This window comes from Paraburkholderia sp. EB58, from assembly GCF_050436665.1.
In the GTDB taxonomy this organism is placed as follows: Bacteria; Pseudomonadota; Gammaproteobacteria; order Burkholderiales; family Burkholderiaceae; genus Paraburkholderia.
This window is the reverse complement of sequence record NZ_JBNDMQ010000028.1, coordinates 56,390-114,060: the sequence shown is the minus strand read 5'-3', so window position 1 is coordinate 114,060 and position 57,671 is coordinate 56,390. Positions and strand designations below refer to the sequence as shown.

General features: G+C 63.5%; 45 protein-coding genes and 1 other RNA gene (1 of these 46 cut by a window edge). 17 read left to right on the top strand and 29 right to left on the bottom strand.

What is annotated here, in order from left to right; translation table 11 throughout:
• Positions 1-487, top strand: partial view of an ABC transporter permease gene (locus tag P3T40_RS31940; RefSeq protein WP_429271710.1) — the 3' portion only. It extends 320 nt beyond the left edge of the window; the window shows 487 of its 807 coding nt (coding positions 321-807); its start codon lies off the left edge, out of view; it ends in the stop codon at positions 485-487.
• A 27-nt stretch (positions 488-514) separates the two neighbouring features.
• Here P3T40_RS31940 and P3T40_RS31935 read toward each other — a convergent pair whose 3' ends face one another.
• Together P3T40_RS31935 and P3T40_RS31930 are read right to left on the bottom strand one after the other, a co-directional pair.
• Positions 515-1,075: a DUF6013 family protein gene (locus P3T40_RS31935; protein WP_429271709.1), complete on the bottom strand. Its 561-nt coding sequence runs from the start codon at positions 1,073-1,075 to the stop codon at positions 515-517.
• A 163-nt stretch (positions 1,076-1,238) separates the two neighbouring features.
• Positions 1,239-2,255, bottom strand: coding sequence for a zinc-binding alcohol dehydrogenase family protein (locus tag P3T40_RS31930; RefSeq protein ID WP_429271708.1), 1,017 nt, complete (start codon positions 2,253-2,255; stop codon positions 1,239-1,241).
• Positions 2,256-2,439: 184 nt separating this feature from the next.
• Between P3T40_RS31930 and P3T40_RS31925 the strand changes: the two genes are divergently transcribed.
• On the top strand, positions 2,440-3,402 hold the full coding sequence (locus tag P3T40_RS31925) for a LysR family transcriptional regulator (protein WP_429271707.1): 963 nt from the start codon (positions 2,440-2,442) through the stop codon (positions 3,400-3,402).
• Between the two features lie 36 nt (positions 3,403-3,438).
• Here the strand turns inward: P3T40_RS31925 and P3T40_RS31920 are convergent, their stop codons facing one another.
• The 3 genes from P3T40_RS31920 to P3T40_RS31910 form a co-directional block, all read right to left on the bottom strand.
• Positions 3,439-3,762 (bottom strand): hypothetical protein, encoded by a 324-nt coding sequence (locus tag P3T40_RS31920; protein ID WP_429271706.1) that lies wholly within the window; start codon positions 3,760-3,762, stop codon positions 3,439-3,441.
• A gap of 88 nt (positions 3,763-3,850) precedes the next feature.
• Positions 3,851-6,733, bottom strand: coding sequence for a DNA ligase D (ligD, locus tag P3T40_RS31915; protein WP_429271705.1), 2,883 nt, complete (start codon positions 6,731-6,733; stop codon positions 3,851-3,853).
• A gap of 21 nt (positions 6,734-6,754) precedes the next feature.
• Complete coding sequence (locus P3T40_RS31910) at positions 6,755-7,735, bottom strand: Ku protein (protein ID WP_429271704.1); 981 nt, start codon at positions 7,733-7,735, stop codon at positions 6,755-6,757.
• Positions 7,736-7,966: 231 nt separating this feature from the next.
• Between P3T40_RS31910 and serB the strand changes: the two genes are divergently transcribed.
• Positions 7,967-8,806 carry a phosphoserine phosphatase SerB gene (serB, locus tag P3T40_RS31905; protein WP_429271703.1) on the top strand — a complete coding sequence of 280 codons (840 nt, stop codon included), beginning with the start codon at positions 7,967-7,969 and terminating at the stop codon, positions 8,804-8,806.
• Positions 8,807-9,792: 986 nt separating this feature from the next.
• On the opposite strand, the gene P3T40_RS31900 is transcribed toward serB, so the two are convergent.
• From P3T40_RS31900 to P3T40_RS31850, 11 genes are all read right to left on the bottom strand, one after another.
• A complete protein-coding gene (locus tag P3T40_RS31900; RefSeq protein WP_429271702.1) occupies positions 9,793-10,977 on the bottom strand; it encodes a cystathionine beta-lyase in 1,185 nt (394 codons plus the stop codon).
• Positions 10,978-11,051: 74 nt separating this feature from the next.
• Positions 11,052-11,675 carry a hypothetical protein gene (locus P3T40_RS31895; protein ID WP_429271701.1) on the bottom strand — a complete coding sequence of 208 codons (624 nt, stop codon included), beginning with the start codon at positions 11,673-11,675 and terminating at the stop codon, positions 11,052-11,054.
• Positions 11,676-11,719: 44 nt separating this feature from the next.
• Complete coding sequence (bktB, locus tag P3T40_RS31890; protein ID WP_429271700.1) at positions 11,720-12,904, bottom strand: beta-ketothiolase BktB; 1,185 nt, start codon at positions 12,902-12,904, stop codon at positions 11,720-11,722.
• A gap of 124 nt (positions 12,905-13,028) precedes the next feature.
• A complete protein-coding gene (locus P3T40_RS31885; protein ID WP_429271699.1) occupies positions 13,029-13,958 on the bottom strand; it encodes a sugar kinase in 930 nt (309 codons plus the stop codon).
• A 3-nt stretch (positions 13,959-13,961) separates the two neighbouring features.
• Positions 13,962-15,353 carry a 30S ribosomal protein S12 methylthiotransferase RimO gene (gene rimO / locus P3T40_RS31880; protein WP_429271698.1) on the bottom strand — a complete coding sequence of 464 codons (1,392 nt, stop codon included), beginning with the start codon at positions 15,351-15,353 and terminating at the stop codon, positions 13,962-13,964.
• A 124-nt stretch (positions 15,354-15,477) separates the two neighbouring features.
• Positions 15,478-16,056 (bottom strand): polyhydroxyalkanoate synthesis repressor PhaR, encoded by a 579-nt coding sequence (gene phaR / locus P3T40_RS31875; protein WP_429271697.1) that lies wholly within the window; start codon positions 16,054-16,056, stop codon positions 15,478-15,480.
• Positions 16,057-16,195: 139 nt separating this feature from the next.
• A complete protein-coding gene (locus tag P3T40_RS31870; protein ID WP_429271696.1) occupies positions 16,196-16,936 on the bottom strand; it encodes a 3-ketoacyl-ACP reductase in 741 nt (246 codons plus the stop codon).
• Positions 16,937-17,113: 177 nt separating this feature from the next.
• A complete protein-coding gene (locus tag P3T40_RS31865; protein WP_429271695.1) occupies positions 17,114-18,295 on the bottom strand; it encodes an acetyl-CoA C-acetyltransferase in 1,182 nt (393 codons plus the stop codon).
• 152 nt (positions 18,296-18,447) lie between these two features.
• Positions 18,448-20,301, bottom strand: a complete 1,854-nt coding sequence (phaC, locus tag P3T40_RS31860) for a class I poly(R)-hydroxyalkanoic acid synthase (RefSeq protein WP_429271694.1) — start codon at positions 20,299-20,301, stop codon at positions 18,448-18,450.
• Between the two features lie 442 nt (positions 20,302-20,743).
• Positions 20,744-21,610: a peptidoglycan editing factor PgeF gene (gene pgeF, locus P3T40_RS31855; protein WP_429271693.1), complete on the bottom strand. Its 867-nt coding sequence runs from the start codon at positions 21,608-21,610 to the stop codon at positions 20,744-20,746.
• Complete coding sequence (locus tag P3T40_RS31850) at positions 21,607-22,848, bottom strand: RluA family pseudouridine synthase (RefSeq protein WP_429271692.1); 1,242 nt, start codon at positions 22,846-22,848, stop codon at positions 21,607-21,609. The genes pgeF and P3T40_RS31850 overlap by 4 nt, the downstream gene beginning before the upstream one ends.
• A 38-nt stretch (positions 22,849-22,886) precedes the next feature.
• Here P3T40_RS31850 and P3T40_RS31845 point away from each other — a divergent pair, with 38 nt between their 5' ends.
• Positions 22,887-23,783: an outer membrane protein assembly factor BamD gene (locus P3T40_RS31845; RefSeq protein WP_429271691.1), complete on the top strand. Its 897-nt coding sequence runs from the start codon at positions 22,887-22,889 to the stop codon at positions 23,781-23,783.
• Positions 23,784-23,987: 204 nt separating this feature from the next.
• Here P3T40_RS31845 and rlmD read toward each other — a convergent pair whose 3' ends face one another.
• A complete protein-coding gene (gene rlmD / locus P3T40_RS31840) occupies positions 23,988-25,325 on the bottom strand; it encodes a 23S rRNA (uracil(1939)-C(5))-methyltransferase RlmD (protein WP_429271724.1) in 1,338 nt (445 codons plus the stop codon).
• Positions 25,326-25,501: 176 nt separating this feature from the next.
• On the opposite strand from rlmD, the gene P3T40_RS31835 reads away from it, so the two are divergent.
• Positions 25,502-26,350 carry an endonuclease/exonuclease/phosphatase family protein gene (locus P3T40_RS31835; protein ID WP_429271690.1) on the top strand — a complete coding sequence of 283 codons (849 nt, stop codon included), beginning with the start codon at positions 25,502-25,504 and terminating at the stop codon, positions 26,348-26,350.
• 54 nt (positions 26,351-26,404) lie between these two features.
• On the opposite strand, the gene P3T40_RS31830 is transcribed toward P3T40_RS31835, so the two are convergent.
• Genes P3T40_RS31830 through surE form a run of 5 tightly spaced genes read right to left on the bottom strand, consistent with a single transcriptional unit; the run spans position 26,405 to position 31,115 of the window.
• The gene (locus P3T40_RS31830) at positions 26,405-27,181 is read right to left on the bottom strand and encodes a 3'-5' exonuclease (protein WP_429271689.1); all 777 of its coding nucleotides are present in this window, start codon (positions 27,179-27,181) and stop codon (positions 26,405-26,407) included.
• Positions 27,182-27,185: 4 nt separating this feature from the next.
• On the bottom strand, positions 27,186-28,280 hold the full coding sequence (gene rpoS / locus P3T40_RS31825) for an RNA polymerase sigma factor RpoS (protein WP_429271688.1): 1,095 nt from the start codon (positions 28,278-28,280) through the stop codon (positions 27,186-27,188).
• 11 nt (positions 28,281-28,291) lie between these two features.
• A complete protein-coding gene (locus P3T40_RS31820; protein WP_429271687.1) occupies positions 28,292-29,227 on the bottom strand; it encodes a peptidoglycan DD-metalloendopeptidase family protein in 936 nt (311 codons plus the stop codon).
• A 5-nt stretch (positions 29,228-29,232) separates the two neighbouring features.
• On the bottom strand, positions 29,233-30,360 hold the full coding sequence (locus tag P3T40_RS31815) for a protein-L-isoaspartate(D-aspartate) O-methyltransferase (protein ID WP_429271686.1): 1,128 nt from the start codon (positions 30,358-30,360) through the stop codon (positions 29,233-29,235).
• Complete coding sequence (surE, locus tag P3T40_RS31810) at positions 30,357-31,115, bottom strand: 5'/3'-nucleotidase SurE (RefSeq protein WP_429271685.1); 759 nt, start codon at positions 31,113-31,115, stop codon at positions 30,357-30,359. Before surE ends, P3T40_RS31815 begins: the two co-directional genes overlap by 4 nt.
• Positions 31,116-31,264: 149 nt before the next feature.
• On the opposite strand from surE, the gene P3T40_RS31805 reads away from it, so the two are divergent.
• Positions 31,265-32,239: an NADPH:quinone oxidoreductase family protein gene (locus P3T40_RS31805; protein WP_429271684.1), complete on the top strand. Its 975-nt coding sequence runs from the start codon at positions 31,265-31,267 to the stop codon at positions 32,237-32,239.
• 216 nt (positions 32,240-32,455) lie between these two features.
• On the opposite strand, the gene P3T40_RS31800 is transcribed toward P3T40_RS31805, so the two are convergent.
• The 5 genes from P3T40_RS31800 to ffs all read right to left on the bottom strand — a co-directional run bounded on the left by P3T40_RS31800 (position 32,456) and on the right by ffs (position 38,027).
• The gene (locus tag P3T40_RS31800) at positions 32,456-33,679 is read right to left on the bottom strand and encodes a CaiB/BaiF CoA transferase family protein (RefSeq protein WP_429271683.1); all 1,224 of its coding nucleotides are present in this window, start codon (positions 33,677-33,679) and stop codon (positions 32,456-32,458) included.
• 162 nt (positions 33,680-33,841) lie between these two features.
• A complete protein-coding gene (gene recR / locus P3T40_RS31795; RefSeq protein ID WP_429271682.1) occupies positions 33,842-34,438 on the bottom strand; it encodes a recombination mediator RecR in 597 nt (198 codons plus the stop codon).
• A gap of 195 nt (positions 34,439-34,633) precedes the next feature.
• Positions 34,634-34,960, bottom strand: a complete 327-nt coding sequence (locus P3T40_RS31790) for a YbaB/EbfC family nucleoid-associated protein (protein WP_074298518.1) — start codon at positions 34,958-34,960, stop codon at positions 34,634-34,636.
• Positions 34,961-35,020: 60 nt separating this feature from the next.
• Complete coding sequence (locus P3T40_RS31785) at positions 35,021-37,684, bottom strand: DNA polymerase III subunit gamma/tau (RefSeq protein WP_429271681.1); 2,664 nt, start codon at positions 37,682-37,684, stop codon at positions 35,021-35,023.
• A gap of 244 nt (positions 37,685-37,928) precedes the next feature.
• Positions 37,929-38,027: signal recognition particle sRNA small type (gene ffs, locus P3T40_RS31780), an RNA gene on the bottom strand.
• A gap of 376 nt (positions 38,028-38,403) precedes the next feature.
• Between ffs and trxA the strand changes: the two genes are divergently transcribed.
• From trxA to P3T40_RS31740, 8 genes are all read left to right on the top strand, one after another.
• Positions 38,404-38,730 carry a thioredoxin TrxA gene (gene trxA, locus P3T40_RS31775; RefSeq protein ID WP_006048864.1) on the top strand — a complete coding sequence of 109 codons (327 nt, stop codon included), beginning with the start codon at positions 38,404-38,406 and terminating at the stop codon, positions 38,728-38,730.
• A 224-nt stretch (positions 38,731-38,954) separates the two neighbouring features.
• Positions 38,955-40,223 carry a transcription termination factor Rho gene (rho, locus tag P3T40_RS31770; protein ID WP_074298516.1) on the top strand — a complete coding sequence of 423 codons (1,269 nt, stop codon included), beginning with the start codon at positions 38,955-38,957 and terminating at the stop codon, positions 40,221-40,223.
• Between the two features lie 172 nt (positions 40,224-40,395).
• Positions 40,396-40,917: a MerR family transcriptional regulator gene (locus P3T40_RS31765; protein WP_429271680.1), complete on the top strand. Its 522-nt coding sequence runs from the start codon at positions 40,396-40,398 to the stop codon at positions 40,915-40,917.
• Entirely contained in the window at positions 40,914-42,470 is a 1,557-nt protein-coding gene (locus P3T40_RS31760; RefSeq protein WP_429271679.1) for an MFS transporter, read from the top strand. The genes P3T40_RS31765 and P3T40_RS31760 overlap by 4 nt, the downstream gene beginning before the upstream one ends.
• Before the next feature lie 3 nt (positions 42,471-42,473).
• Entirely contained in the window at positions 42,474-43,301 is an 828-nt protein-coding gene (locus P3T40_RS31755; RefSeq protein WP_429271678.1) for a M90 family metallopeptidase, read from the top strand.
• 188 nt (positions 43,302-43,489) lie between these two features.
• Entirely contained in the window at positions 43,490-43,753 is a 264-nt protein-coding gene (locus P3T40_RS31750) for a type B 50S ribosomal protein L31 (RefSeq protein WP_429271677.1), read from the top strand.
• Positions 43,754-44,036: 283 nt separating this feature from the next.
• Complete coding sequence (locus P3T40_RS31745) at positions 44,037-45,809, top strand: ArnT family glycosyltransferase (protein ID WP_429271676.1); 1,773 nt, start codon at positions 44,037-44,039, stop codon at positions 45,807-45,809.
• Between the two features lie 2 nt (positions 45,810-45,811).
• Positions 45,812-47,191 (top strand): MATE family efflux transporter, encoded by a 1,380-nt coding sequence (locus P3T40_RS31740; protein ID WP_429271675.1) that lies wholly within the window; start codon positions 45,812-45,814, stop codon positions 47,189-47,191.
• A gap of 50 nt (positions 47,192-47,241) precedes the next feature.
• Here P3T40_RS31740 and P3T40_RS31735 read toward each other — a convergent pair whose 3' ends face one another.
• Positions 47,242-47,667: a carboxymuconolactone decarboxylase family protein gene (locus P3T40_RS31735; RefSeq protein WP_429271674.1), complete on the bottom strand. Its 426-nt coding sequence runs from the start codon at positions 47,665-47,667 to the stop codon at positions 47,242-47,244.
• Positions 47,619-48,077: a MerR family transcriptional regulator gene (locus tag P3T40_RS31730; RefSeq protein WP_429271673.1), complete on the bottom strand. Its 459-nt coding sequence runs from the start codon at positions 48,075-48,077 to the stop codon at positions 47,619-47,621. Before P3T40_RS31730 ends, P3T40_RS31735 begins: the two co-directional genes overlap by 49 nt.
• Positions 48,078-48,232: 155 nt before the next feature.
• Here P3T40_RS31730 and P3T40_RS31725 point away from each other — a divergent pair, with 155 nt between their 5' ends.
• From P3T40_RS31725 to P3T40_RS31715, 3 genes are all read left to right on the top strand, one after another.
• Positions 48,233-54,352 (top strand): MG2 domain-containing protein, encoded by a 6,120-nt coding sequence (locus tag P3T40_RS31725; protein WP_429271672.1) that lies wholly within the window; start codon positions 48,233-48,235, stop codon positions 54,350-54,352.
• A 32-nt stretch (positions 54,353-54,384) separates the two neighbouring features.
• Positions 54,385-56,817: a penicillin-binding protein 1C gene (pbpC, locus tag P3T40_RS31720; RefSeq protein ID WP_429271671.1), complete on the top strand. Its 2,433-nt coding sequence runs from the start codon at positions 54,385-54,387 to the stop codon at positions 56,815-56,817.
• Positions 56,818-56,992: 175 nt separating this feature from the next.
• The gene (locus P3T40_RS31715) at positions 56,993-57,616 is read left to right on the top strand and encodes a ComEA family DNA-binding protein (protein WP_429271670.1); all 624 of its coding nucleotides are present in this window, start codon (positions 56,993-56,995) and stop codon (positions 57,614-57,616) included.
• Positions 57,617-57,671 lie beyond the last annotated feature (55 nt).

Here is a 57,671-nt window from a genome sequence, read left to right as displayed (position 1 = left end):
GGCGGCGGTGGGCCTGTTCGTCGTGATCAGGATCCATCCGTGGTACGAGCCTCAATATGCGATTCCGATCCTCGGCATGATCCTCGGTAACACACTCACCGGCGTGTCGCTCGGCATCGAGCGGATGACCGAAGAGCTGACCGCGCGCCGCGACCGCGTCGATATGGCGCTCGCGCTCGGCGCCACGCGCTGGGAAGCCGCTCAGGGACCCGCACGCCAGGCCGTGCGGGCCGGCATGATTCCGACACTCAACCAGATGGCGGTAGTGGGCGTCGTGAGTCTGCCCGGCATGATGACAGGCCAGGTGCTGGCCGGTCAATCGCCGCTGCAGGCGGTGCGCTACCAGATCGTGATCATGTTCCTGATCGCGGCCTCATCGGCACTCGGCACGGTAGGCGCGGTGTTGCTGACGTACCGGCGGCTATTCTCCGCAGACCAGCGGTTTCTGGCATCCAGACTGGTCGAGCGCGACGCGGCCGCACGCTAGTCGTGTGTGGCGTGGCGCGCCAGCCGTTCAGCGCTTCGCCGACACCGCCACCTGGGTCCCGTCATTCAAGGTCAGCGTCTTCGTGCTGCCGTTGGTCGGCATCGTAAAGCGCACGATCTGACTGACGGTCATGCCGTTCGGACACTTGAGCGTCTTGCCGTTGTTCGTCACGCTTTTGGTGCCGTGCGGAGTCTGCGCCTGGAAGCTGAGCTGGACGGTAGCGGTACCGTCGTTGGCGACCACCGGCGCAAAGCGGATCTGCGTTTGCCGGATCATCGCGCCGTTGGTATCGACCGGCAGCGACGCGTCCGTCGGACACTGGTCCACCGCTGCGATCGGGCCGCCGGGCGGCACCGTCTTCCAGGTGAAATCGTCGGACTCGCCGGAGCGGATCGTGCGCGTTTCCTGCGCATTGCCGAACTGTTTCGAGGTGACCTTGACGGTATAGCGGATCGGTCCGTCCGTCGCCGCTTGCGAGGTCACCGTGATCGGTGTGGCCGCGTGTGCCATCGGGACGAACGTACAGGCAAGTGAAGCAACAACCGAAGCAACAAGCGAAACGGCGGAGCGTCTGAAGTACGGGCTCATGGTGTCACCTCCTCGTTGTGCCGCTGCACCCTTTCGGGGCGAGAAGCGCGGCTATTTTTGCCTGGGAGCCCTGTCAGTCTAACGCCAAGCGGACCCGAGCGCGCTTCGCGCGGATCGGGTGTTAACCCGCTTGCGGCGAGGCGAGAAGCGGCCTAGAAGCCGCCTAAAAACCAGTCAGCACCAGCTTGCCGATTGCCCGCCCTTCTTCCAGCAACTGATGCGCGCGCCGCACGTTCTGCGCGCTGATCTTGCCCAGATCTTCGCCCACGGTCGTGCGTAAGGTGCCGGCGTCGATCAGGCGGCCCACTTCGGTCAGCAGCTTGTGCTGCTCGATCATGTCGGGCGTACCGAACATCGAACGCGTGAACATGAATTCCCAGTGAAATGCCGCGCTCTTCGCCTTCAGCAGCTCCACTGGAAGCGGCTTGGCGTTTTCGACGATCGTACAGATGCCGCCCTGCGGTTTGATCACGGCCGCTGCTGCCGGGAAATGCTTGTCCGTATCGTTGAACATCAGCACGTAGTCTACCTGCTCGAAGCCGAGTTGCTTCAACTGAGCCGGCATGTCGCCGAAGTGATCGATGATGTGGTCCGCGCCGAGTTCGGTCGCCCACTTCGCCGACGCCGGACGCGAGGCCGTCGCAATCACGGTCAGACCGGCGAGCTGCTTCGCCAGTTGAATGCCAATCGAGCCTACGCCGCCCGCGCCGCCGATGATCAGCACCGAACTGCCCTTATCGGCACCTTGCGGCGACACGCCGAGGCGATCGAACAGCGCCTCCCACGCGGTAATCGCGGTCAGCGGCAGGGCCGCGGCGTGGCTGAAGTCGAGCGACGCCGGCTTGCGGCCGACGATACGTTCGTCCACGAGGTGATATTCGCTATTCGCGCCCGCCCGCGTGATGCTGCCGGCATAAAACACCGGATCGCCGACCTTGAACAGCGTGACCTCGGGACCCACTGCCGCAACCGTCCCGGCCGCGTCCCAGCCGAGCACGCGCGGCGTCTTCTCCACGCTGTCTTTCGGCGAGCGCACCTTGAAATCGACCGGGTTCACCGAGATGGCCTCGACCTTGACCAGCAGGTCGCGACCGCCTGCTTCCGGTTTCGGAATCTCGACATCGAGCAGTGCTTCGGGATCGTTAATGGGCAAGTAGCGATAAAGACCGACAGCTTTCATGGCAGCTCCTGATTCGTTCGTGAGGGATGCGGGATAAAGAGATGTTCCGGCGCTGCGGGCCTGCGTAGCCCCCTGCGTGGACCTTACGTGACCCACCGGCGCTTGGACTGTGCCTATCTTAGGACGATGTTTACTCATTTAAAACAGGCATAATGGCTTAAACATTTTCTTGAAAATCAGAAGAATGACAGCCGCCGATTCGCCTATCCCGTCCCCGCCGTCAGCGTTTCAGGAGCGCGAACGGCTTGACCTGCTCGATGTCGCGCTGTTCGTTCGGGCGGCACTGTTGGCGAACGTGTCGGCGGCCGGTCGCGAATTCGGCTTGTCGGCCGCCGTGGCGAGCGCCCGGCTCGCACAACTCGAACGGCTGCTCGGCGCGCGCCTGCTGCATCGAACCACGCGCCGCATCAGCCTCACGCAGGACGGCGAAATCTTCATGGCGCGCGCGCAGACGCTGCTCGATGCCGCGGCGGCGGCACGCGCCTCAGTCGGCCGGGCACAAACCGAACCGCAGGGACGATTAAGAGTGTCGATGCCGTCGTCGTTTGGCCGCCAGCATGTATCGCCGGCGATCCCCGAATTTCTGCGCCGCTATCCTGGTGTGAGCGTCGATCTGCGGCTTTCCGACCATCTCGTCGATCTGGTCGATGCCGGGGTGGACCTGGCGATCCGGCTCGGTGCGCTGAAGGATTCGACGCTGGTGGCGAAACGTCTGGCCGTAAACCGGCGCGTCATCTGCTGCGCGCCCGCTTATCTGGCGAAGCGCGGCATGCCGCATCATCCGGCGGAACTTGCGCAACACGAATGCGTGATCCTGTCGGACCAGCACACGTGGGCATTCGAGACGCCGGCCGGACAGCTCGACGTGCGCGTCGGCGGACGTCTCGCCACCGATAACGGCGAGGTGATTCGCGACGCGCTTTTGGCCGGCTTCGGAATCGCGCTCAAATCGACGTGGGACGTCGCGCCGTATCTGCGCAGCGGCGAGCTCGTGACCGTCCTCGACAGTTATCCGCTCGCCGAAACCGTGGCGATCTGGGCCGTCTATCCGAGCCGGGCCTTCGTGCCGCCCAAGACACTGGCATTGATCGACTTTCTCGCCGCACACTTCGGCGATCCACCGTATTGGGACGTCGAGCCAGGCTGAGCGGACCGTAAAGGCCGCCAACCATGTGACATGCGATCAGTGCTTGCCACGCGGTTCGCGCTGCGCCTTGCCGCTTGAATTCTCATTACTGTGCGCGTCGTTCTGCGTCTTCTGCTGATACTCATCGCCGCCGCGCCGGTCGGTATCCTTCATGCCGCGCTGCAGGTCGCGATGCGCCTGCTTGCCCACGCTGCGCGGCTCGTCCTCATGCTGCGACGCAGCGTTCTGATCGGTTTCATGCGGTAGCGGTGCACCTTCGTCCTGCATCGAGCGGACGTCCTGCTTCGCGTGCGGATCCGCTGTCTTGCCATGGGGGTGGTGCTTGCCGCCAGGCTGCGATACTTGAGGTGATGTCTTCATTGCGTCCTCCTTCTGCGATTGCGTTCCTGATGCGTGCCCGGTGCACGCCGCTTGCTTCCCGGCGCGCCGGCGAAATCGATCCGTCGACTCAATCGACGTCCGCGCCATCCAGCCGCTTCTTCATTGCTGCCGTGATGCGTTGCCGCGTTTTTGCGTAGCCGGCCCAAGGGTCCTCGTGCAGCGCCTCAAGCCGTTCACGCACATTGGCGACGGTCCATTGATCGCCAGCCGTCGTACTCTCGACCTCGTCCCACGCGAGCGGCACCGACACCCCCAGGCCCGGCCGCGCTCGTGCGGAAAAAGCGGCCACCGTACTCGAGCCGCGGTTGTTGCGCAGGTAATCGACGAAGATCTTGCGCTTGCGGTTCTGTGGGCCCATCTTGGCCGCGAAGTGCTTGGGCAGCGTGGCCGCCATGTGCTGCGCGACGGCTTGCGAAAACGCCTTCACTTCATCCCAGCCCGCCTGCTTGGCGAGCGGCACAACTACATGCAGCCCCTTGCCGCCGCTCGTCTTGCAGAACGACACGAGGCCGAGCTCTTCGAGCAGCGTCCGTGTGAGTTGGGCGGCCTCGATCATCCTGTCCCAACCGAGCGCCGGGTCGGGATCCAGATCGAACACCATGCGGTCGGGCTTCTCGATATTCGAGGCGAGCGCGTTCCATGTATGCAGTTCGATCGTGCCCATTTGCGCCGCACCCACCAGCGCCTTGATGGTCTCGATCGTGATCAGCGGCGGATGACCGGGATCGAGCCCGGCATGCTGGGTGACGTTCGGGATCGACAGCTTCTGGCTGTGCTTCTGAAAGAACAGCTCGCCACCGATGCCGTCCGGTGCCCGTACCAGCGAGACCGGCCGGTCCTTTAGGTGCGGCAGCATCCAGTCCGAGATGGATTCGTAGTACTGCACAAGATCGATCTTCTGCGTGCCGGTTTGCTTGTCGATCACGCGATCCGGATGCGAAATCCGCACGCCGGCCACTGATTCAGTGGAAGCGCCCGTCTTCGGCGCGCGTTTGCTGGTTACGCTCGCCGCTGCGGACTCAGTTGCGGCGGACGCAGGCGCTGCAGCCTTACTACTTCGCGAACTTCGCGCCGCGCGAGCTTTCGCGGGCGCCTCCGACGATCCTTCGCTCGAGTGCTGTTCCACATCGGCTCCTTCGCGCGGTGTTTCCCTGACGATCTGCCGCGCAGGTTTATCGTTTCGCAGACTGACGAACGACGCCTGACGCACGATGCGTTCGTCGGTCCACTCCGCGAAGTTGCATTCGCAAACGAGTTCCGGCTTGACCCAGTGAACCGGCGTGCGGCTGCGCTCGCGCGGCGTCGCGGCAAACGGCATGTGTGACTGCCCACGCTTGTCGAGCTCCTTTTTCACCGCACGCAGCAGCGCCGCGTCGAAGCCAGTACCGACCCGGCCGGCGTACTGCAGCTCGCCGTTACCGTCGTACACGCCGAGCAGCAGCGCGCCAAAAGCAGCACGGCTGCCCGCCGGTTCTGTATAGCCGCCAATCACGAATTCCTGACGGCGGCGGCACTTGAGCTTGATCCACGTCGAGGCGCGAGTCGACGTGTAGTGGCTATCCCGCCGCTTGCCGATGATCCCTTCGAGCGCCATATCGCAGGCGCTTTTCAGCAGATCGTCGGCGCTAAAGTCAAAGTCTTCCGAAAAACGCAGGATGTGGCTGTCGACCTCTTCGAGCAGCGCGCGCAGGATCGCGCGACGCTGCACCAGCGGCACGCCGCGCAGGTCGTAGCCGTTCAGAAACGGCAGGTCGAAGAGATAGATCACAATGTCTTGCGGCCGGTTCGCATCAAAGGCATTTTGTAGCGCCTGAAAGTTCGGCACGTCGTTGTGATCGAGCACGACCGCTTCGCCGTCGAGCCATCCGCTATCGAGATCCAGTTGCGCGAGCGCGCCGACCTGCTTGTTGAACTTCGCGGTCCAGTCGTTGCCCGCACGCGTGTAGATATGCACTGGGTTCTTCACAGCTTGATGATCGATGCGCATGAGCACCCGGTAGCCGTCGAACTTGATCTCGTACGACCATTCGTCGCCCGGCGGGGCGGTGTCGACCAAGGTGGCCAGTTGCGGCTTGAACGTCGCCGGCAAAGCGGCCTTCTTTGCGCCCTTGATCGCCGGCGACGCCGCGAGCGTGCGGAGCGACTCCGGGCTGCGGTTGGCGACGATATCGGTTTTCTTTGCGTCGGCGGCGTGCGCGTGGGTTGCCACCTTTTTTGCGGTCTTGCTGGAGCGAGCGGCTGGCTGGCTTGCCGTATCCTTGCCCGCGGTCTGTTTCTCTGCGGGCTGTTTCTCTGCGATGTGCTTCACCGCGGTTTTCCGCCCGGCGCCCTTGCCGCCTTTGCCTGTACCGGGCTCGGCCGCGCCATCAAGCACGCTACCCGGCCGTTCGGCGAGCACATCGAAGTCGGCCTCACTGCGCGCCGCGTCGTCACGCTCCTTGATGAGCAGCCACTGTTCCTTATCGCCGCTGCCGCGCATGTGGCTGCGCACCAGCATCCAGCCACCGTGTAGCTTGTCACCGTCCAACGTGAACTTGAGCTTCCCCGCCCGATACGCCTCGCGCGCGTGAGCCACCCCGCCATCCGGCTCCCACGTGCCGCAATCCCACACGATCACCGAACCCGCGCCGTAGTTACCCGGCGGAATCTCGCCTTCGAACGAGCCATATTCAACGGGGTGATCTTCGACATGCACGGCGAGCCGCTTCACTGACGGGTCCAGACTCGGTCCCTTGGGCACCGCCCACGACTTCAGCGTACCGTCGAGTTCAAGGCGGAAGTCATAGTGCAGGCGTCGCGCGTCGTGCTCCTGGATCACATAGGACAGCGCCTGCTTCGCCTTGCGCGACGAAGCCTTGCGATCCGCGCGCCTGGGCGTGGCCTTTCCCGACGGTTCCGGCGTCTCGTCGAAACGGCGCTTGCGGTGGTAGGGGTCGAGCCGGTCGGTCATGGGTGTGCCTTAAAGGTGTCCTCAAGCAGCGCTACGTTTGCGAGCCGGGGCGTCCTTACGCGATGCGGTCGTCCGCGCGGCGGCCGGGCGGGCGCTGGCGCCACCCGCGCGTTTCGTCGTGCCCGCCTTGCGACGCCGCGGTGTGGCCGGCTCCTCTGCTTCGTCATCATCCTGCGCCGCCTGCGATCGGCCGCCAGCTTTACCCTTGCCGCGCCCGAGGCTGCGCTTGAGCAGATCGGACAGATCGAGAATCTCGGCGGACTGACGCGACTCCCGCGGTGTCTCGACGTCGGTGATCTCTTCGGTCTTACCCGCGCGAATCTTCCGATCCACGAGCGTCATGATGTCGTCGCGAAACGTGTCGTGATAGGCGGACGGGTCCCAGCTATCGCTCATATCGTCGATCAGCTTTTTGGCCATATCGAGTTCACGCGCCGTCACGCCCGCCTTTTTTGGGTCTTCGGACGGCAGTTTCAATTCGTTGTAGTCGCGCACTTCGTCGGCCCAGCGCAGCGTATTGAGCGCGAGTACCGATCCGACCGGGACGAGCGCCGCAAGATGCTGCTTGTTGTGCAGCACGACGTTGGCGACGCCGATCTTCCCCGACGCCTTCAGCGCCTCGCGCAACAGCGCGTAGACCTTCTCGCCCTTGCGGTCCGGCGCCAGAAAATACGGGGTGTCGAGATACAAAAACGATATCTCGGGTGCCTCGACGAAGGCGAGGATATCCACGGTTTGCGTCGATTCCGGGTTCGCCGAACGGATCTCTTCGTCGGACAGCACGACGTACCTATCCTTTTCGTACTCGAAGCCGCGCACGATGTTGTCGCGCGTGACTTCCTTGCCGGTGCGCTTATTGATCTGCCGGTAGCCGATCGGATCGATCGAGCGCTTGTCCAGAAGATTGAACCCAACTTTCTCAGATTGCGTGGCCGGATACAGCTGCACCGGCACGTGCACGAGGCCGAAGCTGATCGCGCCTTTCCAGATCATGTGTGACATCGTGCGCTTCCAAAGGCCGGGACCTTTGACCACGCATCAAGCGTGCCACGGAGGCAGCGGCCCGAGCGAGCGGCGCCATGCGCCGGTTATGCGCGGCGCGCCCTGTAACTCTTGCGCCACCTCGGCAAAAGCTACGGTCCGACGGGGCCGCCAACCCAACGGACGCACGGCGCTAACCCGTTACAATAACGGGATTTTCCGCGCGCGCCGCGCGCCCTTTCCTGCGTCATCATGAACCTCGTCATCCAAAGCCCCGCGCCCCTGTCCGCCGACCACCATAAGACGCTCGTCGCGCTTGCGCGCGGCTCGCGTGCCGCCGTCATCGACGCCCACGCGATCCGCATTGCCGATGCGAGCCCCGCCCAGCGCGCCGATCTGGACGTCTACTGCGGCACGCACTCCCTGGATTACGCCTTTATCGAACCCAACAGGCAGTTGCGCGAGTTCGGTCTGGTCGCGATGGACATGGACTCGACGCTGATCACGATTGAATGCATCGACGAAATAGCGGACTTTTGCGGCCTGAAGGCCGAGGTCGCAGCGATCACCGAGGCGTCGATGCGCGGCGAGATCAAGGACTTCAACGAAAGCCTCACCCGCCGTGTGGCGCTGCTCAAGGGCCTCGACGCGAGTGCGCTGGAACGCGTGTATGAAGAGCGCCTGCGCCTGTCGCCCGGTGCGGAACAGATGCTGAAGGGCGCGAAGGCGGCGGGTCTGAAGACCTTGCTCGTTTCCGGCGGCTTCACGTTCTTCACCGAAAAGCTGAAGACCCGCCTTGGCCTCGATTTCACCCGAGCTAATACGCTCGAAATCGTCGACGGCAAGCTGACCGGGCAGGTAACGGGCGAGATCGTCAATGCGGAAGTCAAAGCGCGTACGCTGCGTGAAACCTGCGCACAGCTCGGCATCGAGCCCAGCCGGGCGATAGCGATGGGCGACGGCTCCAACGATCTGAAGATGATGGCCGAAGCCGGGTTATCCGTAGCGTTTCGCGCGAAACCAGTGGTGCGCGAAGCCGCGAGTGTCGCGTTCAACCATGTTGGGTTGGACGGGTTGTTGCGGTTGTTTTGAGATGTCACCCCACTACGTTATGACGGACTTTCTCCACGCCCGGTGCGTCGTGGAGAACACACCTTAAGCGAAGCGCGATGTCAGGCGCGGCAGCCCATACTCCTCGAAGCCCCGTTGCGTTCATTGAGATGATTCTTAAAAACAATCCGCCATTCTCAGTAATGCTTAAGAATAACGGGAATCCAAGTGTAGCCAACGGTCACGGCTACCAAGATCCAGGAGATGATCGGAGCCCATTTCAGGACCAGATTAACGTTCTTTGGTGAATTTGCAAAACGAAGCAAATCGAACATTGAGCCCTCCTCGAAGTGAGTCAACATTTTAGCTCATTCAAGATAAATATTGTCAGTTGAAATAGATGTGCGAGGACGCGAAAGCAACCGCTACACCGCAGACGAGACCGATAGAAACCAACACGAGTCGAGAGCGCAGCAACGTGTTCGGGGCTCGAACGCGGTTCGCTCGCGACTGTGCGAAACGTCTCTCCTCGCGATCCACGGTCGTCATTATCATGATGAGAGTCGCACATGCACAGCCAATGAAACAGTGCGCCGCGATGCTCAGTTCGAGCAAGGGCGTCGCGCCCCTCACCTCCAACAGGGTGATAGCCTCGTAGATCGCTGCGGCGCAGAGCGAAATTGCTGACCATAGCAACTAACCGCCCGCCTCTTACCGATTCGACAATCAACTCTCTTGCCACACCATATCCATGCGTGAGAGAAAAAAGCGCCAACAGGGAAACCGGTCCAGCAAGCGGCACGCACAGATTCAGCAGCAACCAGAAAAATAGATCCATTGAAGTTCGATGTGTAGCAACCGCGCGATATCGGATGCACTCCATCGTAACGGCAACCTCTAACGCGGACTACTCGACCGATTGGCTAACCCGGTCCACCCGCTTCAGCCGCAAAAAAGCCCATCGAAACCAGGTCCCGATGGGCTTCTCCCTTCCGCGCAGCCTGCAGCGCCAAAGGCGCAAGCCGCGTTTAGGCCAGCGTACTCAAACTCCGCTCCATATCTGCGCGCAGATCGGCCTCTTCTTCCAACCCGATATAAAAGCGTACCAGCGTGCCGCGATGCGGCCACTGCGCTGCGGTGCGCATCGAGGCAATGTCGTACGGCATCACGAGACTATGTGCCCCACCCCAGCTCCAGCCAATCGAAAACAGCTCGAGGGACTCGCAGAACGTATCGATTTGCGCCGGCGTATAACGGCCATCGAACACCACCGAAAACAACCCGCCCGCGCCCGTGAAGTCACGTTCGTAGAACTCGTGCCCGGGACAATCGGGAAATGCGGGATGCAGCACCGCGGCAATCTCCGGACGCGCCTTCAGCCACTTTGCAATCGCCAGCGCGCTGCGATCATGCTGCTCGAAGCGCACCTGCATACTCGGCAGGCTGCGCAGGATCAACGAGCAGTCGTCCGACGAGACACCGATGCCCATGCGCATGCGCGCCGCCTTCAACTTCAGATGCAGCTCGCGCTCGAACGTGATCGTCGCGCCCATCAACACATCGCCGCCGCCCGATTGATATTTGGTCAGCGCCTGCACCGAAATATCGATGCCATGCTCGAACGGACGGAATGCGAGTCCTGCTGACCAGGTATTGTCGATTGCCGTAATCACATTGCGGGCTCGCGCCGCCGCGGTGATTGCGCCCACATCGGGTACTTCCATCGTCACCGAGCCCGGTGCCTCGAGCCAGATCAGCCGCGTGTTCGGCTGGATCAGGTCCGCAATCCCCGCACCGATCATCGGATCGTAGTAGCGCGCGGTAATGCCGAAATCGCGCGCCAGCCAGTCGCCGTGATCGCGGTTCGGCGAATAGACGTTGTCGGGGATCAGGACGTCGTCGCCCGCTTTGACAAGACCGAAGTAAACATTGGAAATCGCCGACAGTCCCGACGGTTGCAGCAGTGCGTGATTGCCGCCTTCGATAGCCGCCAGCCGCTGCGCCAGCGCGAGCGACGTGGGCGTGGCGTGCAGGCCGTAGCGCCATTGAGCGTCGTTGCGCCAGTCGCACGCGCGCATCGCGGCGAGATCGGGGAACACGACCGTCGACGCGCGTGCAACCGGCACCGCGAACGATTCGAAGCCCGGAGTGATCTGGTCTTCAGCGCGCACGATGCGGGTCTGCAGGCTGCGCTTGGGTTTGGATTGAGTCATAGTGGTTTCGCGTAGAACCAAAACAGAACAGTGAGCAAAACGGAAAAGCGCGAGCCTCGCGCTTATTCGCCAACTTACTCGCCAATCGAGAGGTTGTTCACCCCGTTCACCGTATGCGCGCCGCCCGCTGCGGGGGTCGCAGATGCCGAAGGCGTCGCCACGGCCGCCGGCGGCTGAGCGGCAGCACGCGGCGCCGGCACCGGCTGTCCTGCCGCCAGCGGCCGCAAGTCGAAGGGCTGCGGATCCGAATCGTCAACGTTCATCCGGTCGCCTGCCACCGAGCCGTCCGCGGCGAACTTGCCCACCCAGTTGCCCGTGATGTGGGTGCCGTCGTTCGACTCTTCCACTTCGAGGGTGTCGCCGTCGCGGTCGCCCGCAATCAGAATCACTTCACCCGTATCGGTGTACTGATATTCGCCGTGCACCCCGGACGGGTCGTCGGTCTTCGGTCCAAGCCGCAATACGATTTGACGCGCGCCGAGCGTGCCGGCGTAGCGCGGAAACTTCGCGAACTCCGGGCTAGGCCTGAGCGGCAACTGGATGGGCGGCGGCGCGGCCAGTTCCTTGACCGCATCGCTCTGCGCCCACGCTTGTGCGGGCAACAAGGTGCCCCCGCCGGCCAGCAGCAGCACTGCTGCGGCACCCGGGATCCAGCCGCGCCAGCGTGCGGCGCTCCTGATTGCTTTCGATTCCAGCATCCGTTCCTTCCTGTTGCATGAGACGAGGCGGCGCGCGCCCGACGTCAGATCCGCTCGAAGATCGCCGCGATGCCCTGGCCGCCGCCAATGCACATCGTCACAAGCGCGTAACGCCCGCCGATGCGCTGCAGTTCGTACAGCGCCTTCACGGTAATCAATGCGCCAGTCGCGCCGATCGGATGGCCGAGCGAAATGCCGGAGCCGTTCGGATTGACCTTCGCGGGATCGAGCCCAAGTTCTTTGCTGACCGCGCACGCCTGCGCTGCAAATGCTTCGTTCGCTTCGATGACGTCGAGATCGGCGACCGTCAGGCCGGCCCGCTCGAGCACCTTGCGTGTCGCCGGCACCGGGCCGATGCCCATGTAGGCCGGGTCAACGCCCGCGTGGGCGTAGGCCACCAGTCGCGCCAGCGGCTTCACGCCACGCTGTTCCGCGACGCTGCGCTCCATCAGCACGACCGCCGCAGCCGCGTCATTGATGCCGGACGCGTTGCCGGCCGTTACCGAGCCGTTTTCCTTCGCGAACACCGGCTTCAACTTCGAGAAGTCTTCCGCCGACGCGTTCAGACGCACGTGTTCATCCTGCTCGAACACGATGTCACCCTTCTTCGATGAGATCGTGATCGGCAGAATCTGTTCTTTAAAATAGCCATCCGCGATCGCACGGGCCGCGCGGCGATGCGATTCGAGCGCGAGCGCATCCTGCGCCTCACGGGAGATGCCGTATTTTTGCGCGACATTCTCAGCCGTCACGCCCATGTGAACGCCCTGGAACGGATCGTTGAGCGCGCCGAGCATCATGTCGACAAGGCGCGCGTCGCCCATGCGCTGACCGAATCGCGCAGCAGGCATGATGTACGGCGCGCGGCTCATGTTTTCCGCGCCGCCGCCAATGGCGACGTCCGCATCGCCGAGCAGCACACTCTGCGCAGCCGAGACGATTGCCTGCAAACCGGAGCCGCACAGGCGATTCACCGTGAGCGCGGGCGCATGTTGCGCGACGCCTCCGTTCAGGGCCGCCACGCGGGCCAGATACATGTCCTTCGGTTCGGTGTGGACCACGTTGCCGAACACGACGTGGCCGACTTCGTCGCCCGCCACCTTCGCCCGCGACAGCACCTCACGCACCACACGTGCACCGAGGTCGGTCGGCGAGAAATCCTTGAGGCTGCCACCGAAATCGCCAATTGCAGTACGCACTCCGCTTACCACCACTACTTCGCGTTGCATCGCTCGCTCCTTTTACTCTCTGATGGTGATCTGGATGCCCAGGCTGGGCGGCGGCTCATGGGCCGCCTTTCGTCATTGCAGACGCGTTCACGCAGGCCGCGCGGGCTTGCGCGACCTGGCCCGCTCAGGCAGCCAGCGCCTTCTCGACCGCTTGTCGGTCGGGAATCGGCGCCACTGCCCCGAAACCTTGGGTCGACAATGCCGCGGCCATATTCGCATAACGCGCCGCCGCAAACGGATCGTCGCCCGCCACGATACGGGCGATAAACGCACCGCCGAAACAATCGCCGGCGCCGGTTGCGTCCACCGCATTCACGACCTGACCCGGCACCTCGCGGCGCTCGTCGGGCGTGGCCACATACGAGCCTTGCTGGCCGAGCTTGAGCGCGACGACACGCGGTCCGAGCGCCAACAGATAATCGACGATCTCGTCGCGGCCGGTGAGCCCTGTCAACACGGTGACGTCGTCCCAGCTCGGCAGGCAGATGTCGGTATGGCGAATCGCTTCGACCATTACGGCACGCGCCCGCGCGAGCGGCCACAGCTTAAGACGCAAATTCGTGTCAAAACTCACCCGCGTGCCGTTTGCACGCGCATGGCTAATCGCGGCGAGCGCCGCGTCGCAAGCGCTCACGCTGATCGCGAGACTGATGCCGGATAAATGCAGCACCTCGGCGGCCGCAACGGCGTCGAGCGGCAAATCGCGCGGTGAGTAACGGCTCGCGGCCGAGCCCGCACGCAGATAATCGAACTGATGGCCTTCCGCCCCGTGCGACACGAAATAGACGCCAGTCGGCGCATGGCTGTCGACTTTGATCATCGACGTATCCACCGACTCGCATTGCCACAGATCGAGCAGCAAACGCCCGAAGTGATCGTCGCCGACCGCTGACACATAACCCGCGGTCGCGCCCTGACGCGCCGCCGCGATGCAGAAGTTCGACGTGTCGCCGCCAAAGCCTTGCAGATAGTTCGGCTGGTCCTTCGACGACTGGTTGAACTCAACCATCGCCTCGCCGAGCGCGAGGATTGCCGGGCTCGCCACGGTGGACATGGCTTACACCTCGCCCCACAGATCGTGACCGTCCGCGCCGGTGATCTTCACCGACACGAAATCGCCCACCTTGTAGCGCTTCGAGGCCTTGGTTGTCGGCGCGATGTACACGACACCGTCGATTTCCGGCGCATCCGCGGCCGTGCGGCCGATGCCGCCGTCTGCGTTGATTTCGTCGACCAGCACCTTCAACGTCTTGCCGACCTTGCGCGCGATACGCTTCGCCGACACTTCCTCGGCCACTTCCATGAAGCGCGCGCGGCGTTCTTCGCGCACTTCGTCGGGCAATGCGCCTTCGAGTTCGTTGGCGGTGGCGCCTTCAACCGGCGAGTAAGCGAAACAGCCGACGCGATCCAGTTCCGCCTCACGAATGAAGTCCAGCAGTGTCTGGAACTGCTCTTCGGTCTCGCCTGGGAAGCCGGCGATAAACGTGCTGCGGATCGTCAGATCCGGGCAGATCTCGCGCCACGCACGCACGCGCTCCAGCACCTTCTCGGCATTGGCCGGGCGCTTCATGCGCTTCAACACTTCGGGATGCGCGTGCTGGAACGGCACGTCGAGGTACGGCAGCACGTGCCCCTTGAACGGACCTTCGGCCATCATCGGGATGACTTCGTCGACGCTCGGATACGGATACACGTAATGGAGGCGCACCCACGCGCCGTACTGTGCGGCCAGTTCGCCGAGCGCGCCGACGAGGTCCGTCATGCGCGTCTTGATCGGCTTGCCGTTCCAGAAACCGGTGCGGTATTTCACGTCCACGCCGTACGCGCTCGTGTCCTGCGAAATCACCAGCAATTCCTTCACGCCGGACTTGAACAGGTTTTCCGCTTCGAGCATCACTTCCGCGACCGGACGCGACACGAGGTCGCCGCGCATCGACGGGATGATGCAGAACGTGCAGCGGTGGTTGCAGCCTTCGGAAATCTTCAGGTACGCGTAGTGACGCGGCGTGAGCTTCACGCCCGCCGCGGGCACCAGATCGACGAACGGATCGTGCGGCTTCGGCAGATGCATGTGCACGTGCTGCATGACTTCGCCGACCGCGTGGGGGCCAGTCACGGCCAGCACCTTCGGATGCACTTCTTCAATCAGCCCCGAACCGCTGCCGCTCTTCTTTGCTCCGAGGCAACCGGTGACGATCACCTTGCCGTTTTCAGTGAGGGCCTCGCCGATCGCGTCGAGGCTTTCCTGCACCGCTTCGTCGATGAAGCCGCAGGTGTTGACGACGACGAGGTCCGCGCCGTCATAGGTACCGGATATCTCGTAGCCTTCGGCGCGCAATTGGGTGATGATCTGCTCTGAGTCGACGAGCGCTTTCGGGCAGCCGAGCGAAACGAACCCGACCTTTGGTGCGACAGTGGTGGGTGAAATGGGGGAGGAAGCTTGCGGCATAGGGGCGGTCCGGCGGATGGCGGTAAACGTAACCTCACATTGTACCCCGTGGCACGCCTGACGCCCCCGTGCACGAGTTTGGCCAGCCCCGCTCCTGAACCGGACGGCACCCAGCCAGCGCGCCCTACTTCTTCTCCGGCTCCGGATCCGTCTGCGGATTGGCAGGCGTGAACGGGAAAGTGCTGAACATATTCTTCGCCTGGTTCTGCATCTGCTCCTGCATCTGCACGAACATGTTCTTGGACTGCTCGATGTAGCTGGTCATCATGCCCTGCATCATCGGCGCCTGCATGTTCATGAACTGCGACCAGACCTCAGGGTTCATGGCCTTGCCTTCGTACAGGTTCTTCGACTGATCGGCGAGCTTGGCCTGAATGTCGATGAACGCCTGAATGTTCTTCTCGAGATACGTGCCCATCATGCCCTGCATCGCGTGTCCGTAAAAACGGATGATCTGCGACAGCATCGACGACGAGAACATCGGCAGGCCGCCGCTCTCTTCTTCAAGAATGATCTGCAACAGAATGGCGCGCGTCAGATCCTCGTTGCTCTTGGCATCGATGACCTTGAAATCCTCCTGGTCCAGCACGAGCTGCTTGACGTCCGTGAGCGTGATGTACGTACTGGTCTCGGTGTCATAGAGCCGACGGTTCGGATATTTCTTGATGAGTCGTTCGGCAGTTTTCTTTGTAGTAGTGGTCATTTAACGCCTTTGAGCGCCATTGAAGCGCAGAAACGGCGTCCTGCCGCACGCGCAATCGGGCCGAGATTGCACGTACGAGACGCCGCCGGAAACACCTGAACCATGTGGCGCCCCGTTTTGCGACCGGGCGCCGCACGGATCAGCCCATGTGCAGACCGCCATTCAGCGAGAAATCAGCCCCCGTCGAAAAGCCCGATTCGTCCGACGCGAGCCACGCTACGATCGAACCGATTTCATCCGGCTGGCCGAGACGGCGCACCGGGATCGTCGCGACGATCTTTTCCAGCACATCGGGGCGGATTGACTTGACCATATCCGTACCGATATAACCAGGCGACACGGTGTTCACCGTGACGCCCTTGGTGGCGACTTCCTGGGCCAGCGACATCGTGAAGCCGTGAATGCCGGCCTTCGCCGTTGAGTAGTTCGTCTGCCCGAACTGGCCCTTCTGCCCATTCACCGACGAGATGTTGATCACGCGCCCAAAGCCGCGCTCGACCATGCCGTCGATTACTTGCTTGGTGACGTTGAACAGACTTGTCAGGTTGGTGTCGATCACCGCCGTCCAGTCTTCGTGGGTCATCTTGCGGAACACGACGTCGCGCGTAATGCCTGCATTGTTGACCAGCACGTCGACCTCGCCGACTTCGGCTTTCACCTTGTCGAATGCCGCCTTGGTCGATTCCCAGTCGCCCACGTTACCTTCCGAGGCGATGAAGTCGAAACCCAAGGCCTTCTGCTCTTCGAGCCACTTGACGCGGCGTGGGGAGTTCGGGCCACAGCCGGCGACGACCTTGAAGCCTTCCTTATGAAGACGTTGGCAAATGCTCGTGCCGATGCCGCCCATCCCGCCCGTTACATACGCAATTCGCTGTGCCATAAACCACACTCCATTATCGTTTTTCCGAGGCGCCGACCGGCAGCCCCTTCCCTCGCCTGTACTGCATCATCTCCGCTGCCGCCGGGCGACCGGCCGGCGAGGCCACCACACCACACACGACGCGCCGCTTCGATCCCGACCACTGACAAAGCGGCGCGCGGCAACATTAAAACCCGCTCAGGCGCGCTCGACTGCCAGCGCCACGCCCATGCCGCCGCCGATACACAGCGAGGCCAGGCCCTTCTTGGCGTCACGCTTCTGCATTTCATGCAGCAGCGTGACCAGAATCCGGGCACCGGACGCGCCGATCGGATGGCCGATCGCAATCGCGCCGCCATTCACGTTGACCTTCGACGTGTCCCAGCCCATTTGCTGGTGCACGGCGAGCGCCTGCGCGGCGAATGCCTCGTTGATTTCCATGAGGTCGAGATCGGCCGGGCTCCAGCCTGCGCGCTCGAGGCAGCGGCGCGAAGCCGGCACCGGGCCCATGCCCATCACCTTCGGATCGACACCGGCGTTGGCATAGGCCTTGATGCGGGCGAGCGGCTTGAGACCCAGCGCTTCGGCCTTCTTGGCCGACATCACAACCAAGGCGGCCGCGCCGTCGTTCAGACCCGACGCGTTCGCAGCCGTTACCGTGCCTTCCTTCGAGAAGGCCGGCTTCAGACCGGCAAGCGACTCGGCCGTGACGCCGTGGCGCACGAATTCGTCCGTGGTGAAGCGCAGCGGTTCACCCTTGCGTTGCGGAATCTCGACGGGCACGATCTCATCATCGAAACGGCCCGACTTCTGTGCGGCTTCCGCCTTGTTCTGCGAAAGCGCCGCGAACGCGTCCTGCTGTTCGCGCGTAATGCCGTATTCCTTCGCGACGTTCTCAGCCGTCACGCCCATGTGGTACTGGTTATAGACGTCCCACAGGCCGTCGACGATCATGCTGTCGATCAGCTTGGCGTCGCCCATGCGGAAGCCGTCGCGCGAACCCGGCAGCACGTGAGGTGCCGCACTCATGTTTTCCTGGCCGCCCGCCACCACGATGTCGGCGTCGCCAGCGATGATGGCGTTGGCCGCCAGCATCACGGCCTTCAGGCCTGAACCGCACACCTTGTTGATCGTCATGCCAGGCACCGACAACGGCAAGCCTGCCTTGATCAACGCCTGGCGCGCCGGATTCTGGCCCGAACCCGCCGTCAGGACCTGGCCCAGGATGACTTCGCTGACCTGCTCGGGCTTCACGCCCGCGCGCTCGAGTGCAGCGCGAACCACGAGTGCGCCGAGATCGGGTGCAGCGATTTTCGCCAGCGACCCACCGAATTTGCCAACTGCCGTACGCGCGGCCGATACGATCACTACATCAGTCATTTCAATTTCCTCCGGGCATCGCGGCTGATTACTCCACCGCCCGTCAAGTTAAAAATCCATTCACCTGCTCAGTGCCGCTAACGCCGCCTGCTCGCATTACCAGCGTCAATCGTTTAATCGCATCCGCAGCTTTTCTGGGTGACTCGCCTGCGTTACTCGCGTTGCATCACATAGCGCCCAGGCGCAGGTTCGATCACCGGATAGTCGGCAGAGCCCGCACCAGCGCGCGCCTTGACCTTCTTGCCGCCGTATTGATCGAGCCAGCGGGTCCATTCGGGCCACCAGCTTCCGGGCACTTCCGTAGCCTGTTCGAACCAGTCGTCCGGATTCTCCGGCAAGCTCTTGTCCTCTGTCTGCAGGACCCAGTAATTACGCTTGTTCTTGGCAGGCGGATTGATCACGCCCGCGATATGCCCCGACGCGCCGAGCACGAATTCCAGCGGACCGCTCAGCAACGGCACCGAGGCATACGCCGTGTGCCACGGCACGATATGGTCCTCGCGTGAACCGTAGATGAAGGTAGGCACATTGATCAGCGACAGGTCCACCTTCTCGCCGCACACGGTCAGCTCATTCGCCTCTCGCAGACGATTCTCCAGATACGTATTGCGCAGGTACCACACGTACATCGGACCTGGCAGGCTGGTCGAATCGCTGTTCCAGTACAGCAGGTCGAACGGCGTCGGTGTGCGACCCTTTAGATAATTGTCGACGACATAGTTCCACACGAGATCGTTCGGGCGCAGGAACGAGAACGCGTTGGCGAACTCGATGCCGCGCATCAGCCCCGGCTTCGTACCGTTCTTGCCGCCGATCGTCTGCTCGCGCATCTGCACATGCGCTTCATCGACGAACACATCGAGCACGCCCGTGTCCGAAAAATCGAGCATGGCGGTGAGCAGCGTCATCGAGGCTGCGGGATGTTCGCCGCGTGCTGCTGCAACGGCAAGCGCCGTTGCGAGCATCGTGCCGCCGACGCAGAAACCGAGCGTGTTGATCTGCTCGCGCCCGCTGATCTTGCGCACGGTATCGATCGCGGTGAGCACGCCTTCGTCGGTGTAGTCATCCCACGTCTTGTGAGCAATCGACGCATCCGCGTTACGCCACGAAATCAGGAACACCTGATGCCCCGACTCGAGTCCGTGTGCGACGAGCGAATTCTCTGGTTGCAGATCGAGGATATAGAACTTGTTAATGCAAGGCGGCACGATCAGCAAGGGCCGCTCGCGCACGCTCGCCGTGCGCGGCTTGTACTGGATCAACTGGATCAGGTCGTTCTCGAACACGACCGAGCCTTCGGTGTTCGCGAGATTCTCGCCGACCACAAAACGCGATTCGTCCGTCTGCGAAATCTTGCCGCGCTGCAGGTCGCTCAACAGATTGGTCACGCCCTGGCGCAGACTTTCGCCGCGACTCTCCAGCAAGGTCGTCTGCGCTTCGGGATTGAGCGCGAAGAAGTTGCTCGGCGAGGCTGCCGCGGTCCACTGCTGGACCGCGAAACGAATCCGTTCGCGCACCTTCGGTTCGGTATCGAGCGCCTCAACCAGTTCCTGCAGGTAACGGGCGTTCAGCAGATACCATGCAGCGGTGAATGCATATGCTGGCGTGGCGCTCCATGCCTCCGCGCTGAAACGGCGATCCTTCAGTTCGGGGATCTTCGGCGTAGTGTCAGCGGCCTGCTGGATCAACTGCATCGCCTCGCGCGAATAGTCTGACTGCAGCTTCTGCAAACGCTCCGAGGGAATCGCCGCGCTGGGCACCTTCAGGCCGGCGAACGGCGCCATGGCGGCCGCGGCGTTGGCGAAGTCGGGCATGGCCGGCATCGATGGCATCTGCGGCATCTGGAACGCCGCGCCAACGCCGGCGGCAGGCACGCCGAGCGAACGCCACGCGTTGATCCAGGCATCGAATAACTGCTGCGCCCCGGCGGGACCGGCACTGGCCTGGGTACGCTCCGTCGTGGAGTCCGTGCTTGAGGAAGTCGAGGAATGTTGAGATGCTGCCATACCTGCTTTTGACCGGTGAGTCCTGACGGACGGTTGAGAGGCAGGTTTCCGACGCACGTGGGCGATTGCTCGCGACCTCGTCACGCCCTGTCCCGTGTGTGGGGAACATTCTTGCTCCCCATCGCAAGGCATGTCAATGCTTGTTCCCGATTTTGCCGCAGTGCGATATTTTTTTAATTATCGTTTTCCCCATGTATTTCATCGCTTTATTGAGGCGCGCTAGAACGAATGGACAACAAATGTAAAAGGCCCATATTACAGGGCCTTTTTTGCATTTAACACGAGGAATGGCGGCGATTTTCGAGCCGCGTTATGGCGGATTGCGAAGCCAGCGCGGGCGCCTTTGGCAGCGCAACAAAAAAACTCTGCTGCGCCACCCCCGAGCAAACCCTGGCGACGCCCGCCTGCTATGGCTGCCAGCGACACGAGCGAGCGCTCCCGGTCAGTCGGCGAGCCAGATCATTGCCGCCATGCGGCCCGTGATGCGATCACGCCGGTAAGAATAGAAGCGTTCACGCTGGGTCACCGTACATGCGTCACCGCCGGTAATCTGCGTCACGCCAAGGCGTTGCAAACGCAAACGCGCAAGCGCTGGAAGATCGGCGAGATATTTGCCCGGCGCCTCGACTCGTGGCACGAATGCACGAGCCGTCGCAGCACGTTGCGAATCGTCGACGCCATTCATGAAGGCGTCACGCACGTCTGCCCCGACCTCGAACGCAGCGGGTCCGATGGACGGTCCGAGGTACGCGTGCAGCGAACCCGGATGCGTACCCGCAAGGTCGGCGACTCGCTGCGCGGTCTTCTCGACGACGCCCGAGGCCAATCCACGCCAACCCGCGTGCGCAGCGCCCACCGCGCGGCCGGCGGCATCACACAGCAACACGGGCATGCAATCGGCAATCATCACGACGCAGATCGTGTCTGGCTGGTTCGTGACGCTAGCGTCGGCGCGCACGAGCGGCTCGCCCGCGCGAGCCCGCGCCAGCACCTCGTGCGCATCGACCACTTCCGCGCCGTGGACCTGCTCCAGCCACGCCGCCTCGGCGCCACCGGTCAAGCCCATCAGACGCGCGCGATTCTCTGCGACGCAAACCGGATCGTCGCCAGCCAACCGGCCAAGGTTCAGGCCACCCGGCGCCTCGACGCCATCGCGCCAGCGGCCGAACGGCGGCAGACTCACCCCGCCGTTGCGCGTGGTCACCAACGCACGCACGCGCGGCGAGACACGCCACTCGGGTTGCAGCACGTCGGCAAGCGTCAGCTCAGGTAGTGTCGGCGCAGGTGGCTTGGTCTCAGGCAGCGTCATGCGTGATCGTCCTCGTCCTCGTCGTCCAGCCCGTCGTCGAAAGACGCTTCGTAACCTTCCGCTTCCTCGTCTTCGTAATAAGCCTCGTCGAACTCGCCCGCGTCGTCGCGGCCGAGTCCGAGCGCGGCCGACAGCGCCGCCATATCCTCAGGCACCTCGGCGCGCCATTGCATCTCGCGGCCGGTCTGCGGATGAATCAGGCCAAGGCGCCACGCATGCAGCGCCTGGCGCGCAAAACCGTCGGGCAGCGGCGTGACCGAGCGCTTGCCGCGCGCACGTCCATAGACCGGGTCGCCCAGCAAAGGATGGCCGATGTGCGCGCAATGCACGCGAATCTGGTGGGTGCGCCCAGTTTCCAGATCGCAGTGGATCGCCGACACCGGTTGCCGCTGCCAGATGGCCGAATCGACGCGCCGGAAGTGAGTGCGGGCGGGTTTGCCCGAGGCGCTCGTGACCACCGCCATGCGCGTGCGTTCGCGCGGATCGCGGCCAATCGGCGCATCTATCGTGCCCTCGTCCGGCATATTGCCCCATACGAGCGCGAGATAACGGCGCTTGACCGTACGCGCCTGCAATTGCCGCACGACATCGGTCTGCGCCTCGAGCGTGCGCGCCACCACCATCAACCCGGAGGTTTCCTTGTCGAGCCGGTGCACAATACCGGCACGCGGCAAACCAGACGCCGCTTCGCCATAGCGATACAGGAGCCCGTTCAGCACGGTGCCGCTCCAATTGCCGGCCGCAGGATGCACCACCATGCCGGCGGGCTTGTTGATCACCACGAGGGTCTCGTCTTCGTAGACGATGTCGAGCGGCACAGGCTCAGGCATGAAGGCGAGTTGCTCGGGCAGCAGATCGGGCACGAGCTCGATGCTCGCGCCGAGCGGCACGGGCTGGCGAATCTTCGCGGGCACGCCATCCACCCGTACGCGCTCCGCTTCGATCCAGCTTTGCAGCCGGTTGCGCGAAAACTCGGGAAAGACCCTCGCCAGCACCTTGTCGAGCCGCTCGCCGGCCAGTTCGTCGGGCACGGTTACCACGCGCGGCGTGTTGTCCACGGCCTTGCTGGCTACGGTCGCCACTTCGCCCACGGGCTCGGGGGGCGCGAGCGCGTCGCCGTCGAGATCGTCGTCTAACGAATCACTACCCAACGCGTCGGAGGGGTCAGCGCTTGGGCTATAATCTTTGTTGCTATTCCGGGTGCCAGTAGCGGAAACCGGATTATTTGAACGGGTCATTGAGTCTGGGTCACCTGGACGTAAAGCTAGACTGGAAAATGCGAGCCTTGAACATTATTATCGAATCGGCCCAAAAGACGGTGGCCCTAAAGACGGCCCCCCGGACGGTAGCCCGGACCACACTCCGAAGCACGGCCAGCAGAGTGGCACGATACTTTGCCTGCCTCGCGGCCATCGTCGTCGTGGCGGCCTGTCACGGCCTGCCGGAAAAGACCGATGAAACGGCTACCTGGGCGAACAACAAATTATATACGGAGGCGCAGGATTCCCTGTCCGCTGGCGACTGGAGCAAGTGTGCGAAATATTTCGAGATGCTTGAGGGTCGCGATCCGTTCGGCCACTTTGCCCAGCAGGCGCAGATCAACGTAGCCTACTGCAACTGGAAGGACAGCGAGAACGATGCCGCCAACGAGGCCATCGACCGCTTCATCCAGCTGCACCCGGGCCATCCCGATATTGCCTACGCGTACTACCTGAAGGGCATGATCAACTTCAACGACGACCTCGGTCTGTTCGGCCGCTTCTCCGGCCAGGACATGAGCGAGCGCGATCCGAAGTCGCTGCGCGAGTCGTATGACGCGTTCAAGGTGGTGGTCGACAAGTATCCGAACAGCAAGTACGCGCCGGATGCGGCACAACGCATGCGCTACATCGTGAACGCCCTCGCGTCGCACGAAGTTCACGCCGCGGACTACTACTACCGTCGTGGCGCTTACGTCGCCGCCATCAACCGTGCGCAGCTCGCCATCAAGGATTACCGGAATGCGCCGGCTATTGAAGACGCGCTGCACATCATGATGCTCTCGTACCAGAAACTCGATCAGCCGCAACTGGCCGACGATACGAAGCGCGTGCTGGCCGGCACCTTCCCGGACAGCCCGTACATCACCGGCCATGCGCGGCCAGGTCAGCAAAAATCGTGGTGGCAGTTCTAAGCCACACACCGGAAGAGCGTTGCTGGAGTTGATCCAGATCAACGCTTGATCAAACAAAAACGCCACGACTTTCAGAGTCGTGGCGTTTTTGTTTGTGGAGCCTGCTTGTGCGCTGTCCGTCGTGCATCGCCCTGCGTGTTCGTGCGACTCATTACGACGGTCCGTACACCCGGCGGCGCGCGGCCGCCGCCAACACAGAGCACCTCAGTCGCGCTCGAACAGCGCGATCGATTCCACGTGCGACGTATGCGGGAACATATTGACTACGCCCGCGCCCTTGAGCCGGTAGCCCGCCTCGTGAACGAGCAGGCCGGCATCGCGCGCGAGGGTCGACGGATTGCAGGACACGTAGACAATGCGTTTCGGCAGCGGGCCGTCGCCGCTCTGGGCAATCTCGGCCAGTGCTTTCGAGACGGCCAGCGCGCCTTCGCGCGGCGGGTCGATGAGGAACTTGTCGAAATGCCCGAGCGCGCGCATGTCGTCGGCGGTCACTTCAAACAGGTTCCGGCAGGCGAACGAGGTATGGTCCGCCACGCCGTTCTCTCCGGCATTGGCGAGGGCCCGCGTGGTCAAGACCTCGCTGCCTTCGATACCCACCACCTCCTTCGAAATCCGTGCAAGCGGCAGCGTGAAATTGCCGATGCCGCAGAACAGATCCAGCACGCGATCGGTGCGCGACGGCGCCAGCAAGCGCAGCGCACGGCCCACCAGCACGCGGTTGATCTGGTGATTCACCTGGGTGAAGTCGGTCGGCTTGAACGGCATGCGGATGTTGTACTCCGGCAGCGTATAGTCGAGCCGAGCATCGAGCGGATAGAACGGCGTCACCGAATCCGGCCCCTGCGGCTGCAACCAGAACTGCACGTTATGCGCATCGGCGAATTCGCGCAGCAGCTGCTCGTCGGCCGCGTTGATCGGCTCCAGAATGCGCAGCACCAGCGCTGTCACCGTCGAGCCGACCGCGAGCTCGATTTGCGGCATGCGCTCGCGAATCGACAGGCCTTCGACCAGCCGGCGCAGCGGCACCAGCATCGCCGAGACGTGCGGCGGCAGCACCTCGCACGAGGTCATATCGGCGATAAAGCTGCTCTTGCGCTCGTGGAAGCCGACCAGCACGCCGCCTTTCTTGGCCACATGGCGCACGGTAAGGCGCGCGCGATAGCGGTAGCCCCATGACGGGCCGTGAATCGGCCGGTACACCGTTTCGGGCCGCAGCTTCGCCAGATGCGCGAGATTGTCTTCAAGCACGCGCTGCTTGACGGCAATCTGCGCGCGCACGTCGAGGTGCTGCATCGAGCAACCGCCGCAGGTGCCAAAGAACTGACACTGCGGCTTGGCGCGGATCACGCTTTCACGCAACACGTCGACGACTTCCGCCTGTTCGAAACTCGGCTTACGACGGTAGCTCAAATAGGTGACGCGCTCACCCGGCAACGCGCCTTCGACGAAAATCACCTTGCCCGGCGTGCCGTCTTCGTTGACGGTACGGCCTACCCCGCGCGCTTCCATGTCGAGCGATTCGACTTCCAGAATCGGGGCTATAACAGACGCGCCGGGTACGGCGGACGCACCCGCTTGGGCGGACGCTTTTTTCTTGCCTCTGGACGAGCGGTTCGAGGCACGATTGTGGGCAATCTGAGACACCTGCGGCTTCCTGACAGACTATTGGGGGAAGGCGAGATTGTAGACGAACCACAACCGGCGACGGAGATTTGACGATGCGACTGATCAACTGGAATGTCCAGTGGGGACGCAACGCGGTGGGCGACGTGGGCCTCGCGCGCACGCTCGACGAAGCGCGCCGGCTTGGCGATTTCGACGTCCTGTGCCTGCAGGAAGTCACGCGTGGCTTCGGCACGCTGCCGGGGCATCCGGGCGAGGACCAGTTCGCCGAACTCGCGGCGGCGCTGCCCGGCTTTACCGTGCTCGAAGCCATTGGCGCAGATTTGCCGGCGCATGGCGCGCGCCGGCGGCAATTCGGCAATGCGCTGGCGACGCGTCTGCCGGTCGAACGCGTGACGCGGCACGCGCTGCCGTGGCCCGCCGATCCGGCAGCACCGTCGATGCAGCGCGCCGCGCTGGAAGCGGTACTGCGCGCCCCTGGCGGCCCGCTACGGGTCATCGTGACGCATCTGGAGTTCTATTCGCTGCCGCAGCGGCTTGCGCAGGTAGACGCGCTGCGCGCACTGCAACAGGAGGCGGCAGGCCACGCGGCCCGTCCCGCGAAGGCGGAAAACCCCGACGGGCCGTTTGCTGAGACCGCGCGACCGGTCAGCGCGATTATCTGCGGCGATTTCAATAGCGCGTTCCGCAGCGATGCCTACCGGCGCATGCTGGAGCCGCTGGCGGGCAGCCCTGCCTTCATCGACGCGTGGACGACGCTCCATCCGGGCGCCACGCCGCCGCCGACCGCCGGAGTCTACGACACGGTGCAGTGGTCGTCAGGGCCGCTCACCTGCGATTTCGTGTTCGTGACCGAGGATTTGCGGGACCGGTTGCGCCGCTGCGAGATCGACGGTGCGACAAACGCGTCGGATCATCAGCCGATCCTGCTGGAACTGGACTAACGAAGGAGTCGCGGGGCAACCGGTCGCCCCGCGAAGGGTCGCCCCGCGAAACGCCTAGTTATCGAACGCCGCCAGATACTCAGCCCAATGCGGGGAAGGCTCTTGAGCCAGCGCGCTTTTCACCAGCGCGATTTCGTCTGCGTATTCCTCAGGCGAAAAACCGCCGCGCATCAACTGGAAGCGGCAATACAGCAGATACGTGTTGACGACATCCGTCTCACAGTAATTGCGGATCTGCTCGATCTGCCCGTCCTGGAACGCATGCCACACCTGCCCGCCGTCCATGCCGAGCTTGCCGGGGAAGCCGCATAGTTTGGCGAGCGCATCAAGCGGCGCGTTGGCGCGCGCCTGATACATGGCCAGCACGTCCATCAGATCGGTGTGGCGCGCGTGGTAGCGGCTGATGTAGTTGTTCCATTTGAACTCGCGGTCGTCCTCGCCCAGATCCCAGAAGCGGTTCGCCGGAATCCCGTTGACCAGCGCCCGGTAGTTCAGCACCGGCAGATCGAAACCGCCGCCGTTCCACGACACCAGCTGCGGCGTGTATTTCTCGATCACCCGGTAGAACGACTGTACCAACGCCGCTTCCCCGTCCTCCAGCGTGCCGAGCGAGCGCACGCGAAAGCCGTTGTTGTCGCGAAACACACAGGAGATCGCCGCAATCCGTTGCAGGTGGTGCGGCAGGAAATCGCTGCCGGTCTTTTCACGGCGCGCGGCAAAAGCATGCTCAGCAACTTCGGCGTCGCTGAGCGTGGCGGGCAAATCTTCGAGGCGGCGAATGCCGGCGACATCGGGAATCGTCTCGATGTCGAAAACAAGAATCGGTGTCATCGGCTTATAAAACGGCGTCCTTACGTACACCGTTGGAGGCAAAGAAGCGCTTCAGGCGGACTAGCGCTTCCTGCTGGATCTGGCGCACACGCTCGCGCGTGAGGCCCATTTCGTCGGCCAGCTCTTCGAGCGTGGCCGGCTCGATATGATTGAGGCCGAAGCGGCGCTCGATCACGTGACGATGCTTGTCGGACAGACGTGCGAGCCACGCGCGCGTCAGCGTCTCAAGCTCGCGGTGCTGCACCTCAGCATCCGGCGACTGGCTCTGGTCGTCGGACAGCAGATCGAGCAGGCTGCTCGCCGGATCGAGATCGAGCGGCGCGTCAAGCGACGCCGTGTGCTCGTTCAGCGCGAGGATATCGGTGACTTCGTCGGTGGTCTTGCCGGTCAGATACGCGATGTCGTCGATGCTGGCGTCGCGGCGGTCGGCCGCCTCGCCGGAATTCATCGAGTTCTTCTCCAGATGGCGCTTCGCGCGCAGCACCTGGTTGAGCTCGCGAATCACGTGCACCGGCAGACGCACGGTGCGCGCCTGATTCATGATCGCGCGCTCGATGCTCTGACGGATCCACCAGGTGGCATACGTGGAAAAACGGAAGCCGCGCGTAGGATCGAACTTCTCGATGGCGTGCATCAGGCCGAGGTTGCCCTCTTCGATCAGATCGAGCAGCGGCACGCCGCGGTTCAGATAGCCTTTCGCGATACTGACGACGAGTCGCAGATTGCGCTCGATCATCACCTGGCGGGCTTCGAACTCCCCTGCCTTCGCAAGCCGCGAGTAGCGCTGTTCTTCCTCCACCGTCAACAGCGGTTTCACGCTGATGCGATTGAGGTAGTGCTGGATCGTGTCAGCCGTGAGTTCGGCCTGCAGCAGCGCGCGGAAATCATCGGCGTCGGGCGCGGCGTCGCTCGCGCTTTCGCGCGTTTCGCCGGCCTCCTCTGCACCGCTTTGGCGCTCGTCGAGATCGCGTGCGTTATCGAGATCGTCAACGCTGTCGTCTTCGACCTCCGAAGCACCGCCGTCCTCCACCGTAACATGCGTGGCACGACTGATCTTCTCAGACTCGGCTTGCGGCGGGCGGCGCTTCGATTTCGGCATGGTCGTATCGCTTATTGCGGCGGCAAATACTTCAGTGGGTCGACAGGCTTACCCTGTCGGCGAACTTCGAAATGCAACATCACACGGTCCGAATCGCTATTGCCCATTTCGGCGATCTTCTGCCCCTTGGTCACCGCGTCTCCCTCTTTTACCATCAAAGCGCGGTTGTGTGCATACGCCGTAAGATAAGTTGCATCATGCTTGATGATAATGAGATTGCCGTATCCGCGCAGCCCATTTCCAGCATAAACGACGCGTCCATCCGCAGACGCTTTTACGGGATCGCCGGCAGCCCCGCCAATATTGACGCCCTTGTTAGTCGAGTCGTCAAACGTGCCGAGGATCGGACCGCGCACCGGCCAGGCAAACGCGATGTTGCCGGCCGCCGCCGCGCTCGTATCGCTCGCGCCGGTTTGCGGCGGAATTGAGGTGGCGGTCGAACCCGCACCGTAGACCGGTGGCACCGACGCGAGGCCTGCCGTTCCGCCCGGGCCCGGAGCCGGAGCCGGCGTACCGCCGAGCGGCGCCGTCTGCACACCGCCGCCAACCACCGGCGAGGTGGCCACACCCGGCGTGATCGCCGCGAGGTTCGCGCCCGGCGGCGCCACACGCAGCAACTGATCGACTTCGATCTGGTTCGGGTTGCTCAGGTTGTTCCACGTCGCGATGTCGCGATAATTCTGACCGTTCTCCAAGGCGATCCGGTACAGCGTGTCGCCCGGCTTCACCCGGTAATAACCCGGAGGCGGCGGACCCAGCGGCACAGGCGCAGCCGCTGCCTGCGCCGACTGGGTACCGAGGTCGCCCGAGCGATCGACGACGGGCGCGTTATCGAGCCGTGTCGCACAGGCCGCCAACAGGGAGAGCGCGACCACGCACACGCTACGCTGGGCTACGGTCAGGTGGACATTCAGGCTGGTTCTTTGCATCGCGCGCAACATACTCATCGGTGTCAAATCACTCCGGATTTTAAGGGTACAAAGAAAACGCGATCAAGCCGCGACTCGCGCCATTGCGCAGGCCCCGTCCGCTCGACGAGCGTGAGCACCTGCTGCGTCTGACCGTCCTGCGTGCCGACTGGCGCGACGAGCCGGCCGCCGATCGCGAGCTGCTCGAGCAGGGCCTGCGGTATATCAAGCCCTGCAGCGGCGATCACGATCGCGTCGAACGGCGCGACTGCTGGCAAACCGATGCGGCCATCACCGTAGTGCAGCCGGATGTTCGGAATGCGCAGCGGACGCAAGTTTGTCTTGGCACGCTCGTATAGCGGTTTGATGCGTTCAATCGAATAAACATCGCGTGCGACCTGGCTCAGCACTGCAGCCTGATAACCGCAGCCCGTGCCGATCTCCAGCACGTTCGTGAGGGTTCGCCCGGCAGCGGCCAGCTCGATCATCCGCGCGACCACGGAAGGCTTGGAGATGGTCTGGTGATGGCCGATCGGCAGAGCCGCGTCCTCGTAAGCCTGAGTGGCGAGCCCCGGGTCCACGAACATATGGCGCGGCACCACCGACATCGCATGAATCACGCGCTGATCGCTGATGCCGTTTGCCCGCAGGCGTTCGACCATGCGTTCGCGAACCCGTTCCGAAGTCAGCGCATGGGCGCTCGTCAACGCCACATTCGGAGCGGCACTGCGTTCGGCGGGCTTGGCGCTCGGGCGCGGCGCGACAGGCTTGGGCCCAGGCCGGTTGGCGAGCGAGTTTGCCAGCGTGGTGTTCAGTTTGGTGACAGCGGGTGCGGCCGGCTTGACCACAGCTTTGACTGCAGGCTTGGTCACGGGTGTAGCCGCAGGCTTGGGCACGGGCTTGGCCGCGAGTGTAGGCGAAGGCTTGACCACCGGTTTAGTCACGGCTGTAGCCAAAGCAGGCGCCGACGCTTTGGCCGGTTGGTGCGCAGTACGGTTGCCGACGGTCTCCCCGCGCGCAGGCGTCTTCGCTCGCGCACCGGCCGCGCGGGCCTCGGTCGCAGCGGCGAGGTTCGCCGCGCGCACCTCACCGGGGCGTCCTTCGGGCCGGCGTGGCTCGCGCTTCAGATCCTCGAGGCCAAGCGGAAAGCGCTTTGCGCGCTCGCTGGTCATGAAGCGCCGCTCCCGGCGCGTAGCCAGTCGCGTGCCGCGGGCAACATGTCGGTGTGGGTCAGATCGAGTTGCAGCGGTGTGATCGACACCTGACCGTTGGCGACGGCGTGGAAGTCGGTGCCCTCGCTCGCGTCGCGCGCGCTACCCGACGGGCCAATCCAGTAGATCGGTTCGCCGCGCGGGTTAGTCTGGCGGATCACCGGCTGCGACGGGTGCCGCTTGCCGAGACGGGTGATGCGCCAGTCGCCCAGTTGCTCGTAAGGCAGGTTGGGAATATTGACGTTCAGCAACGGATTTCCGGGCAGCGGATGCTCGAGGTAGTGGGCGACGATTTCCGCGGCAACGCGCGTGGCGGCATCGAGATGGCCCCAATCCTTGTCGACCAGCGAAAACGCGATTGCCGGGACGCCGAACATGATGCCCTCGGTGGCCGCGGCGACCGTGCCCGAATACAGCGTGTCCTCTCCCATGTTCTGACCGTTGTTGATGCCGGACACCACCAGATCGGGCGTGTGGTCGAGCATGCCGGTCAGGGCAATGTGCACGGAATCGGTCGGCGTGCCGTTCACGTAATAAAAACCCGTCGACGAGCGCAGCACCGACAACGGCCGCGACAACGTCAAGGAGTTCGACGCGCCGCTGCAGTTCTGTTCGGGTGCCATCACAGTAACATCGGCGAATGCCTGCAGCGCTTCGTAAAGCGCAGCAAGGCCTGGCGCCAGATAACCGTCGTCGTTGCTGAGTAGGATTCGCATGCGGCGATTGTAACCGAGGAAAGAAGACGCGCGAACGACACGCCGGGCATCGTGCATGCTGCGCGTTGGGCGTGATAAAAACGCACGGTCGTTCGACTTGTTTTACACTTCAGAATACTGTGGTGAACCCCGATTGAAATGGAGGCACGATGCGCGCGATTCGCTGTAATCAATATGGACCGCCGGAGAGCCTGGCGATCGAAGAGTTGCCCGACCTCACGCCACAAGCCGGCGAGGTGGTAATCGATGTCAAGGCGGCGAGCGTCAATTTTCCCGACGTGTTGATCATCCAGAATAAATATCAGTTCAAGCCACCGCTGCCCTTTACGCCGGGCTCGGAAGTGGCCGGCATCGTACGTTCGGTTGGTGCCGGCGTGACGCAGTTTCAGCCGGGCTCGCGGGTGGTCGCGTTCACCGGCCAGGGCGGCTTCGCGGAGCAAGCCGTGGCGCCAGCGGCCGCCTGCGTGCCGCTTGCCGAAGGCATCGACTTCGCCGTGGCGGCGGCCTTCACGCTTGCCTATGGGACGTCGCACCATGCGGTGGTTGATCGCGCAGCATTAAAAGCGGGCGAAACGATGCTCGTGCTGGGCGCGGCCGGCGGCGTCGGTCTGGCCGCGGTGGAGATCGGCAAAGCGCTTGGCGCGCGGGTGATTGCGGCTGCCTCTTCGGACGAAAAGCTCGCCATCTGTGTGAAGCACGGCGCGGATGCGACGATCAACTACGGCACCGAAGACCTGCGCGAGCGCATCAAGGCGCTCACCGACGGCAAAGGGCCGGACGTGATCTACGACCCGGTCGGCGGGATCTATGCGGAACCGGCGTTCCGCAGTATCGGCTGGCGCGGCCGTTATCTGGTGGTGGGTTTCGCGAACGGTGAGATCCCTAAGTTACCGCTGAACCTCGCGCTGCTAAAAGGCGCCAGTCTCGTCGGCGTGTTCTGGGGCGACTTTGCGAAGCGCGAGCCGCAGCACAACGCCGCGGCGTTCAAACAAATGACGGGGTGGATCGGCGAAGGCAAGCTACGCCCCTACGTTTCCGCGCACTACCCGCTCGGGGAAACCGGGCGAGCGCTACGCGAGATGGCCGAGCGCCGTGTGGTGGGTAAGATCGTGATTACGCCGTAGCCCGGCCGGCCGGCTGGCGTGGCGAAAACGGACATACGGCCTGCAGTCGCTCGACGGCACGCCGTTTTGGATTGGCCTGCGGGCCCTGAGGTGGCAGTCCAGGCGGGACAATGTAGTCCGCCACCCGACAGGCCCTCGCCAAAAGAGTCGCCCACGGCACGCGACCAACTGTGTGCTACTCGCACCGCCTGGGCACGCGACTGAGCGGGCCAGCGCTCACACCACCTGTTGCGCGTGCAATGCGGCAATCTGCTGCGCGTCGTAGCCGAGCGAGCTCAAAACTTCATCCGTGTGTTCGCCCAACTCCGGACCCAGCCAGCGCGTTTCGCCGGGCGTCTCCGAGAGCTTCGGCGTGACCGAAGGCAAGGTGATTTCCTTGCCGTCCTGCCATTTGAAGCGTTGGATCATCTGACGCGCCATGAATTGCGGATCGGTGAACATATCCGCGACGCTGTAAATGCGGCCAACCGGGACATCCGCGGCGTTCAGCACCTCGAGCGCCTCGTCGATCGTCCGCGTCGCGAGCCACGCGGCAATCGCGCCGTCGATTTCCTGCGTGCGCGGCACGCGGCCGTCGTTGTGCGCGAGCGCGGGATCGTTGGCGAGGTCTTCTCGCTCGATCGCGAGCATCAGACGCTTGAAGATCGGATCGCTATTGCCGCCGATCACGATGCTGCCGTCGCGGCATGGATAGGTGTTCGAGGGCACGATGCCCGGCAGCGACGCGCCCGTGCGCTCACGCACCATGCCGTAGACGCCGTACTCGGGCACCACACTCTCCATCATGTTGAAGACCGCTTCGTAAAGGGCGACGTCGACCACCTGCCCTTTGCCGCCGTTCACCTGCTTGTGATGCAGCGCCATCAACGCGCCGATCACGCCGTGCAGCGCGGCAATCGAATCGCCGATCGAGATGCCGATGCGCGGCGGCGGCAAATCCGGATAACCGGTGATATGACGCAGGCCGCCCATTGATTCGGCAATCGCACCAAACCCGGGCCGGTCGCGATACGGCCCGGTCTGGCCGTAGCCGGACAGGCGCACCATCACGAGACCGGGATTCTCGGCAGACAGAACGTCGTAGTCAAGGCCGAGCTTTTCGAGCAGACCCGGGCGGAAATTTTCGACCACGATATCCGCTTCTTTCGCCAGACGCCGCACGATCTCCTTGCCCTCTTCGGCCTTCAGGTTGATCGTCACGGATTTCTTGTTGCGCGCCTGGACGGCCCACCATAGCGAGGTGCCACCAACTTCCGGATACAGCTTGCGCCATTTGCGCAGCGGATCGCCGCCCTTGGGGTCTTCAATCTTGATCACTTCCGCGCCGAACTCGCCGAGAAAGCGCGCGGCGAACGGGCCGGCGATCAGCGTGCCAAGTTCGAGCACCTTCACGCCCGCAAGCGGGCCGGTGGGACGTGTCGCGTCAGGGGTTGCGCTCATGGTCTCCTGTCCTCATGGTGGGCGAAGCGCGCACTGGCCGGTGGCTGTGGATGCTGCGCGTGCGCGCCGAGTCTGGCTATTGCGGCGGTTCCAGCGGTTCCAGCGGCTTTACCGGCGCTTGCGGGACTGCCGGCCTCGCCGCAGCCTCAGCATGGCGCCGCGCTAAAGCGAGCGCCGGTCGAGCATCGCGCGGGCAATCGTGCCGGCGTCGACATACTCGAGCTCACCGCCCACCGGCACGCCGCGCGCGAGACGCGTGACGGCCAGACCGCGAGCCTTGAGCGTCTGCCCGAGGTAATGCGCGGTGGCTTCGCCTTCGTTGGTGAAATTGGTCGCGAGCACGACCTCCTTGACGATGCCATCCGAGGCCCGCTTGACGAGCCGATCGAAATGGATCTCCTTCGGACCGATGCCGTCGAGCGGACTTAGGCGGCCCATCAGCACGAAATAGAGCCCGCGATAGGTCATCGTTTGTTCGAGCATGATCTGGTCGGCAGGCGTCTCGACGACGCACAGCAGCGCCGGATCGCGTTCCGCATCGCTACACACTTCGCAGATCTGCGCTTCGGTAAAGGTATTGCACTTCTCGCAGTGCTGCAGATGCTCGGTGGCAAACAGCAACGAATGGCCGAGCTTTTCCGCGCCCTCGCGGTCGTGCTGCATCAGGTGATACGCCATGCGCTGCGCGGATTTGGGCCCGACACCGGGCAGCGCGCGCAGCGCTTCGACGAGCGCCGATAAGGCGGAAGGTTGTTTCATGCGGAATCGGCGGCGTCGAAATGGGTATGGTGTTACGGTCTGGAGGCGGTCAGATCACACGGCGAACCGGCAGGCGGGCGCGACGCTCGAGAGCGTTACACCGGGTTGCCGTGCGGCTTTGCAGGAGGCGAGCGCTATTGACCGCCCCCTGCCCGCGGCGACCTATCCAGCCGGGTGTCTGACCGATGAGAACGATCAGAACGGCAGCTTGAATCCCGGCGGCAGCGGCAGGCCCGAGGTCATCCCGCCCATCTTTTCCTGCGCGGTGGCTTCGGCCTTGCGCACGGCGTCGTTGAATGCAGCGGCGACGAGGTCTTCCAGCATGTCCTTGTCGTCGGCGAGCAGGCTCGGATCGATCGACACGCGGCGCACGTCGTTCTTGCAGGTCATCGTCACCTTGACGAGACCCGCACCCGACTGCCCCTCGACTTCGATCTGCGCGAGCTGGTCCTGCATCTTCTTCATGTTTTCCTGCATCTGCTGGGCTTGCTTCATCAGCCCGGCGAGTTGGCCTTTCATCATGGACGTGCTCCTTCTTGATAGCGTGAAATTTGGGGGTATGGCGCTATGATGCGCCGCAAGTTAATGAGTGGTGGAGGCGCTGCCGGCGGCGTCGGGTGCGATCGGCTTGATGGAGCCGGGCACGATGCTCGCGCCGAACTCGCGGATCAGCGATTGCACGAACGGATCGGAGCCAATCTCGCGCTCTGCTTCCTTCTGGCGCTGCGCGCGGGCAGCCGCGTCGAATGCAGCGGCCGTGCGGCGCGCCGGACCCACTTCAACCAGCACGTCGACCTCCTTGCCGAGCCGTTCGGCCAGTGCGATCTTGAGCTTGGCGACCTGCGAGGCTTCAGCATACTGCGGGACCGGTACATTGAGCTTGAGCGTGGCGCCTTCGAGCGCCATCAGTTCGCTGTTGAAGGCGAGCTGGTAGGAAATGCCTTTGAGCGGCAGGCCCACGGCGAGCGCCGGCCAATCGCCGTTGAAGCCGATGGCATCGAGCGGCACGGCTGGCGGCAACGGACGCGTGTCGACAGGCGCCGGAGCGGGCGCGGCAACCGGGACGCGCACGTCGTCGGGGCCCGCGTCGAACACGGGCATGTAGCCGTCGTCGGGCGGCCCGAAATAATCGTCTTCGGCCGAGAGCGGTACAAAGTCGTCAGGCGGCATGTCGTCCCACGGCGGCACAGACGAAGCGCCCTGCCCGCCGCTGCGCGCAGCGGGCGACGGGCTACCGCGCGCGGCTACGGTTTCCTGGGCGCGGCGCGGTGCACCGGGCGTAGGCACCGGGACGTTCACGCGAGGCGCGGCCGGCTTCGGCGGCGCTGCGGGCGCGGGTTTGCCCGCGGCGGCCGCTGCCGTCGCGCGGTCGCGATCCGATGACACTTTCAGGCCAGCGCTGCGCAATACGTCGAGCGCGGCGCTGGCGCCACCTGCGCGGCGCGGCGCAGCGTCGGCGGGGATATCGTCCTGCGTGCCAGGTATTGCTGCGGGCGCGGCCTGGGCGGTCGGTCCCGCTGCCGCTGTTGTGGCCGATAGAGCCGCCATCGCTTGTGGGGCCGCTGCAGCTGGTGACGCTGTAGGCGCCGGCTCTGATGCCGCTTCCGGCGAGTCCGTAGCCGGATCGGCGGGAGCCATGGCCGTGGGAGCCGCCGGCGTGACGCCGACGCTTCGGTTTGGACTAGCGGCGGGGTTCGCAGCGAGCGCTGCGGCCGGAACCGGAGTCGTGTCGCGATCAGCAATGGCGGGCTCGCCGCCCTCTGCCGCGGAGGCAACGGCGGCAGTCTCCACTATTGGCGCCGGCGCACTATCCGCATGCGAGAGCCCGGCAACCTTGGCAGCGCCTTGAACAGCCGCGTGACCAACTACCTGCTCTGCTTCCTGAACTCGCTCCGGTTCCAGAGCGGGTGCGGAGCGCGCCGCCGAATCAATTTCCGCACGAGGCGCTTCGGATTGAGCGCGCCGAACCGGCCCGCCAACAGCGTCACCGCTGAGCGCAGCTTCCACTGGCGCTGCCGACGGCGTCACCGCAATCGCCCGCGCAGGCTCCGCATGCGCCTGCGACGCAGCCACAGCCGGCGTGCCGCTACGCTTCACCCCGCCGGCACCCGAGGCTCCAGCCGGCCGCGCCGTCGTCGGCGCAGCCCCGCCGCCGCCAGTCGGCGCCGGCTCAAACGCCAGCATGCGCAGCAGGGTCATCGTGAAGCCGGCGTATTCGTCGGGCGCGAGACCGAGCTCGCTACGGCCAATGGTTGCAATCTGATAAAACAACTGCACCTGCTCCGCGCTCAACGCATCGGCGAAGCGGCGCAGATCCGTCGCTTCTGGCCACTCATCGAGCACCGACGACGGTGCAAACTGCGCCCAGGCAATCCGGTGCAACAGGCTGGCCAGATCCTGCAGCGCTGTCGAAAACGACAGGCTGCGCAGCGACATCTCATCGGCCACTGCCAGCACCGCCGGGCCATCGCCGTCGGCGAGCGCGTCGAGCAGACGGATCAGGTAACTCTGGTCGAGCGCGCCGAGCATGCCGCGCACCGCTTCCTCGGTGACCTGGTTTGCCGAATAGGCAATCGCCTGATCCGTGAGCGACAGCGCATCGCGCATCGAGCCGTCCGCCGCGCGCGCCAGCAAGCGCAACGCCTGGGCGTCGTACGGCACGTGCTCTTCGCCGAGGATGTGTTCCAGATGCGACACGATATGGCCGGCCGGCATCTGCTTCAGATTGAATTGCAAACAGCGTGACAGGACCGTGACCGGAATCTTCTGCGGATCGGTAGTCGCAAGGATGAACTTGACGTGCGGCGGCGGTTCTTCCAACGTTTTCAACATGGCGTTGAATGCGTGGTTCGTCAGCATGTGCACTTCGTCGATCATATAGACCTTGAAGCGCGCATCCACCGGCGCATACACCGCACGCTCCAGCAGTGCGGCCATTTCATCGACGCCGCGATTACTCGCCGCATCCATTTCCACATAGTCGACAAAGCGCCCCTCGTCGATCTCCCGGCACGCGCGGCATACACCACACGGTGTCGAGGTCACGCCGGTTTCGCAATTGAGCGCCTTGGCGAAGATGCGCGAGAGCGTCGTCTTGCCGACGCCGCGGGTTCCGGTGAACAGATAGGCGTGGTGCAGACGCCCGCCGTCCAGCGCGTGCGTGAGCGCGCGCACCACGTGCTCCTGTCCGACGAGCGAAGCGAAATCCTTCGGTCGCCATTTGCGTGCGAGAACTTGATAGGTCATCGGGAAATTGTATCAGTAACGATAGCGCGCAAAGCCGATTCGACCACGTACGGATACGCGCCGTCGCCTCATTGAAAATGGCTAGCGAACCGATAGAAAAAAATAGTGGGATGCGAGAGCGACGAACCGGGAGACTGACAACCGGCGGGCGAACAACTGAGACGCGAAAAAACCGCGAAGAACCGACTGAAAAACGCTTGCGGAAACCGTTGCTGCAACTAGGTAGCAACAACGAAAAAATGAAGGTGACGAGCCCGACCCTCGGCACTGGTGGAAAACGGCTGTGGCTGCTTCGTTCCCGACCTGACCAGGTTGACCGCCCCTCCATGCGAGGAGGCCCGTCACGAAAGATTCTACCATCGGTCGGCAAGCCGCGCGACTGTAAATGCGAACAAAGTTAGATAGATGCCGACTTGTCTTCACGCTCCCAACCACCAGATACGGTGTGTAACAGAACATGGCACCCCTACCGGCAGGCCTTGGCCCTACTGCCTGTATGAGTACTATCACCACCGGCAACGCATAGCAATTTAGGCTAAACTGACGTACGAATGTCCCGTAAAGCCGAGCATTCTGTGCATTCGGGAGCGCTTCGAGAGGATCGCCCGTGAGTGTTCCAGCGCGGCTCCCTTTGCGGCAACGCGAACGAAAGTTTTCTTAGTTTGGTGTATCGTGGCGAGCAATCCAGGCGGGCCTCGATCCGAAAGAGGTATTCATATATGAGCGAACAAATCAAGCATATCAGCGACGCATCGTTCGAACAGGACGTCGTTAAATCCGACAAACCCGTGCTGCTCGACTTCTGGGCCGAATGGTGCGGCCCGTGCAAGATGATTGCACCGATCCTCGACGAGGTCGCGAAGGACTACGCTGACCGCCTGCAGATCGCCAAGATCAACGTGGACGAGCATCAGTCCACGCCGGTGAAGTTTGGCGTGCGCGGCATCCCCACGCTCATCCTTTTCAAGAACGGCGCAGTCGCGGCGCAGAAGGTCGGCGCCCTGTCGAAGTCGCAACTCACCGCGTTCCTCGACGGCAACCTGTAATTCGCCGCTGTAACTCATGCGCGCGCCTGCGCGCTTATGTGTGCGTGTTGTCAGCCGACAACACGCACAACAATAAGATGCTGTGACGCCACGCCGGCTGAAATTGGCGTGTGCTATGCTAGAATCCGCAAAACGTCGAAAAGACGCTTAAGTCCCTGAGCGGTTCCGCTCACTCTCCTCCCAGATTTCATTTCAGGTCGCACCTTCTCCTGCGGGTTCTCCGTATGCATTTATCCGAGCTTAAGACTCTGCACGTTTCCGAATTGATCGAGATGGCCAATGGCCTCGAGATCGAAAGTGCGAACCGCCTGCGTAAGCAGGAATTGATGTTCGCCATTCTTAAAAAGCGCGCCAAGACTGGCGAAACAATTTTCGGCGACGGCACGCTCGAGGTGCTGCCTGACGGCTTCGGCTTCCTGCGCTCGCCGGAAACCTCGTATCTGGCCAGCACGGACGATATTTATATCAGCCCGTCGCAAATCCGCCGCTTCAACCTGCATACCGGCGACACGATCGAAGGTGAAGTCCGCACGCCGAAAGACGGCGAGCGCTATTTCGCACTGGTGAAGGTGGACAAGGTCAACGGCCAGCCGCCGGAAGCCTCGAAGCACAAGATCATGTTCGAGAACCTGACGCCGCTGCACCCGAACAAGGTGCTGCTGCTCGAACGTGAAATGCGTGGCGAAGAAAACGTCACGGGCCGGATCATCGACATGATCGCGCCGATCGGCAAGGGTCAGCGCGGCCTGCTGGTCGCTTCGCCGAAGTCCGGCAAGACCGTGATGCTTCAGCACATCGCCCACGCGATCAAGCAGAACCATCCGGATGTCATCCTGTTCGTGTTGCTGATCGACGAACGCCCGGAAGAAGTGACCGAAATGCAACGTTCGGTGGCGGGCGAAGTGATCGCCTCCACGTTCGACGAACCGGCTGCGCGTCACGTCCAGGTCGCCGAAATGGTGATCGAAAAGGCCAAGCGCCTCGTCGAAATGAAGAACGACGTCGTGATTCTGCTGGACTCGATCACGCGTCTCGCCCGCGCCTACAACACCGTCGTGCCGGCCTCGGGCAAGGTGCTCACGGGTGGTGTGGACGCCAACGCGCTGCAACGTCCGAAGCGCTTCTTCGGCGCGGCCCGTAACATCGAAGAAGGTGGCTCGCTCACCATCATCGGTACGGCGCTGATTGAAACCGGCAGCCGCATGGACGACGTCATCTACGAAGAGTTCAAGGGTACCGGCAACATGGAAGTGCACCTGGAGCGCCGTTTGGCTGAAAAGCGCGTCTATCCGTCGATCAACCTGAACAAGTCCGGCACGCGTCGCGAAGAACTGCTGATCAAGCCCGAGATCCTGCAAAAGATCTGGGTGCTGCGCAAATTCATCCACGACATGGACGAAGTCGAAGCCATGGAATTCCTGCTCGACAAGATCCGCCAGACGAAGAGCAACTCTGAGTTCTTCGACATGATGCGTCGCGGCGGCGGCAGTTAAAAGCCCGCAGTCCCAGCCGTTCGCATCACACAGAAAAGCCGCTCGCCGCAAACGAGCGGCTTTTTTTCGCCCGTTGAAAAGGCGCCTTGGGTTGCCAACATGTACGTGAACGTACACGTTGTACTATAATGCGACTAGTTCGACTTGCCTGCCACGCCGCCTGCTATCTGTTATGTCGAAGGACTCTCCCACTCTGCTGACCGTACGTGATGCCGCCGAGCGCCTCGGTGTCACGCCGCGCACGCTGAAGTATTACGAGGAACGCGGCCTCGTCTCACCCACACGCAGCGAAGGCCGTTACCGCCTTTACGACGAGGAAGACCTCCAACGCTTCGACCGCATCCTGCGTCTGCGCTCGCTCGGTTTTTCCTTGCACAGCATCACCGAGATGCTGAAGCAACCGCTCGAACCGATTGATGGTCGCAACCGCTACTCAACCGAATCACTGCAGCAGATTCGCGACGCCATCGCGCAACAGGTCGATGCGCTCGACGCACGCATCGAAGCGATGCGTCGTGAACTGAACGAAGCGCAAAAACTGAGAGCCGAGCTGAGTCCTGACCTGGACTATCTCGAACGGCGCCTCGCCGGCGAGAACGCCGACGCCTTGCTGGAGCAGCGTCGCAATGCACTCGCGAAAGGTGACAATACGTCTGCGGCAAAACGCACCCGAAAGCTGCGCGAGGCGTCGTGAGCGCGACCTCATCCAACGTATCGCTGTTCAGCGTCGAAAAACTGCGCGGCGATTTCTTCCCTTGGGTGCTGGCGGTCGTCACCGGCCTCGACTATTTCGACAACGCCATCTTCTCGTTTTTCACGAGCTACATCGCAGGCGGTGTCAACGCGTCCCCCGATGAGCTGGTGTGGTCGTCGAGCGCGTACGCCGTGGCTGCAGTGCTCGGCATCCTGCAACAGCAATGGTGGGTGGAGCGCTTCGGTTACCGGCGCTACGTGGCCGGCTGCATGCTGCTCTATTCAGCGGGTGCGCTCGCCGCAGCGTTGTGCGAAACCTCCTTCGAACTGGCTCTCGCGCGCGGCTTTCAGGGCTACTTCATCGGCCCGATGATGGGCACCTGCCGCATCCTGATCCAGATGAGTTTCACGACGCAGCAGCGTCCAGTGGCGACGCGCGCGTTTCTGCTTTTGATCGTGCTCAGCAGCGCGCTAGCACCACTCGTCGGCGGACAACTCGTGGCGCATTTCGACTGGCGCGCGCTGTTTGCCTGCACTGCGCCCGTGGGCGTCCTGTTTGCCGTGCTGGCGCTGCTCGCCCTGCCGAATTCCGGCGGCCGCCAGCCGGAAGAACGCGGTTCGGCGCACTTCTGGCCGTACATAATTTTCGCGTTTGCCCAAGGCGCGCTGCAGATCGTGATGCAGCAACTGCGCTTCCAGTTGTTCACCGGCTCCCCCGGCCTGATCCTGCTGACCATCCTGGGAGTCGGCGCACTGGGCTGGTTTGCCTACCATCAATGGCGTCACCCGAATCCGCTCGTGCGGCTGCACGCCTTGCGCGAGAAGACGTTCCAGGTCGGGATCGTCCTCTACATGTTCTACTACTACCAGTCGACCGCTTTCAGTTATCTGATTTCGCGCTTTCTCGAAAGCGGCCTCGGTTACCCAGTGGAGAACACGGGGCGCCTCGTCGGCGTGACCTCGCTGATTTCCGCCAGCGCGTTATTCATCTACCTGCGTTACTCGAAGCTGCTGCCGCGCAAGAAGTGGATCATCGTGCCGGGCTTTGCGCTAGCCGCGTTCGCCGCGGCGTGGATGACGCGCATGGAACCCGGCGTCGGTGAGCCGGCCCTGCTCGTGCCGCTGCTGCTGCGCGGCTTGCTGTTACTGTTTATCGTGCTGCCAGTCGCCAATCTGACGTTTAGAATCTTCGCTATCGAGGAATTCACGCACGGCTACCGGCTCAAGAACATCGTGCGGCAATTGACGATCTCGTTTGCCACCGCGTCCATGATCATCATCGAGCAGCACCGCGAGGCGCTGCATCAGGCGCGCCTTGCCGAGTTCGTGAATCCGTTCAATCCGGCGTTCCAGAACACGTTTGCCACGCTGACAAGAGGCTTCGCTGCCAGCGGCCGCTCGCTGGCCGAAGCGCACGCGTTGGCGATGGCACAGATTGCCCGGACGGTCGCGCAGCAGGCCAGCTTTTTGACTTCGCTCGACGGCTTCTATTACCTCGTTGGCGTAGCAGTGTGTGGCGGCATTTTCGCCGCGTGGCAAAAACAGATTGACTGAGCGATGCTATCGAAACTCACCCACTGGTTCGATGCGCGCCGCCGCGAGCGGGCGCTGCGCAACCATCCGATTGACGACGCGCTGTGGCAGGCGACGCTCGCCGGCCTGCCGTTCCTCAATCAGCTCGAAGCAGCAGACCTTGCACGGCTACGCGAACTGAGCAGCCTCTTTATCGCGCAAAAGGAGTTCTCCACCGCGCACGAACTCGAACTGACCGACGCAATGACCGTCGCAATCGCAGCCCAGGCTTGCTTGCCGGTGCTGAACCTTGGGTTGGACCTGTATCGCGGCTGGGTCGGCGTGATTGTCTATCCTGGCGAATTCGTGATCCGCAAAACGGTCGAGGATGAAGACGGGGTTGTCCATGAAGTCGAGCACGACGCCAGCGGCGAAGCCTGGGAAGGCGGCCCGGTGGTGCTGTCGTGGGAAGACGCGCAAATGACGGATGGGACCGACGCCTATAACGTCGTGATCCACGAATTCGCGCACAAGATCGACATGCTGAGCGGCGAGGCCGACGGCCACCCGCCGCTCTTTCGCCGCTGGCACGCACCGCTCGATGCGACCGCCTGGGGCGAGGTGTTCGACCATGCCTACGATCATTTCTGCGCCAGGGTGGAGGCCGTGCCGGACCGCCGTTGGGCGCGTTTCGAGCGGGAATCGCTGATCGACCCGTACGCGGCGGACCATCCATCGGAATTTTTTGCCGTTTGCAGCGAGGCGCTGTTCGTCCAGCCGCAAGCGTTCGAAGCCGAATACCCAGAGCTATACCGGCTGCTGGCCCGCTACTACCGGCAGGATCCGGCGCGGGTGGGGACGCTGCAAGGCTAATCAGCACCCAACGCGGCCAAGCTGCACGGCGGCCCGCCAGCTGTGAAAAAACCTCCGCAAAGATCGTCAACCGACTGATTTTCTGGCATAATCACCGTTTTTCGACCTTAGGCAAGTGGCTCGCGCCAAAATGCTTCCGCTCCAGCGGCTGCACGCGGGTTGGCTACCGCCAGACTAGAGGAATTACCATGAAAGAAGGCATTCACCCCGATTACCGCGAAGTCCTGTTCGTCGATATGTCGATCGACTTCAAGTTTGTGACCCGTTCGACCATCCATACCCGCGAAACGGGCGAGTTCGAAGGCAAGACCTACCCGCTCGCCAAGATCGAAGTGTCGTCGGAATCGCATCCGTTCTACACCGGTCAACAAAAGATCATGGACACGGCAGGCCGCGTCGAGAAGTTCAACAAGAAGTTCGGCACGCGCGCTACCGGCAAGGCAGCCAAGTAATACCGGCCTCGCCACCGGCTGCAAGCCGGACGGGTGTTCAGGCACCAGCACAAGAGGGCAGCGTAAGCTGCCCTTTTTTGTCTCCTGGCGCCGGCGCCTTCTTAGGTCCCTATCCGCACCTTAGATGACTCGTTACAGGGCTGTGCGCAACGTTGCGGCCTGTTACTGACCGTGACGCGCGCTGTGCGCCACGTCTACAATGCCGGATGCTGCGAATCGGCCATGCTGCCAGGTACCCTGCCCGGCGCCGGTCGAAGCGCTTATCCGAGATCAACACATCCGCATGAGATCAGTCGTTCGCCTCACTGCCTCCGCCACGAGCGCCCTGCCGCGCTGGCTGTTGCTGGCCATCAGTATTGTCTACGCCTCGTTCGGCCTGTTTGGCCGCGATCCGTGGAAGAACGAGGATGCAGCCGGCTTCGGCGTCATGTGGACCATGGCCAAGGGCAACGCGCACGACTGGCTGTTTCCGAACCTGGTTGGCAAATACCTGACCGACAACGGCCCGCTCGGCTACTGGCTCGGCGCCAGTTCGATCCGCGCGCTGGCGCCCTGGGTCGACGCCAGCAACGCCTCGCGCGTCTTCACCGGCCTGCTCTTTTGCGGCGCCTGCGCATTCGTCTGGTACACCGCCTATCTGCTCGGCCGGCGCGCTGAGGTCCAGCCGTTCAAATATGCGTTCGGCGGCGAGCCGGAACCGCGCGACTATGGCCGCACGCTCGCAGACGGCGCGCTGCTGATTCTGCTGGCCTGCTTCGGCCTCGCCGAGCGCGGCCACGAAACCACGCCGCAACTCGCGCAGTTCGTCTGCATTGCGATGCTTCTCTACGGCCTCGTGCGAATCATCGATAAACCGATCCAAGGCGCGCTGGTCTGGGGCCTCGCGCTCGGCCTCGTGGCGTTGGCGAGCAACCCCGTGCTAGTGGCGGCGTTGCTGGTCGGCACGCTCGTCATGACGATCATCGTGCCTGCGGCGCGCACGCGCTGGCTGCTGCTCGCCGGATTGCCGGTTGCGCTGGTGGTGTCGACGTCGTGGCCGGTTGCCGCCCTCTCCGCCTATCCGGACGACGCCGTCTGGTATCTCAATCAGTGGGTGAGCACCAGCATCAATGCGTTTGCCGGGCCGCCTGGCTCGGTGGCCCGCTATGCGCTGAAAAACCTGCCGCTCTTCACATGGCCCGCCTGGCCACTGGCGATCTGGTCCTGGTTCAGCTGGTCGGGCCTGCGGCGCGCGCCGCACGTGGCGATTCCGCTGTCGGTGATCACGCCGTTGCTGATCCTCGTCGTGCTGCAGAGCCATCAGACCAACCTGCTCTTCATGCTATTGCTGCCGGCGCTCGCGGTGCTCGCCACGTTCGCGCTGCCCACGCTCAATCGCGGCACCATCAACGCGATCGACTGGTTCGCGCTCCTCAGCTTTACGATACTCGGCAGTACAGTCTGGCTGTTCTGGATCGCGGGCCTCACCGGCTTCCCGGCGCCGCTCGCCCGCAACATGGCCCGTTACGCGCCGGGCTTCGTGCCGCAGTTCAAAATGCTGTCGTTCATCTGTGCGGTCGCGGTGACGGTGTGCTGGTTCGTGCTGGTCCGCTGGCGCCTCGCGCGCCATCCGAAAGTCTTGTGGCGCAGCGTGGTGCTTTCCAGCGCCGGTACGACGCTGATGTGGGTACTCGTGATGACGCTGTGGCTGCCCATCATCAACTACAGCCGGACTTACAAGGACGTGGCCGAGCAGATCGCGAGCCACCTGCCGGACGACTATAGCTGCATTTCGCCGGTGCGCCTCGGCAACGCGCAGATTGCGACGTTTGCCTATTTCGGCCACATGCATTTTGCGTTCGATCAGGATTGCGACGTCATCCTGCGCCAGGACACGCAGGACTACGGCGAACCGAGTTCGATGTCGAACTTCGTCTGGAAGCTGGTGTGGGAAGGCCGCCGCGTCGCCGACCGTGACGAGCGCTTCCGCCTGTACGTCCGCATCGACCGTCCGAAGCCGCCCGCCAAACACCGCGCCTGGCGTCCAAAGCAAGCCGCTCCCGCCAACACGGACTGATCATGTTCGCTGACGTGCGGAAAATCGCCGCGCTCGCCTGGCCGGTGTTGATCGGCCAACTGGCGATCATTGCGTTCGGCGTGATCGACACGGCGATGGTCGGACGCTACTCCGCCGTCGACCTTGCGGCGCTTGGCCTCGGCTCGTCGATCTACATCTCGGTCTATATCGGCCTGACGGGCATCCTCACCGCGCTGCAGCCGATTGCCGGCCAGTTGTACGGCGGACGCCACTATCGGGAGATCGGCGAGGAAGTCCGTCAGTCGTTCTGGCTTGCGCTGGCGCTGATGACGATCGGCTTCCTGGTCCTGTACTTCCCCGAACCAATCCTCCACCTTGCCCGCGTGCCGGCGGCGCTGCACGAACGCACGGTCGCCTATCTGCAGATCCTGGCGTTCGGCTTGCCGGCCGGTCTGACATTTCGCATCTATAGCTCGCTGACCAACGCGGTCGGCCAGCCGCGGCTCGTAATGATCCTGCAGGTCGGCGCGCTCCTGCTGAAGTTTCCGCTCAACCGCTGGTTCATCTTTGGCGGTCTGGGCGTGCCGGCGCTTGGCGGCCCAGGCTGCGCGCTTGCCAGCACCTCGATCAACTGGACGCTGGCCATCGTCGGCATGCTGTTGATGGCCCGGCTCGACGTGTTCCGGCCATTCGCGATCTTCGCGCACTTCTGCTGGCCGGTATGGCGCCGTCAGGTGACGCAGTTGCGCCTCGGTATTCCGATGGGACTTTCCTATCTGATCGAGGTCACGTCGTACACCTTCATGGCGCTTTTCATTGCGCGCTTTGGCACCACGACGCTCGCCGGGCATCAGATTGCCGGTAACGTCGGCGCAGTGTTGTATATGACGCCGCTTTCGATTGGCATTGCCACCTCCACGCTGGTTGCCCAGGCGCTTGGTGCGCACCGCCACGAAGCGGCGCGTACGCTGTCGCAACACGGCATCCTCATGGCGGTGATGATCGCCTGCTGCTATGGCCTGATCGTGCTCGCGCTGCGGCGGCTCATTATTGAGGGGTATACGCCGAACGCGCAGGTCGCGGCAGCGGCCATGCCACTGGTCCTGATCGTGGTGTTCTATCACGTGTTCGACTCGCTGCAGGTGACGACGGCTTTCGTGTTGCGCGCCTACAAGGTGGCGGTCGTGCCTACGGTGATCTATGCCGTCGCGCTGTGGGGCGTGGGGCTCGGTGGCGGTTATCTGCTCGGCTTCGATGTCGTCGGCGCGATACCCGTCTGGTTGACCGGCGCGCGCGGGTTCTGGTTCGCCAATATGGCGAGTCTCGCGATTGCCGGTTCCGGGTTGTTGGTCTATTTACGCTCGGTCAGCCGGCGGTATCTGCAGGCTGATTTTCAGGCGCAAATGGATAAGGTGGCGTAGGCGGTTAGAGCGCGCCGGCTGTTGTTGGAGGCGCCGGCGGCGGCGGACCGTTAGTTGCGTTTCACGCACCGCTCTTGCACCCCCCGCTCGTTTGCATCACGTCGCTCGAACACTTCCTGCGCGGCAAACAGCGCGTTCAGCGACGCCGGAAACCCCGCGTAAAGCGCCATCTGCATGAACACCTCGACGATCTCGTCACGCGTACAGCCGACATTCAACGCGGCTTCGATATGCACTTTCAACTGCGGCTGCGCGCAACCGAGCGTCGCCAGAGAAGCAATCGTCGCAATCTCCCGCGAACGCAGATCGAGTTGCGGCCGGCTGTAGATGTCGCCGAAACCGAACTCGATCAGCAGCCGCCCGAAATCCGGGGCAATTGGCGCGAGCGCGGCGATCACCCTTTCACCGGTGGCCCCATCGATCTCCTTCAGCTTGTTCCAGCCCCGGGTGTAGCGGTCGTTCTGTGCGTGTTCCATGGTGAGTCCTTGTCTGGTTGAGGGTTGTCGACCTGTCGTGTCACCGTGCGTTCAGCCGCCTCGTAGTACGCGATCTTGTCGACGATCGCCTCGAGGTTGGTCTGCAGCTCTCCGATATGCGCGAGCACCGCATCGCGATGCGCCGCCAGCATTTCGCGCCGCGCGCCGACCGTGGCCTCACCTTGCGCCCGTAACGCAGCGAATGCCTGCATCCCGGCGATCGGCATGCCGGTCGCCTTCAGACGCATCACGAACTGCAGCCAGTCGAGGTCGGTGGGCGCATAGAGGCGATGACCCGCCTCCGTGCGACCGACGGCCCGAATCAGGCCGGCCTGTTCGTAGTAGCGCAGCGTGTGCGTGGAGACGCCGGTGGTGGCGGCGACCTGGCCAATGGTGAGTGCTTCTGACATGACGGAACTCAGGTTAGGACTTCGAGTGCACTCTAAGTCAAGCGGTCTGCAATGTCATCGACGATCAGGATGTTCTGACGTTTAACAAGGTTGGGGATACTGATGATCGTCCGGTAGAATCGCCAGCACTCTGTAAGCGAACAGGAGCGTGGTCGATGCGAAGCGGCACCCTCAGACGAACGTGGATGTGGGCAACGATAGCAGCGCTCAGCCTGCTGGCAGCCGCTTCGTGGCGCGTCGATGCAGCACGCATCACCAGCGTCTCGCCGCAAGGCAAGGTGACGCAGGTTCGGCAGGTGGTCGTTAAGTTCGACGAAGCGATGATCGCGTTCGGCTCGCCCGCGGCTGCCGCTCCGGCACAAGTGCATTGCAACGACGCGGCCGCGAGTAGCGGTCAGGCACACTGGATCGACGACAAAACCTGGGCGTGGGACTTCGCCGCGGACCTGCCGCCGGGCGTGAGCTGCACCGTCGATCTCAACGACGGGTTGAAGTCGTTTGCCGGCCACTCCATCACGGGGCCGCACCGCTACGCGTTTCAGACCGGCGGCCCATTCGTGCAGGAGATCCGTCCGGACAGTGGCGAGATCGAAGAAGATCAAGCGTTCGTCTTGCAGTTGAACGGCCCTGCCACGGACGCATCGGTGCACCAGCATATCTGGTGCGAATCGAGCGGCCTCGGCAACCGTATTCCCGTCAAGAATCTCGACGACGCTGCACGCGCCGCGCTGCTCAACCACTTCCGCCTGAAAAAAGATGCGGCTCGCATCCTGACGCTCCAGTGCCAGCAGACGCTGCCGTCCGCCACCAAGATGCAACTGGTCTACGGCGTCGGGGTGGCGAGCCCGAGCGGGCTCGCCAATGACGTCGAGCGCCGCTTCGACTACATCGTGCGCGAGCCCTTCGCCGCGAGTTTCTCCTGCGAGCGCGAGAACGCCAAGGCGCCGTGTACGCCGCTGCGTCCGGTGCAGGTGCGCTTCAACGCGCCGATCAGCCGTGCCGATGCCGAAAAGCTCACGCTCAAGGGCCCCGGCGGCGCGATCTCACCGACCTTCAAACCGGATGACAAGGATTCCGAAACGTTGACAGTCGAATTCGCGGCGCCGCTGCCCGAACACGCCGAACTCACGATCGAGATTCCCACTAACCTGAAAGATGTCAGCGGCCGCGCGCTCACCAACACCGACCTGTTCCCCCTCAAGACCACCACGGCGCCCATGCCGCCGCTTGCCAAGTTCTCGTCGGGAACTTTCGGCATCGTCGAACGTTTTGCGGAACCGGACATGCCCGCGCTCGTGCCGGTGACATTGCGCAATGTCGAAGCGGACCTGCATGTGGCGGGACTGAACGCCGGCAACGCCCAGTTCACCAAACTGCGCGTCGATGCCGACACCGATATCCGCAACTGGATGCGTCTCGTCGACCGCTTCGACGGCTATTCGATGAATCGCTCGACCATCGACTCGCTGATGCCCGGCCTGCTGCAGCGCTCGAAAAATCCGGTGTACGTGCCGCGCGCGCCGGACGAGTCCAGCGACGACGACAGCAAGAAAGACCCTGAAATCGACATCCGCTCGCTGTCGCTGCTTGCGGGACAGCGCGGCGTTGAAACCCTCGCCTTGCCGAAGGAAGATCCGAAGGCACTGCGTCCGTTCGAAGTGGTCGGCGTGCCGGTGACCAAACCGGGGTTTTACGTGATCGAACTGGCTTCACCCGCGCTGGGCGCGTCGCTGTTGAGCAGGAAAGCGCCCATGTACGTGCGCACTGCGGTGCTCGTCACCAATCTGGGCGTGCACTTCAAGCAAGGGCGTGAGAACAGCGTCGTGTGGGTGACCTCGCTCGACAATGGCCAACCGGTGCCGAACGCCGCCATCCAGGTGAGCGATTGCAACGGCGCCCCGCTCGCCGACGGCAAGACTGATGCGCACGGCGTCCTGACCATCGAAAAGCCGCTCTCACCGGTGAAGCAATGCGGTGACGGCAGCTACGAAGGATTCTTCGTCTCGGCGCGCGTCGACAATCCGAAGACCGGTCCCGACATGGCGTTCGTGCGCTCGGACTGGAACCGCGGCATCGAGTCCTGGCGCTTCAATGTGCCCACCGACACGAGCATCGAGCAGACGGTTCGCGCGCATACCATCTTCGACCGCACGTTGTTGCGCGCCGGTGAAACGGTCTCGATGAAGCATCTGATTCGCGTCGAAAACTTGCATGGCTTTGCTTATCCGCAGAAGTATCCGACGCGGGTGACGATTCGCCATCTCGGTAGCGGCCAGACCTATCATCTGCCGCTCAAATGGGCGGCCGACCATAGCGCCGATTCGAGCTTCACGATTCCGGTGGCGGCGAAGCTGGGCGAATACAGCGTCACGCTCGATGATGGCGATCCGAACGCAACGGCGTCCTCCAGCGGCGCGAACGGCAACGGCAATGACAGCGGCTCGAGCGACGATGCTGACGCCTCCGATGACAGCGACAACAGCCCCTCGCCGTCCATGAGCTATGAGTCCGGCAGCTTCCGCGTCGAGGAATTTCGCTTGCCGGTATTCAAGGGCACGATTGCCGTACGGGATGAAAAGACCCATCCGCTGGTCGCGGCGAAAGAAGCGCCGCTTGCGCTGCAGATCGATTATGTGTCGGGCGGCGCGGCGTCGAACCTGCCGGTGCAGGTGTCGGCCTTGCTCAAGAGCACGACGCCCGGCTTTACCGACAGTTTCCCGGACTTCAGCTTCACGCCCTACACGCCGCAAACCGGCGACGACACCTCGGCCTCCGATGACGAGGACAGCGATACCCAGCAACCCGCCGACGACGGCGCCAAACTGATCGCCGACAAGGAAGCGGTCACGCTCGATCGCAACGGCTCCGGTGCCTTGACGCTCAAGAATCTGCCGCACGTCGACGCGCCCAAACGCCTCGCACTGGAAGCCACCTTCGCCGATCCGAACGGCGAGGTGCAGACCCTCTCCGGCGGCGCGACGCTGTGGCCGGCGGCGGTCGTCGCCGGCATCAAATCAGGGCAATGGGTTTCGGTCGGTAACACGGTGCCGGTGAAGGCGCTTGCGGTCGACCTGCAAGGCAAGCCGCGCGCCGGTGTGGCCCTCGATGTGCACGGCTTTGCACGCATCACGACGAGTTCGAGAAAGCGCATGGTCGGGGGCTTTTACGCCTACGACAACCATACCGAGAGCAAGGACCTCGGCTCACTATGTAGCGGCAAGAGCGACGATCATGGTCTGATGACCTGCGACGCAAAGCTGCGCGACGCCGGCAACATCGACCTCGTGGTCACGGCCAAAGACGGCGACGGCAATGTGTCGACGGCGAGCAGTTCGGTGTGGGTCACGCGCGAAGACGAGTTGTGGTTCGGCGGCGAGAACACCGACCGCATCGACGTCCTGCCAGAGAAGACCGCCTACGAGCCCGGCGAGACCGCCCGCTTCCAGGTGCGCATGCCGTTCCGCTTCGCCACCGCGCTCGTCGCGGTCGAACGCGAGGGCATCCTCGAGACGCACGTCGTCCAGCTGGACGGCAAGGATCCGACCGTCGAGCTGAAGGTCAATGAGGCCTGGGGGCCAAACGTCTACGTGTCGGTGCTGGCGTTGCGCGGCCGGATTCACGAAGTGCCGTGGTATTCGTTCTTCACGTGGGGCTGGAAGGCGCCGCTCGAGTGGGCCCGCGCGTTCTGGTACGAAGGCCGTCAATATGAAGCGCCGACGCCGCTCGTCGACCTGTCGAAGCCAGCGTTCCGCTATGGCATGGCCGAAATTAAAGTGGGTACGGCGGCGCACAAGCTTGCCGTGACGGTCACACCTGATGCGAAGTCCTACACGGTGCGTGGCAAGGCGCACGTCAAAGTGTACGTGCAGATGCCAGGCGGCAAGCCCGCCCCTGCCGGCACGCAGATCGCCGTCGCCGCCGTCAACGAGGCCCTGCTCGAACTGATGCCGAACCAGAGCTGGGACGTGCTCGACGCGATGCTCGAGCGGCGTGCCTATGGCGTCGAAACTTCGACCGCGCAAATGGAGATCGTCGGGCGCCGTCACTTCGGGCGCAAGGCCGTGCCGGCAGGAGGCGGCGGCGGACACAGCTCGACGCGCGAACTGTTCGACACGCTGCTGCTCTGGAATCCGCGCGTCACGCTCGACGCCAACGGCGAGGCCTCGCTCGATGTGCCGCTCAACGATGCGCTGACGAGCTTCCGGATTGTCGCCATCGCGGCGGTCGGTCCCGGCACCTTCGGTACGGGCAGCACGTCGATTCGCAGCACGCAGGATCTGCAACTGATCTCCGGCTTGCCGCCGCTCGTGCGCGAAGGCGACGTGTTCCGTGCCCAGTTCACGGTCCGCAATACGACCGCACGTGCGATGAAAGTGGTCGTCACGCCGAACGTGCCTGGCCTCACGTTAGCCGCGCAAACGGTGGATCTCGCGGCAGACTCGGCACGCGAAATCGCATGGACCGTGACAACACCCGATGGCCTCGCCGATGCGCCGTCCGGCGCGCTCACGTGGAATGTGGCTGCCGCCGAGCAAGGCGGCCCGCACGCCAGCGACGTCCTGAAGATCGCGCAACGCGTCACCGCTGCCGTGCCCGTCACCGTGCAGCAGGCCACGCTCGCGCAAGTCGATGGCACGCTGTCGCTGCCGGTCGCCGCAGCGCCGGACGCGAGCACGACCCAGGCCGGCGTGCTGCGCGGGGGCATTTCGGTGTCGTTGCAGTCGAAGCTCTCCGACGGCATGCCAGGCGTGCGCCGCTGGTTCGAACGCTATCCGTACAACTGCCTCGAACAGCAGACGTCGCGGGCCATCGGCCTGCGCGATCCGGCGCAATGGCAGGCGGTGGTGGCGAAGATGCCGGTCTATCTCGACCGCGACGGTCTCGCCAACTACTTCCCGCCGAGCGACGACAGTCGCAGTCAGGGTAGCCCGACGCTCACCGCTTATCTGCTCGCCGTCAGCAATGAAACGTCGAAGCTCGATCCGCGTTTCGCGCTGCCCGACGATGTGCGCGGCAAACTCGAAGCGGGTCTGGTGGGTTTTGTCGAAGGCCGTATCGAACGCAATGCGTGGGCGCCTCGCAAGGATCTCGACCTGCGCAAGCTCGAAGCGCTCGAGGCGCTGTCGCGCTATGGGATGGCGCAGGCCCGCATGCTTGGGTCGATCGAGATCGTGCCGAACCAATGGCCGACGTCGGCGGTGCTTGACTACTACGCGATCCTGTCGCGCGTGCCGGATATTCCGCAGCGTGACGATAAGCGCGCGCAACTCGAACAGATCCTGCGGGCGCGGCTCACGTATCAGGGCACGCGCCTCACGTTCTCAACCGAGGCCGACGACGATCTGTGGTGGCTCATGACCGGCACCGAAGACAACGCCGCCCGCACCGCACTCACTTTCGCCGATTCCCCCGCGTGGAAGGACGAGATGCCGCGCCTCGTTGCGGGCCTGCTCGCGCTGCAACGCAATGGCGCGTGGCAGACCACGACCGCTAACGTGTGGGGCTCGCTCGCAGTCGAGCGTTTCTCGCAGGTGTTCGAGAGCACCCCTGTCACCGGACAGACGAGGTTGCAACTCGGTATGTTCGACAAGACGATCTCGTGGAGCCAGGCCGCGCCACCCGCAGCGAGTTCAGCTACGGCCGCCACGCAAACCAAGAACACCCGCAGCCAGCTTCTGCCATGGCCGCCGGCGAATCAGGGCACGGCGACGCCGTTGACGCTGACACAAGACGGCACCGGCAAACCGTGGGCGACCATCGAAAGCCTCGCCGCTGTGCCGTTGAAAACGCCATTCGTGGCCGGCTACCGCATCACGAAGACGGTCACCCCGCTCGACCCGGCGGTGAAAGGCGTCTATACGCGTGGCGATGTGGTGCGGGTGCGTCTGGACATCGACGCGCAAACCGATATGACCTGGGTGGTCGTCAACGATCCGGTGCCCGCCGGAGCGACGATTCTCGGCTCGGGTCTGGGACGCGACTCGGAGGCAGCCACGCAGGGGGAAAACAGCGGAGATACTGGAGACAGCGCCGACCGTGGCGCGTGGCCGGCGTTTATCGAGCGCGGTTTCGAAGGTTATCGGGCGTACTACGATTATTTGCCGAAGGGGAAATTTTCGGTCGAGTACACGGTACGGCTCAACAACGTCGGCACGTTCGGTCTGCCGCCGACGCGTGTCGAGGCGCTGTATGCGCCGTCGACGTTCGGCGCGTTGCCGAATGCGCCGCTGGTGGTGGTCCCCGCAGCCGGCACCGTTCCTGCGGCCTCGAAATGAAGCACACGGATTTTGCAGCGTAAATTGAAGCGATGAGCCACGGTTACGACAACGCACCGCCCGACACTTGCACCAGGGCTCGAAGCCTGGGGACGTGGGGCGGCGAGCGCGGCGCAAGAATAATTGGGCTCACCGCATGGCTCAAGCGTCTTCGCACCGGCATCCTCCGCGCGCCGCTGCCGCTTGCCCGCGTAACGGTGTGCGTCAGCCTGTTCGGCACCTCGCTCAGCGCGTTTGCCCTGCCCTCGTTCGACGAAGTCCACGCCCGCTGGCACAGCTCCGACTGGGTGCTGCTGGCGCGCGACGGCCAGCCGCTGCAACGCACCCGCATCGACCACAGCGAGCGGCGCGGTGACTGGGTCGCGCTCGCCGATGTCTCGCCGGCGCTGCGTCAGGCCATCGTCGTCTCCGAAGACAAGCGCTTCTACGAACACAGCGGAGTCGACTGGCGCGGCGCAGCGGGGGCTGCCTGGGCCAATCTATGGAATACACGCACGCGCGGCGCCTCGACCGTGACCATGCAGCTCACCGGCCTGCTCGATGACGACCCGCAACGTTCAGGACAACGTTCGATCGCGCAGAAGGCCGGCCAGGCGGTCAACGCATTGTGGCTCGAGCGCACCTGGCGCAAGGACCAGATTCTCGAAGCCTATCTGAATCTGGTGCCCTTTCGCGGTGAAACGATCGGCTTGTCGGCGCTCTCGACGACGCTGTTCGGCAAGGCGCCCTCCGGGCTCGACGTGCGCGAAGCGGCGGTGGCCGCTGCGCTGATCCGCGCACCGAACGCCCCCTACGCAAAGGTCAGTGAGCGCGCCTGCCGGATTCTGCGTGACATGCAGGCGGCCGGCCAATGCACAAATCTCGGCGGCTTCGTGCAACTGGCGTTCGCCCGTCCTGCGCCGGCCACCGTCTCCATCACGTCGGATGACGACGGCCTCGCGCCGCATTTCGCGCGGCGCGTCGCGGCTGAGGTGCGTCCGGTCGCCGGCGCCCGCGTGCGCTCCACCCTCGACGCGAACCTGCAACGTTTTGCACGCGACACCCTCACCCGCACCTTGCTCGAGCTGAATGCCCGCGCGCATCCGCGCAACGTGCAGGATGGCGCCGTGGTGGTACTCGATAACGCCACGGGTGAGGTGCGCGCCTGGGTCGGCTCGTCGGGCGCGTTGTCCGGCGCCCGCGACGTCGATGCGGTACTCGCGCTGCGTCAGGCCGGCTCGACGCTCAAACCTTTCCTGTATGCGCAGGCCATCGACGAACGGCGGCTCACCACGGCGTCGCTGCTCGACGACGCGCCGCTCGATCTCGCCGCTGGCGGCGGCCTGTACATCCCGCAGAACTACGACAAGGACTTCAAGGGCTGGGTCAGCGTGCGCACCGCGCTCGGCTCATCGCTGAATGTGCCGGCGGTGCGCACGCTGGTCATGGTGACGCCGCACCGCTTCGCAAAGACACTCACTGCGCTCGGTCTGCCGCTCAAGCAAAGCGGCGATTACTACGGCTACAGCCTCGCGCTCGGCAGCGCGGACGTCACCCTGCTCGCGCTGACCAACGCCTACCGTGCGCTGGCGAATGGCGGCGTCGCCGGTGCTACGGCGGATCTGCCGCGCCGCCAGGCCGCGCCCGGTGACACCGCAGCGAAAACGGCGCAACGCGTCTTCAGCGTCGACGCGAGTTTCATCATCACCACGGTGCTATCGGACAACAACGCGCGCACCCGCACCTTCGGCTTCGATAGCCCGCTCGCCACGCGCTTCTTCTCCGCGGTCAAGACCGGCACCAGCAAAGATATGCGCGATAACTGGACGATCGGTTTCACCTCGCGCTATACGGTAGGCGTCTGGGTCGGCAATGCGGACGGCACGCCGATGTGGGACGTGTCGGGCGTGACCGGCGCGGCACCGGTGTGGGCTGCGATCGTCAGCTACCTGCATCGGCGTTTGCCGAGTACGCCGCCCACCGCGCCAGGCGGTGTGATTCAGACGCACGTCACGTTTGAAAACGGCGTCGAACCCGCACGTGACGACTGGTTCGTGCGCGGCACGCAAACCCCGATCGTCGCACTCGCAGCGGATGCCGGCGCCTCCGTACAACGCGTCTCGACGCGCGGCGCAGCGCATATCGGCGCGCCCACAGACGGCACGATCTTCGCGCTCGACCCCGACATTCCGGCGTCGCGACAGCGTATTTCATTCGAGCGGGCGAGCGGAACCTCGACGCTGAGCACATGGCGTCTCGACGGCAAGACGCTTGGCCACGCGCCGCGCGTGCCGTGGCTGCCGTGGCCCGGGCATCATCTGCTGGAGTTGGTGGATGCTGACGGCAGCGTCGCCGATGCCGTGCGCTTCGAAGTGCGCGGCGCGGTAGCCCGCACGCCCGGCGCCGGTGGCACCCGTGGCGCCGGCACGGGAACGGGCACCGGCACCGGCGCATCACCGATCGCGTCACAAAGGCCTACGAAATAGTCAAAAGGTTTAAATAGTGTCCACAATGATTTACTTGTCACGAATCGATCGGTATAAATCGGCGGTTTTCACCGGAAGGGCACGCAATTTATCCTATGCTTAAGCGCAGCGCGTGCTGACTGGATGCGTCGTCCGTTCCCGGCTAACTTTTTTTGCCCTCAATGGAGTGCTTGCCATGCTGAAGAAGCTGCTCATGCTTTGCGTTGCCTTGGCTTTGTCGCTGTCAGCCGGATTCGCCGCTGCGGTGGAAGTCAATTCCGCCGATCAGGCGACGCTTGAAACCGTCAAGGGCATCGGCCCGGTTCATGCGAAGGCGATTATCGACGAACGCACCAAGAACGGCCCGTTCAAGGATGCAGACGATCTCGCCACGCGCGTGAAGGGTATCGGCACCAAGTCGGTGACTAACCTCGAAGCAGCAGGCCTCACGATCAACGGCTCATCCACACCGCCGAGCGGCACGAAGGCGGCCGCGAAGTCGGGCGCCACAACTACAACGAGCACGGGCACACCGGCAGCGAAGACCCCGGCCGCCGCCACGACAGCAGCGACCACGACAACGGCCGCGACTGCTGCACCGGCAACCGCCGCTGCAAGTGCGCCTGCTGCAGCATCGGGCGGCAAGGCTTCGAAGTCGAAGAAGAAGAGCAAGGCGGCTGCGTCCGAGACGGCCGCTGCCTCGGCTCCTGCCGCAGCGGCTGCAAGCGCACCCGCGGAAGCATCGGGCGGCAAGGCTTCAAAGTCGAAAAAGGCGAAGAAGAGCAAGGCAGCATCGGCTGCCGCAGCTTCGGGCACCTGATATTCGTCAGGTGGAAGCAGTAAAGTAGTTCACCTGAGCGCATACGCTATCGGCC

Coding starts and splice junctions, on each gene's coding strand:
- P3T40_RS31935 (WP_429271709.1), bottom strand. CDS start 1,075: ATGAGCCCGTACTTCAGACGCTCCGCCGTTTCGCTTGTTGCTTCGGTT.
- P3T40_RS31930 (WP_429271708.1), bottom strand. CDS start 2,255: ATGAAAGCTGTCGGTCTTTATCGCTACTTGCCCATTAACGATCCCGAA.
- P3T40_RS31925 (WP_429271707.1), top strand. CDS start 2,440: ATGACAGCCGCCGATTCGCCTATCCCGTCCCCGCCGTCAGCGTTTCAG.
- P3T40_RS31920 (WP_429271706.1), bottom strand. CDS start 3,762: ATGAAGACATCACCTCAAGTATCGCAGCCTGGCGGCAAGCACCACCCC.
- ligD (WP_429271705.1), bottom strand. CDS start 6,733: ATGACCGACCGGCTCGACCCCTACCACCGCAAGCGCCGTTTCGACGAG.
- P3T40_RS31910 (WP_429271704.1), bottom strand. CDS start 7,735: ATGTCACACATGATCTGGAAAGGCGCGATCAGCTTCGGCCTCGTGCAC.
- serB (WP_429271703.1), top strand. CDS start 7,967: ATGAACCTCGTCATCCAAAGCCCCGCGCCCCTGTCCGCCGACCACCAT.
- P3T40_RS31900 (WP_429271702.1), bottom strand. CDS start 10,977: ATGACTCAATCCAAACCCAAGCGCAGCCTGCAGACCCGCATCGTGCGC.
- P3T40_RS31895 (WP_429271701.1), bottom strand. CDS start 11,675: ATGCTGGAATCGAAAGCAATCAGGAGCGCCGCACGCTGGCGCGGCTGG.
- bktB (WP_429271700.1), bottom strand. CDS start 12,904: ATGCAACGCGAAGTAGTGGTGGTAAGCGGAGTGCGTACTGCAATTGGC.
- P3T40_RS31885 (WP_429271699.1), bottom strand. CDS start 13,958: ATGTCCACCGTGGCGAGCCCGGCAATCCTCGCGCTCGGCGAGGCGATG.
- rimO (WP_429271698.1), bottom strand. CDS start 15,353: ATGCCGCAAGCTTCCTCCCCCATTTCACCCACCACTGTCGCACCAAAG.
- phaR (WP_429271697.1), bottom strand. CDS start 16,056: ATGACCACTACTACAAAGAAAACTGCCGAACGACTCATCAAGAAATAT.
- P3T40_RS31870 (WP_429271696.1), bottom strand. CDS start 16,936: ATGGCACAGCGAATTGCGTATGTAACGGGCGGGATGGGCGGCATCGGC.
- P3T40_RS31865 (WP_429271695.1), bottom strand. CDS start 18,295: ATGACTGATGTAGTGATCGTATCGGCCGCGCGTACGGCAGTTGGCAAA.
- phaC (WP_429271694.1), bottom strand. CDS start 20,301: ATGGCAGCATCTCAACATTCCTCGACTTCCTCAAGCACGGACTCCACG.
- pgeF (WP_429271693.1), bottom strand. CDS start 21,610: ATGACGCTGCCTGAGACCAAGCCACCTGCGCCGACACTACCTGAGCTG.
- P3T40_RS31850 (WP_429271692.1), bottom strand. CDS start 22,848: ATGACCCGTTCAAATAATCCGGTTTCCGCTACTGGCACCCGGAATAGC.
- P3T40_RS31845 (WP_429271691.1), top strand. CDS start 22,887: ATGCGAGCCTTGAACATTATTATCGAATCGGCCCAAAAGACGGTGGCC.
- P3T40_RS31835 (WP_429271690.1), top strand. CDS start 25,502: ATGCGACTGATCAACTGGAATGTCCAGTGGGGACGCAACGCGGTGGGC.
- P3T40_RS31830 (WP_429271689.1), bottom strand. CDS start 27,181: ATGACACCGATTCTTGTTTTCGACATCGAGACGATTCCCGATGTCGCC.
- rpoS (WP_429271688.1), bottom strand. CDS start 28,280: ATGCCGAAATCGAAGCGCCGCCCGCCGCAAGCCGAGTCTGAGAAGATC.
- P3T40_RS31820 (WP_429271687.1), bottom strand. CDS start 29,227: ATGAGTATGTTGCGCGCGATGCAAAGAACCAGCCTGAATGTCCACCTG.
- P3T40_RS31815 (WP_429271686.1), bottom strand. CDS start 30,360: ATGACCAGCGAGCGCGCAAAGCGCTTTCCGCTTGGCCTCGAGGATCTG.
- surE (WP_429271685.1), bottom strand. CDS start 31,115: ATGCGAATCCTACTCAGCAACGACGACGGTTATCTGGCGCCAGGCCTT.
- P3T40_RS31805 (WP_429271684.1), top strand. CDS start 31,265: ATGCGCGCGATTCGCTGTAATCAATATGGACCGCCGGAGAGCCTGGCG.
- P3T40_RS31800 (WP_429271683.1), bottom strand. CDS start 33,679: ATGAGCGCAACCCCTGACGCGACACGTCCCACCGGCCCGCTTGCGGGC.
- recR (WP_429271682.1), bottom strand. CDS start 34,438: ATGAAACAACCTTCCGCCTTATCGGCGCTCGTCGAAGCGCTGCGCGCG.
- P3T40_RS31790 (WP_074298518.1), bottom strand. CDS start 34,960: ATGATGAAAGGCCAACTCGCCGGGCTGATGAAGCAAGCCCAGCAGATG.
- P3T40_RS31785 (WP_429271681.1), bottom strand. CDS start 37,684: ATGACCTATCAAGTTCTCGCACGCAAATGGCGACCGAAGGATTTCGCT.
- trxA (WP_006048864.1), top strand. CDS start 38,404: ATGAGCGAACAAATCAAGCATATCAGCGACGCATCGTTCGAACAGGAC.
- rho (WP_074298516.1), top strand. CDS start 38,955: ATGCATTTATCCGAGCTTAAGACTCTGCACGTTTCCGAATTGATCGAG.
- P3T40_RS31765 (WP_429271680.1), top strand. CDS start 40,396: ATGTCGAAGGACTCTCCCACTCTGCTGACCGTACGTGATGCCGCCGAG.
- P3T40_RS31755 (WP_429271678.1), top strand. CDS start 42,474: ATGCTATCGAAACTCACCCACTGGTTCGATGCGCGCCGCCGCGAGCGG.
- P3T40_RS31750 (WP_429271677.1), top strand. CDS start 43,490: ATGAAAGAAGGCATTCACCCCGATTACCGCGAAGTCCTGTTCGTCGAT.
- P3T40_RS31745 (WP_429271676.1), top strand. CDS start 44,037: ATGAGATCAGTCGTTCGCCTCACTGCCTCCGCCACGAGCGCCCTGCCG.
- P3T40_RS31740 (WP_429271675.1), top strand. CDS start 45,812: ATGTTCGCTGACGTGCGGAAAATCGCCGCGCTCGCCTGGCCGGTGTTG.
- P3T40_RS31735 (WP_429271674.1), bottom strand. CDS start 47,667: ATGGAACACGCACAGAACGACCGCTACACCCGGGGCTGGAACAAGCTG.
- P3T40_RS31730 (WP_429271673.1), bottom strand. CDS start 48,077: ATGTCAGAAGCACTCACCATTGGCCAGGTCGCCGCCACCACCGGCGTC.
- P3T40_RS31725 (WP_429271672.1), top strand. CDS start 48,233: ATGCGAAGCGGCACCCTCAGACGAACGTGGATGTGGGCAACGATAGCA.
- pbpC (WP_429271671.1), top strand. CDS start 54,385: ATGAGCCACGGTTACGACAACGCACCGCCCGACACTTGCACCAGGGCT.
- P3T40_RS31715 (WP_429271670.1), top strand. CDS start 56,993: ATGCTGAAGAAGCTGCTCATGCTTTGCGTTGCCTTGGCTTTGTCGCTG.